General features: G+C 74.7%; 51 protein-coding genes and 2 pseudogenes (1 of these 53 only partly in view). 27 read left to right on the top strand and 26 right to left on the bottom strand.

The window, feature by feature from the left end:
* A protein-coding gene (locus tag IE225_RS15910; RefSeq protein WP_190058172.1) for a MerR family transcriptional regulator crosses the window boundary here: on the bottom strand, positions 1-676 show its 5' portion. The gene continues 128 nt to the left of window position 1, outside the view; 676 of the gene's 804 nt are visible here — the first part of the coding sequence; the start codon lies at positions 674-676; its stop codon lies beyond the left edge, outside the window.
* Positions 677-734: 58 nt separating this feature from the next.
* On the opposite strand from IE225_RS15910, the gene IE225_RS15905 reads away from it, so the two are divergent.
* Positions 735-1,937: an erythromycin esterase family protein gene (locus IE225_RS15905; protein WP_190058171.1), complete on the top strand. Its 1,203-nt coding sequence runs from the start codon at positions 735-737 to the stop codon at positions 1,935-1,937.
* A gap of 160 nt (positions 1,938-2,097) precedes the next feature.
* On the opposite strand, the gene IE225_RS15900 is transcribed toward IE225_RS15905, so the two are convergent.
* From IE225_RS15900 to IE225_RS15885, 4 genes are all read right to left on the bottom strand, one after another.
* Positions 2,098-2,895, bottom strand: a complete 798-nt coding sequence (locus IE225_RS15900; protein WP_190058170.1) for a DUF305 domain-containing protein — start codon at positions 2,893-2,895, stop codon at positions 2,098-2,100.
* A gap of 114 nt (positions 2,896-3,009) precedes the next feature.
* The gene (locus IE225_RS15895; protein ID WP_190058169.1) at positions 3,010-3,471 is read right to left on the bottom strand and encodes a DUF6153 family protein; all 462 of its coding nucleotides are present in this window, start codon (positions 3,469-3,471) and stop codon (positions 3,010-3,012) included.
* A gap of 95 nt (positions 3,472-3,566) precedes the next feature.
* Positions 3,567-3,992 carry a hypothetical protein gene (locus IE225_RS15890; RefSeq protein WP_190058168.1) on the bottom strand — a complete coding sequence of 142 codons (426 nt, stop codon included), beginning with the start codon at positions 3,990-3,992 and terminating at the stop codon, positions 3,567-3,569.
* 198 nt (positions 3,993-4,190) lie between these two features.
* Positions 4,191-4,745, bottom strand: a complete 555-nt coding sequence (locus IE225_RS15885; RefSeq protein WP_190058167.1) for a DUF2231 domain-containing protein — start codon at positions 4,743-4,745, stop codon at positions 4,191-4,193.
* Between the two features lie 155 nt (positions 4,746-4,900).
* On the opposite strand from IE225_RS15885, the gene IE225_RS15880 reads away from it, so the two are divergent.
* From IE225_RS15880 to IE225_RS15870, 3 genes are all read left to right on the top strand, one after another.
* Positions 4,901-5,656: a helix-turn-helix transcriptional regulator gene (locus IE225_RS15880; RefSeq protein WP_190058166.1), complete on the top strand. Its 756-nt coding sequence runs from the start codon at positions 4,901-4,903 to the stop codon at positions 5,654-5,656.
* Between the two features lie 175 nt (positions 5,657-5,831).
* Positions 5,832-6,956, top strand: coding sequence for a CapA family protein (locus tag IE225_RS15875; RefSeq protein ID WP_190058165.1), 1,125 nt, complete (start codon positions 5,832-5,834; stop codon positions 6,954-6,956).
* Positions 6,957-7,082: 126 nt separating this feature from the next.
* Positions 7,083-7,541 carry a MarR family winged helix-turn-helix transcriptional regulator gene (locus tag IE225_RS15870; RefSeq protein WP_190058164.1) on the top strand — a complete coding sequence of 153 codons (459 nt, stop codon included), beginning with the start codon at positions 7,083-7,085 and terminating at the stop codon, positions 7,539-7,541.
* 199 nt (positions 7,542-7,740) lie between these two features.
* Here IE225_RS15870 and IE225_RS15865 read toward each other — a convergent pair whose 3' ends face one another.
* Positions 7,741-8,232: an inorganic diphosphatase gene (locus IE225_RS15865; protein ID WP_190058163.1), complete on the bottom strand. Its 492-nt coding sequence runs from the start codon at positions 8,230-8,232 to the stop codon at positions 7,741-7,743.
* A 521-nt stretch (positions 8,233-8,753) separates the two neighbouring features.
* Here IE225_RS15865 and IE225_RS15860 point away from each other — a divergent pair.
* Positions 8,754-10,136 (top strand): trypsin-like serine protease, encoded by a 1,383-nt coding sequence (locus IE225_RS15860; protein ID WP_190058162.1) that lies wholly within the window; start codon positions 8,754-8,756, stop codon positions 10,134-10,136.
* A gap of 90 nt (positions 10,137-10,226) precedes the next feature.
* Here IE225_RS15860 and IE225_RS15855 read toward each other — a convergent pair whose 3' ends face one another.
* The gene (locus IE225_RS15855) at positions 10,227-11,522 is read right to left on the bottom strand and encodes an extracellular catalytic domain type 1 short-chain-length polyhydroxyalkanoate depolymerase (protein ID WP_190058161.1); all 1,296 of its coding nucleotides are present in this window, start codon (positions 11,520-11,522) and stop codon (positions 10,227-10,229) included.
* A gap of 278 nt (positions 11,523-11,800) precedes the next feature.
* Here IE225_RS15855 and IE225_RS15850 point away from each other — a divergent pair, with 278 nt between their 5' ends.
* Complete coding sequence (locus IE225_RS15850) at positions 11,801-13,168, top strand: glycoside hydrolase family 10 protein (RefSeq protein ID WP_190058160.1); 1,368 nt, start codon at positions 11,801-11,803, stop codon at positions 13,166-13,168.
* Between the two features lie 104 nt (positions 13,169-13,272).
* On the opposite strand, the gene htpG is transcribed toward IE225_RS15850, so the two are convergent.
* From htpG to IE225_RS15830, 4 genes are all read right to left on the bottom strand, one after another.
* Positions 13,273-15,180, bottom strand: coding sequence for a molecular chaperone HtpG (htpG, locus tag IE225_RS15845; RefSeq protein WP_190058159.1), 1,908 nt, complete (start codon positions 15,178-15,180; stop codon positions 13,273-13,275).
* Positions 15,181-15,610: 430 nt separating this feature from the next.
* On the bottom strand, positions 15,611-15,892 hold the full coding sequence (locus IE225_RS15840; RefSeq protein WP_190058158.1) for a hypothetical protein: 282 nt from the start codon (positions 15,890-15,892) through the stop codon (positions 15,611-15,613).
* Between the two features lie 35 nt (positions 15,893-15,927).
* The gene (locus tag IE225_RS15835; RefSeq protein WP_190058157.1) at positions 15,928-16,071 is read right to left on the bottom strand and encodes a hypothetical protein; all 144 of its coding nucleotides are present in this window, start codon (positions 16,069-16,071) and stop codon (positions 15,928-15,930) included.
* An 18-nt stretch (positions 16,072-16,089) separates the two neighbouring features.
* Positions 16,090-16,500 carry a DUF2267 domain-containing protein gene (locus IE225_RS15830; RefSeq protein ID WP_190058156.1) on the bottom strand — a complete coding sequence of 137 codons (411 nt, stop codon included), beginning with the start codon at positions 16,498-16,500 and terminating at the stop codon, positions 16,090-16,092.
* 237 nt (positions 16,501-16,737) lie between these two features.
* On the opposite strand from IE225_RS15830, the gene IE225_RS15825 reads away from it, so the two are divergent.
* Together IE225_RS15825 and IE225_RS15820 are read left to right on the top strand one after the other, a co-directional pair.
* On the top strand, positions 16,738-17,130 hold the full coding sequence (locus IE225_RS15825; protein WP_190058155.1) for a DUF2267 domain-containing protein: 393 nt from the start codon (positions 16,738-16,740) through the stop codon (positions 17,128-17,130).
* Positions 17,131-17,248: 118 nt separating this feature from the next.
* Positions 17,249-18,862: a right-handed parallel beta-helix repeat-containing protein gene (locus IE225_RS15820; RefSeq protein ID WP_190058154.1), complete on the top strand. Its 1,614-nt coding sequence runs from the start codon at positions 17,249-17,251 to the stop codon at positions 18,860-18,862.
* Positions 18,863-19,017: 155 nt separating this feature from the next.
* On the opposite strand, the gene IE225_RS15815 is transcribed toward IE225_RS15820, so the two are convergent.
* Positions 19,018-20,481 carry an aminotransferase class I/II-fold pyridoxal phosphate-dependent enzyme gene (locus tag IE225_RS15815; protein WP_190058153.1) on the bottom strand — a complete coding sequence of 488 codons (1,464 nt, stop codon included), beginning with the start codon at positions 20,479-20,481 and terminating at the stop codon, positions 19,018-19,020.
* 177 nt (positions 20,482-20,658) lie between these two features.
* Here IE225_RS15815 and IE225_RS15810 point away from each other — a divergent pair, with 177 nt between their 5' ends.
* Both IE225_RS15810 and lexA read left to right on the top strand, forming a co-directional pair.
* Entirely contained in the window at positions 20,659-21,846 is a 1,188-nt protein-coding gene (locus IE225_RS15810) for an amidohydrolase (protein ID WP_190058152.1), read from the top strand.
* Positions 21,847-22,081: 235 nt separating this feature from the next.
* The gene (gene lexA, locus IE225_RS15805; RefSeq protein ID WP_190058151.1) at positions 22,082-22,765 is read left to right on the top strand and encodes a transcriptional repressor LexA; all 684 of its coding nucleotides are present in this window, start codon (positions 22,082-22,084) and stop codon (positions 22,763-22,765) included.
* An 86-nt stretch (positions 22,766-22,851) separates the two neighbouring features.
* Here lexA and IE225_RS15800 read toward each other — a convergent pair whose 3' ends face one another.
* Both IE225_RS15800 and IE225_RS15795 read right to left on the bottom strand, forming a co-directional pair.
* Positions 22,852-24,573 (bottom strand): RecQ family ATP-dependent DNA helicase, encoded by a 1,722-nt coding sequence (locus tag IE225_RS15800; RefSeq protein WP_190058150.1) that lies wholly within the window; start codon positions 24,571-24,573, stop codon positions 22,852-22,854.
* A 204-nt stretch (positions 24,574-24,777) separates the two neighbouring features.
* Positions 24,778-25,881 carry a carboxylate-amine ligase gene (locus IE225_RS15795; protein WP_190058149.1) on the bottom strand — a complete coding sequence of 368 codons (1,104 nt, stop codon included), beginning with the start codon at positions 25,879-25,881 and terminating at the stop codon, positions 24,778-24,780.
* 553 nt (positions 25,882-26,434) lie between these two features.
* On the opposite strand from IE225_RS15795, the gene IE225_RS15790 reads away from it, so the two are divergent.
* The 4 genes and pseudogenes from IE225_RS15790 (at position 26,435) to IE225_RS15775 (ending at position 28,673) form a co-directional block, all read left to right on the top strand.
* Positions 26,435-26,677 carry a hypothetical protein gene (locus IE225_RS15790; RefSeq protein WP_190058148.1) on the top strand — a complete coding sequence of 81 codons (243 nt, stop codon included), beginning with the start codon at positions 26,435-26,437 and terminating at the stop codon, positions 26,675-26,677.
* A 159-nt stretch (positions 26,678-26,836) separates the two neighbouring features.
* Positions 26,837-27,505 (top strand): annotated as a pseudogene (locus IE225_RS15785) (nucleotidyltransferase family protein); the annotation flags it as partial.
* A gap of 125 nt (positions 27,506-27,630) precedes the next feature.
* A complete protein-coding gene (locus IE225_RS15780; protein WP_190058146.1) occupies positions 27,631-27,918 on the top strand; it encodes a BON domain-containing protein in 288 nt (95 codons plus the stop codon).
* Positions 27,915-28,673 carry a metallophosphoesterase family protein gene (locus IE225_RS15775; protein ID WP_190058145.1) on the top strand — a complete coding sequence of 253 codons (759 nt, stop codon included), beginning with the start codon at positions 27,915-27,917 and terminating at the stop codon, positions 28,671-28,673. The genes IE225_RS15780 and IE225_RS15775 overlap by 4 nt, the downstream gene beginning before the upstream one ends.
* Positions 28,674-28,747: 74 nt before the next feature.
* Here IE225_RS15775 and IE225_RS15770 read toward each other — a convergent pair whose 3' ends face one another.
* Complete coding sequence (locus IE225_RS15770; RefSeq protein ID WP_190058144.1) at positions 28,748-29,767, bottom strand: polysaccharide deacetylase family protein; 1,020 nt, start codon at positions 29,765-29,767, stop codon at positions 28,748-28,750.
* Positions 29,768-30,322: 555 nt separating this feature from the next.
* Between IE225_RS15770 and IE225_RS15765 the strand changes: the two genes are divergently transcribed.
* Entirely contained in the window at positions 30,323-33,118 is a 2,796-nt protein-coding gene (locus IE225_RS15765; protein ID WP_190058143.1) for a SpoIIE family protein phosphatase, read from the top strand.
* 237 nt (positions 33,119-33,355) lie between these two features.
* Here IE225_RS15765 and IE225_RS15760 read toward each other — a convergent pair whose 3' ends face one another.
* A complete protein-coding gene (locus IE225_RS15760; RefSeq protein ID WP_190058142.1) occupies positions 33,356-33,592 on the bottom strand; it encodes a hypothetical protein in 237 nt (78 codons plus the stop codon).
* A gap of 249 nt (positions 33,593-33,841) precedes the next feature.
* Here IE225_RS15760 and IE225_RS15755 point away from each other — a divergent pair, with 249 nt between their 5' ends.
* Positions 33,842-34,045: a hypothetical protein gene (locus tag IE225_RS15755; RefSeq protein WP_190058141.1), complete on the top strand. Its 204-nt coding sequence runs from the start codon at positions 33,842-33,844 to the stop codon at positions 34,043-34,045.
* 373 nt (positions 34,046-34,418) lie between these two features.
* Here the strand turns inward: IE225_RS15755 and IE225_RS15750 are convergent, their stop codons facing one another.
* Positions 34,419-34,904 carry a DUF5709 domain-containing protein gene (locus IE225_RS15750; RefSeq protein ID WP_190058140.1) on the bottom strand — a complete coding sequence of 162 codons (486 nt, stop codon included), beginning with the start codon at positions 34,902-34,904 and terminating at the stop codon, positions 34,419-34,421.
* A 332-nt stretch (positions 34,905-35,236) separates the two neighbouring features.
* Between IE225_RS15750 and IE225_RS15745 the strand changes: the two genes are divergently transcribed.
* The gene (locus tag IE225_RS15745; RefSeq protein WP_190058139.1) at positions 35,237-36,124 is read left to right on the top strand and encodes an SDR family oxidoreductase; all 888 of its coding nucleotides are present in this window, start codon (positions 35,237-35,239) and stop codon (positions 36,122-36,124) included.
* A gap of 67 nt (positions 36,125-36,191) precedes the next feature.
* Positions 36,192-36,347: a DUF6131 family protein gene (locus IE225_RS15740; RefSeq protein ID WP_190058138.1), complete on the top strand. Its 156-nt coding sequence runs from the start codon at positions 36,192-36,194 to the stop codon at positions 36,345-36,347.
* Between the two features lie 236 nt (positions 36,348-36,583).
* Here the strand turns inward: IE225_RS15740 and IE225_RS15735 are convergent, their stop codons facing one another.
* The 4 genes from IE225_RS15735 to IE225_RS15720 form a co-directional block, all read right to left on the bottom strand.
* The gene (locus IE225_RS15735) at positions 36,584-38,632 is read right to left on the bottom strand and encodes a DUF1996 domain-containing protein (RefSeq protein ID WP_229879604.1); all 2,049 of its coding nucleotides are present in this window, start codon (positions 38,630-38,632) and stop codon (positions 36,584-36,586) included.
* A 148-nt stretch (positions 38,633-38,780) separates the two neighbouring features.
* Positions 38,781-39,233: a hypothetical protein gene (locus IE225_RS15730; RefSeq protein WP_190058136.1), complete on the bottom strand. Its 453-nt coding sequence runs from the start codon at positions 39,231-39,233 to the stop codon at positions 38,781-38,783.
* Between the two features lie 68 nt (positions 39,234-39,301).
* A complete protein-coding gene (locus IE225_RS15725) occupies positions 39,302-40,921 on the bottom strand; it encodes a phytoene desaturase family protein (protein WP_190058135.1) in 1,620 nt (539 codons plus the stop codon).
* Complete coding sequence (locus tag IE225_RS15720; protein WP_190058134.1) at positions 40,914-41,417, bottom strand: SRPBCC family protein; 504 nt, start codon at positions 41,415-41,417, stop codon at positions 40,914-40,916. The genes IE225_RS15725 and IE225_RS15720 overlap by 8 nt, the downstream gene beginning before the upstream one ends.
* A gap of 427 nt (positions 41,418-41,844) precedes the next feature.
* Here IE225_RS15720 and IE225_RS15715 point away from each other — a divergent pair.
* A pseudogene (locus IE225_RS15715) lies at positions 41,845-42,392 on the top strand (YciI family protein).
* Between the two features lie 86 nt (positions 42,393-42,478).
* Here the strand turns inward: IE225_RS15715 and IE225_RS15710 are convergent.
* The 3 genes from IE225_RS15710 to IE225_RS15700 form a co-directional block, all read right to left on the bottom strand.
* On the bottom strand, positions 42,479-42,640 hold the full coding sequence (locus tag IE225_RS15710; protein ID WP_190058133.1) for a hypothetical protein: 162 nt from the start codon (positions 42,638-42,640) through the stop codon (positions 42,479-42,481).
* A gap of 116 nt (positions 42,641-42,756) precedes the next feature.
* Entirely contained in the window at positions 42,757-42,969 is a 213-nt protein-coding gene (locus tag IE225_RS15705) for a hypothetical protein (RefSeq protein WP_190058132.1), read from the bottom strand.
* Positions 42,970-43,139: 170 nt separating this feature from the next.
* Positions 43,140-43,634: a lamin tail domain-containing protein gene (locus IE225_RS15700; protein WP_190058131.1), complete on the bottom strand. Its 495-nt coding sequence runs from the start codon at positions 43,632-43,634 to the stop codon at positions 43,140-43,142.
* 285 nt (positions 43,635-43,919) lie between these two features.
* On the opposite strand from IE225_RS15700, the gene IE225_RS15695 reads away from it, so the two are divergent.
* The 8 genes from IE225_RS15695 (at position 43,920) to IE225_RS15660 (ending at position 52,341) form a co-directional block, all read left to right on the top strand.
* Complete coding sequence (locus tag IE225_RS15695) at positions 43,920-45,254, top strand: PP2C family protein-serine/threonine phosphatase (RefSeq protein WP_373303196.1); 1,335 nt, start codon at positions 43,920-43,922, stop codon at positions 45,252-45,254.
* A gap of 70 nt (positions 45,255-45,324) precedes the next feature.
* Positions 45,325-46,887 (top strand): sensor histidine kinase, encoded by a 1,563-nt coding sequence (locus IE225_RS15690; RefSeq protein ID WP_229879617.1) that lies wholly within the window; start codon positions 45,325-45,327, stop codon positions 46,885-46,887.
* Positions 46,884-47,327, top strand: a complete 444-nt coding sequence (locus IE225_RS15685; protein ID WP_190058128.1) for a response regulator — start codon at positions 46,884-46,886, stop codon at positions 47,325-47,327. The genes IE225_RS15690 and IE225_RS15685 overlap by 4 nt, the downstream gene beginning before the upstream one ends.
* A gap of 513 nt (positions 47,328-47,840) precedes the next feature.
* The gene (locus IE225_RS15680) at positions 47,841-49,592 is read left to right on the top strand and encodes a sensor histidine kinase (RefSeq protein WP_190058127.1); all 1,752 of its coding nucleotides are present in this window, start codon (positions 47,841-47,843) and stop codon (positions 49,590-49,592) included.
* 125 nt (positions 49,593-49,717) lie between these two features.
* Complete coding sequence (locus IE225_RS15675) at positions 49,718-50,137, top strand: roadblock/LC7 domain-containing protein (protein WP_190058126.1); 420 nt, start codon at positions 49,718-49,720, stop codon at positions 50,135-50,137.
* Positions 50,134-50,490, top strand: coding sequence for a DUF742 domain-containing protein (locus IE225_RS15670; RefSeq protein ID WP_190058125.1), 357 nt, complete (start codon positions 50,134-50,136; stop codon positions 50,488-50,490). Before IE225_RS15675 ends, IE225_RS15670 begins: the two co-directional genes overlap by 4 nt.
* Complete coding sequence (locus tag IE225_RS15665; RefSeq protein WP_190058124.1) at positions 50,471-51,088, top strand: GTP-binding protein; 618 nt, start codon at positions 50,471-50,473, stop codon at positions 51,086-51,088. Before IE225_RS15670 ends, IE225_RS15665 begins: the two co-directional genes overlap by 20 nt.
* On the top strand, positions 51,085-52,341 hold the full coding sequence (locus IE225_RS15660) for a cytochrome P450 (RefSeq protein WP_190058123.1): 1,257 nt from the start codon (positions 51,085-51,087) through the stop codon (positions 52,339-52,341). The genes IE225_RS15665 and IE225_RS15660 overlap by 4 nt, the downstream gene beginning before the upstream one ends.
* A gap of 116 nt (positions 52,342-52,457) precedes the next feature.
* On the opposite strand, the gene IE225_RS15655 is transcribed toward IE225_RS15660, so the two are convergent.
* A complete protein-coding gene (locus tag IE225_RS15655) occupies positions 52,458-53,684 on the bottom strand; it encodes a cytochrome P450 (protein ID WP_190058122.1) in 1,227 nt (408 codons plus the stop codon).
* Between the two features lie 162 nt (positions 53,685-53,846).
* Positions 53,847-55,946: an ATP-binding SpoIIE family protein phosphatase gene (locus IE225_RS15650; protein ID WP_190058121.1), complete on the bottom strand. Its 2,100-nt coding sequence runs from the start codon at positions 55,944-55,946 to the stop codon at positions 53,847-53,849.
* Positions 55,947-56,133 lie beyond the last annotated feature (187 nt).

The raw sequence follows: 56,133 nt of genomic DNA, 5'->3' as shown, positions 1-56,133 counted from the left end.
GGACCTGGGCGATCAGCGGGGCGATCTGCTCCAACAGGTAGCCGCCGCGCCTGAGTTGATGGACCAGCCGGGCGTCCCGCACGTCGGCCGCGCCGTAGACGCGGTACCCGGTCCGCGGGTCGCGGCGCGGGCGCACCAGCCCGGCGCGCTCCCACTTGCGCAGCGTCGCGGGCCGGATGCCGAGCCTGGTGGCCAGCGGCCCGATGAACGTGTCGCCGGGCCCGGACGCCGCGGCCGGTTCGAAGCCCGCCCCGGGCCCGGACGCCGTGGCGGGCCCGGGCGCCGTGACGGGCTCGGGCACCGTGGCGGGCTCGGGCGCCGTGGCGGACTCCAGGTCGCGCAGGGCGCTCTCCACGGCCTGGAGGGTCCGGCGGTCGTCGAGGAGCCGGGCGTGGCTGTCGTCGATGAGGCGGAGCGCCTCGTCGACCGCGCCCCGGTTCACGGCGCGCATGATCGACGTCGCCGTCCGGTGGCCGTGGCCGGGCACCAGGGCGAGGAACGCGCGCAGGGCCTGCGCGTGCAGCGGGGTGTAGACGCGGTAGCCGTGGGGTGTGCGAGCGGCGGCCGGAAGGATGCCGGCCTCCTCGTAGTTCCTGACCGCCTGCGTGGACAGACCGTGCCGGCGCGCCAGGTCGACCGGCCTGAGCCGCTCACCGTTTTGAAGGTTTCGCCCCATACGAGCGACGATATCGCGGAAAAGTTTCCATCGAAGGTTCAACGATAGCGTTGAAGGCATGGCTACTGACATCAAGGACACCGTCCATGCCGTCGAGGCCGCCGCCGTCATGCGGCTGTTCCCGGCCCGCCCGCGGCTGCTGGCCCTGGGCGAGCCCACCCACGGCGAGGACACGCTGCTCGAGCTGCGCAACGAGCTCTTCCGGCAGCTCGTCGAACAGGAGGGCTACCGGACGATCGCGATCGAGAGCGACTGTCTGAAGGGCCTGCTCGTGGACGACTACGTCACCTCGGGCACGGGCACCCTCGACGAGGTCATGGAGCACGGGTTCAGCCACGGCTGGGGCGCCTTCGCGGCCAACCGCGAGCTGGTGCGCTGGATGCGCGCCCACAACGAGGACCGGCCCGCCTCCGAGTGGCTGCGCTTCGCCGGCGTCGACGGCCCCCTGGAGATCACCCACGCCGCGAGCCCCCGGCAGGCCCTCACCGCACTCCACGCCTACCTCGCGGCCCGGGTGGACGCGGACCTGCTGCCCTGCACCGCGGAGACGCTCGACCGCCTGCTCGGCGCCGACGACCGGTGGACCGATCCCGCCGCGATGACGGACCCGGCCCGGTCCGTGGGGCGGTCGGCCGAGGCCGGCCGGCTGCGGCTGCTCGCCGACGACCTGGTGGCGCTGCTCGATGCGCAGACCCCGCACCTGCTCGCGGCGGCCTCGCGGGAGGACTGGGAGCGGGCGCGCCTGTACGGGCGTACCGCCACCGGCCTGCTGCGCTACCACTACTGGATGGCCGACACCTCACCGGCCCGCATGACGCGGCTGTGCGCGCTGCGGGATGTGATGATGGCCCACAACCTCCTCGCCGTCGCCGGCCGGGGCCCGGCACTCGTCCACGCCCACAACTCCCACCTCCAGCGCGTCAAGAGCACGATGCGGATGTGGCAGGGGCCGGTGGAGTGGTGGAGCGCCGGCGCGTTGGTGAACGCCCGACTCGGCGAGGAGTACGCCTTCGTGGCCACGGCCCTCGGCACCATCCGGCACCGGGGAGTGGACACCCCGCCCCCGGACACCGTCGAAGGATTCCTGTACGCGCTCCCGGAGGACCGCTGCGTCATCGACGCCCCGCGGCTGGCCGCCGCCCTCGGCGACACGCCGCCCGCGCCCCGCGTGTCCCCCTGGTTCGGCTACGCCCCGCTCGACCCGGCCCACTTGGCGCACAGCGACGGCATCGTGTTCGTCAAGGACGTCCCGCAGACCTGACGCGCCGCCGCCTTCGGCTCGTCAGGGGGCTTCAGGGGCTCTTCCCGAAGTCCCCGACGAGGGCGGGTCGTTGGCTGCACCTGGTGGTGTGCGGGGCATGCGGATGGGGCGTTCCCCGGGGCGGTCCGTGAGGCGGGACCGCCCCGGGGAACGCGGGCCGTCAGTGCTTGCCGAGCAGCTTCCGCATCTCGGTGATCTCGGCGGACTGCGTGGCGACGATCGACTTGGCCAGGTTGCGCGCGGGGCCGTAGGCGCCCTTGGCCTGCTCGGTGCGGGCCATGGCGACGGCGCCCTCGTGGTGGCGGATCATCATCTGCAGGAACGCCGTGTCGAAGGCGGCGCCGGACAGCTTCTCCAGCCGCCGCATGTCGGCGTCGGACATCATGCCGGGCATCGATCCGCCGGTGTGGTCCATGCCGGGCATCGACTCGCCGCTGTGATCCATGCCGGGCATCGACCCACCGCTGTGATCCATGCCGGGCATCGACCCACCGCTGTGATCCATGCCGGGCATCGACCCGCCGCTGTGATCCATGCCGGGCATGTCGCTCATGCTCGGCATGGCGGACGCCGAAGCCCCGGGGACCGTCTCGCCCCAAGTCTTCAGCCAGCCGGACATCGTGGCGATCTCCGGGTCCTGCGCCTTGCGGATGCGGGCGGCGAGGTCCTTGACCTCCTGGGATCCCGCGCGGGAGACGGCGAGGTCGGCCATGGCCACGGCCTGCCGGTGGTGGGGGATCATCCCCTGCGCGAAGGTGACGTCCTGGGCGTTGTGGCCGCCCTGCCGCGCGGCTGCGGTGGCCGACGAGCCGGAGGAGGCCATGGCGGTCGTGCCGTGGCCGGAGTGGGCCGACGGGGTGGAGGCGCCGCCGCAGCCGGCCAGGACCAGCGCGGCGGTCACGGTCGCGGCCGCGGTGAGGACGGCGCCGCGGTGGCGGCGGGAGTGACGAGAGGTCATGACAGCTCCTTGAAGTCCCTCGTGCGCGCTGGTCCGCGCGGAGGGATCGGTGGGTCGGATGGAGGGCACGCCGGAGCACGCCGCGCCCGGATGCGGGGTGGCGTGCGGGTGCCTCTAGATCCGCAGGAGCTGCAGTTCGGCCAGGTCGGGCGGGGCCCGTCCGGTGGTGGAGAGGGTCGTCGGGACCGTGTGCGCCGCGTCGGGGGCGGCGGTGCCGGGCGGTGCGGGCGGGAGGGCGGGCGGCGCGTAGCCGGTGGAGACGGCTCCGGCCGCGCAGGTGCCGCCGGTGTGGTGCATGCCGACGTCGCCGGTGTCCGCGTCCGAGAGGTGCCGGCAGGCGCCGGTGCCGTGCGCGGCGGCGGTCGGGACGTGGTGCCCGCTGGTCCCGGAAGGGGGCATCGCGCTGTGGGCGCCGGCCCCGGAAAGGGGCATCGCGCTGTGGGTGCCCGCCGCGGGCGTACCGGCGGGCGACAGCGCGTGCATCGCGAGCAGTCCGGCGAGGACGGCCAGGACCAGCACCGTCCAGCGGGCGCGCCCCACCGCGGGGCGGGGGTGCGTGCCGAAACCGGAGAGCATGCGGATCATCATACGGACCCGGATGGCGCGGCGCGGGCCGGACGGGGCCGAACCGCTCCGCGCGAGGTCGCGAGGTCGCGAGGTGGGGATACCGGTCAGCTGCCGCCGACCCCCAGCGCCGCCAGCAGCACCAGGACCACGGTGGCCGCGGCGACGAGGCCGTGGGCGGCGACCACGGGCACGGGGAGCGCCCGCTCGGGCGGTGCCGTCTCCCCACCGGCCGGTGCCGCGGCCCGGCGGACGGGGAGCCAGCGGCCGAACAGGGCGAAGCCGAGCAGCGCGACGGCGACGAGCACGCCGAAGGCCGTCCACGCCAGGGCGCCGCGGTCGGCGGCGAGATAGACGATCCACAGCACCAGCCCCGCCGCGGCGAGCAGGAAGTGGCCGAAGACCAGGGGGGCCGGGAAGCGGGTGTTCCCGGTGCGTTGTGCACGCAGGCCGCCTTCGGTGATCCAGCGGCCGAGGAGGACGAATCCGCCCAGGGCGGTGACCACCCAGGCGACGAGTGCGGCGATGTCCATGGCGGGCTCCAGGTCGGGTCAGGGGGTACGGGGGTCGGGGAACGGGAGCAGGGGGTGGAGGCGGGGAGGAGGGAGGCGGGGAGTCCGCCGGCTCTCGGGGAGACACCGATGAGGACCGGGAGGACGTCGCACGGGGCGCCCGGGCGGCCGTCGGCCGGAACCGCGGCCGCCGGCCGAGTGGTTGCGCCGGCCGACGGGTCATGCCGGTCGGCGGGTGCGGTAGCCCGCGGCCTGGTCGCTCTCGGCGGCGACGCGGACGCCGTAGCGGTAGGCGAGTTTGCCGCCCAGGTAGCCGGAGAGGCCGAGGGCGGCCAGGGCGACGGCGGACAGGGCGAGCCGGCCCGGTGGGACGGCGCCGCCGTCGGCGTAGCCGGCGCTCTGCCGCCAGGCGAAGCCGGCCGCGTAGGCGGCGGTCACGGCGAGGTTGAGGCTCATGTGGATCAGGGCGGTGCGGAAGGCCCGGGTGCCGGAGGGGATGGCGAACAGGTCCAGGAAGCCGACGCAGGCCGCCGCCAGCGCGCCCAGCACGCCGATGGCGAGGAGCCAGGCCGATCCGCGGGCCAGGAAACCGGGCCGGTCGACGATGTGCGAGGCGATGTCGAAGACCAGGCTGGACACCCACGCTCCGATGGGCACGGTGACCAGGATCGGGTGGAAGGGGTGGCCGTACGGGCCGGCCAGCGCGCCGCTGACCGGTTGCTTGGCCTGCCTCAGTTCCCTGTCGAGTTCGTCGAGTTCACCGTCGGCCGTCATGGCGCACCTGCCTCGGTCCGTACCGGCTGTGAGGTACCGGCTGTGAGGTATTTCGCCAATGATTGTTGGCCTTATTCGCCGGGAGGGTCAAGTGGCCCGTACGGGTGAGGATGGTCGGCCCGCACCGAAGTCGCCCGGCGGGTTACGGTGAGCGGGTGACGTCCGAATCCATCGGGTCCCGGGCGGACGGCCCGGGCGGCACCGACGCGCTGGCCGCGCTCGCCGTGCTCGGCGACACATCGCGGCGCCGGCTGCTGGAGTTCGTCCGGCGTGCCCGGCGGCCGGTGACCCGTGAGGAGGCGTCGGCGGCGGTGGGGATCTCCCGCAAGCTGGCGGCGTTCCATCTGGACAAGCTGGTCGCCTCGGGGCTGCTGCAGGCCCGCCACGGCGGGCACGGGCCGCGCCGGGTGGGCCGCGCGCCCAAGGTGTACGAGGCCGTCCCGCACGCGCTCGCGGTCAGCCTGCCGCCGCGCCGCCACGACCTGCTGGCCTCCCTGCTGGCCGAGGCCGTGGCCGCGCAGCGGCCCGCGGAGAGTGCCCGGGAGGCGGCGCTCCGCGTCGCCCGCGACCGCGGGGAGGCCCTGGGGGCGGCGGCGCGCGGCGGTGACGTCGGCGCGTTCCTGGAGAGCCTCGGCTTCGAGCCCGCCGACGCCGGCGACGGCCGGACCGTGCTGCACAACTGCCCGTTCCACCCGGTCGCCGCCGAGGCCCCGGACCTGGTGTGCGGAATGAACCACGCCTTCCTGTGCGGGTATCTCGCCGCCGCCGGCGAGCGGGGGACCACGGCGGTGCCGGCTCCGCGCGCCGACGCCTGCTGCGTGGAACTGCGCACGGGGCACGGGACGGTGGACGGGGAGGAATCCGCCTCGGGCGGCGGCCCGGCCGCCTGCGGACGCGAGCCGTCCGGGTGAGGATGGGGCGCCGCCGGCCGGCGGCGCGGGTCGTGTGGGTGCGGGACGAAAGGGGCACCCGAAGCCGCAGGGCCGGTGACACGGGCGAGGACCGGACGGCGCGCCGGCCCGGGCCGCGGGCCGCGCGGGCTCCGCGGCGCCTTCGCGGCAGGTGCCGAAAACTCGGGACGAGGCCATGGACGACGGCACGGTGACCCTGTTCCTGTGCGGCGACGTGATGCTCGGCCGCGGGGTCGACCAGGTCCTGCCGCATCCCGGCGACCCCGCGCTGCGGGAGGAGTGGGTGCGGGACGCCCGCGACTACGTGCGGCTGGCGGAGGCCGCGAGCGGGCCGGTTCCGGCCCCGGTGCCGTACGCGTGGCCGTGGGGCGAGGCGCTGCGGGTGCTGGCGCGGGCCGCTCCGGACGTGCGGATCGTGAACCTGGAGACAGCCGTGACACGCAGCGACGCGTTCGCGGCCGGGAAGGACATCCACTACCGGATGGCCCCGGCCAACCTGCCCGCCCTGACGGCCGTCCGGCCCGACGTGTGCGTCCTGGCCAACAACCACGTGCTCGACTTCGGCCGCCCGGGACTGCTGGAGACCCTGGACTGCCTGCGCGAGGCCGGGATACGGGTGGCGGGCGCGGGGCGGGACGCGCAGGAGGCGTACGCGCCCGCCGTCGTCGACGCGCCGGGCGGCGGCCGGGTACTGGTGTTCGCGATCGGGATGCCCTGCAGCGGAATCCCCGCGGGCTGGGCGGCGACCGGCGGGCGGCCCGGCGTCGCGTACGTCGCGGCACCGACGGCCGAGGCGGCCGAGGCGCTGCTGCGGCGGGTGGAGCGGGTGAGGCGGCCCGGCGACGCCGTGGTGGTCTCGGTGCACTGGGGCTCGAACTGGGGCTACCGCGTGCCGCGGGAGCAGGTCGGCTTCGCCCGCGCGCTCACGGCGGGCGGGGTGGACGTGGTGCACGGGCACTCCTCACACCACGTCCGGCCGTTGGAGCTCCACCGCGACCGGCTGATCCTGTACGGCTGCGGCGACTTCGTCGACGACTACGAGGGCATCCCCGGCCACGAGCGGTACCGCGACGACCTGCGCCCGGCCTGGCTGGTGACGCTGGACGCGGCCTCGGGGCGGACGGTGCGGATCCGGGCGGTGCCGCTGCGGGCGCGGCGGCTGCGGCTGGAGCCGGCCGGTGCGCGGGACCGGGCGTGGCTGGCCGCGACGCTGGAGCGGATCAGTGCGGGAGTGCGCGTGGCCGTGGACCCGGACGGCGCGCTCCGCGTCGTACCGACGGGCACGGCGCACCGGGCGTGAAGGCGTGAGGCCGGGCAGCACGGCACGGCCGGGTGAGGCCCGGCGGCGCACGGCACATGAGGCCCGGTGGCGCGCACGGGGGAGGAGGGCCGCGGCTATGCTCGAAGCCCCGTCCAGTGAGGAGCCATGGCCCAACCCGCGCAGAATCTGCCCCAGTTGCTCCACGAGGCCCGGCGCTGGTTCGACGACGCGTTGCTGGCGAGCATGACGGCCGCGGGCGAGCAGCCCGTCACCGTCACACAGGCGGCGGTGTTCGCGGCGCTGGACGACGACGGCACGACCGTCTCCGATCTGGCGCGCCGGATGGGGGTGACCCGGCAGACCACCCATCAGGCGGTGCACGGCCTGATCGGCATGGGCCTGCTGCGGCAGGCGCCGGATCCCGCCTCCGCCCGCCGGCGCCTGATCCGTCTGACCGCGGAGGGCGCCCGGGTCCACCGGCGCGCCCAGGCGGCCCTCGCCGTCCTGGAGGCGCGGCTCGCCGAACGGATCGGCGCCGGGCGGGTGGCCGCGCTGCGGGAGGCGCTGACCGCGTCCTGGGGCGAGCCGCCCCTGGTCGAGCCGCCGCCCGTCGAGGCGTCCTGAGCGATGGTGGGGCCGCCGGGGGCTCGGGGGGAGGACTGCTTCGCCGTGTCCGTGGACTTCACGCGCGACGTCGTGCGGAGCTGACGGGGTCACGGACTCATCGGCCGACGGGACGGGCCGACGGGGCGGCGAGTGAAACCGGCGGGGGTAACGAGACCGACGGGGTCACGGGGCCGACAGGCCCACGGAGCCGACGGGTTCACATGCGGGCGTCCTCCACGGCGCGCCGCCGGGAGGCCTCGATCTCCTCGTACGCGGCGTCGCGGCCCTCCCAGTGGGAGCCCTCGACGCTCTTGCCGGGCTCGAGGTCCTTGTACACCTCGAAGAAGTGGGTGATCTCCAGCCGGTCGAACTCGGGGATGTCGTCGATGTCCTGCACGTGCGCGTAGCGCGGGTCGTGGGCGGGGACGCACAGGATCTTCTCGTCCGGTCCCTTCTCGTCGCGCATGCAGAACATCCCCACCGCCCGGCACTCGATCGTGCAGCCCGGAAATGTGGGGTCCCCCACGACGACGAGCGCGTCCAGCGGGTCGCCGTCCCGGCCGAGGGTGCCCTCGACGTAGCCGTAGTCGGCCGGGTAGCGGGTCGAGGTGAACAGCATCCGGTCCAGGCGGATCCGGTGCAGCGCGTGATCCATCTCGTACTTGTTGCGCGACCCCTGCGGGATCTCCACGGTGACGTCGAACTCCACGGCGGCCTCCTCACCTCGCGTCCCGCCGTACCAGACCCCATTGTCACGCGGCGGGCGACGGGGTGCTGGCCGGAGCGGCCGGGGCGGTGGGGTCTCGCCGGGGTGCAGGGGGCGTCCGACGAGGGAGTCGAGGACGATGTCGCGAGCGGCGGCCGGGTCGTCGCCACCGTCTCCGCCGTGACCGCGCCCGGGGCGCCCGCCGGCACGGCCGCGCCGTCCGTCGCCGAGGCGGGCGCCGGGGCCGGTGTGAGCGGCGAGGGGCCGTACTGCACTTGGCAGTCCCCCGCGTCCCCCATCGCGCGAACCGCGGCCGTCGGGGGTATCGCGCCGGGTGCCGGGGGCAAGACCTAAAACTTCGCGACCGGTTCGTCCGCCGTCCGTGGCCGGCCGGTCCGCCGTGGTCACCTCCCGTGAAGCCCCCTGAAGCTTCCCCGCCCTCCCCGAAAAACCCCCGAAGTCCCCCGAAGCCCCACGAAGTCCCCCGAAGTCCCCTTGAAGACCCCGTGAAGGAGACACATCGCATGGTCGGCACACCTGCCGCGGCCGGGCGCGGTACCGCCCTGGCCGTTCTGGGCGCACTCGTCCTCGCCGCCGTCCCCCCGGCCGTGGCGGCCGCGCCGCCGCCCGCGCCGGGCCCCGCGCCCTCCGCCGCGCAGACGGTCGGCGCGGACAGGCCGTCGCCGGAGATGCTCCGGGCCCTGCAGCGCGACCTGAGGCTGACCGCCGACCAGGCGGCCGCCCGGCTGATCAACGAGGCCGAGGCCGGCGCCCGCGCGGGCCGGCTGCGCAACGCGCTCGGCGAACGCTTCGCCGGGGCCTGGGTGCGCGGGACGACCTCGGCCCGGCTCACCGTGGCCACCACCGACGCCCGGGACGTGCCGGCGATCCGGGCGCAGGGCGCGGCGGCCGCCGTGATGAAGACCTCGCTGGCCGGACTCCGGGCCGTCAAGGACAGGCTGGACGCCGCGGCCGCCCGGGTGAGGACCACGAACACGCCCCTGTGGTACGTCGACGTCCCCGGCAACCGGGTCGTCGTGCAGGCCGTCGACCGGGCGGCCGGGGCCGCCTTCGTCAAGGCCGCCGGGGTGGACCCCGGGCAGGTGGCCGTGCGGGTGTCGGCCCAGCGGCCGCGGCTGCTGGCGGACATCGTCGGCGGGGACCCGTACTACATCAACAACTCCGCCCGCTGCTCCGTCGGCTTCTCCGTCACCAGGGGCGACCAGGAGGGCTTCGTCACCGCCGGCCACTGCGGCGCCAAGGGCGACAGCACCACCGGCCCCGACAACAGGACCGCGCAGGGCACCTTCCAGGACTCCGTCTTCCCCGGCAAGGACATGGCCTGGGTGGGCGTGAACAGCGGCTGGACCGCCACTCCCTACGTCGAGGGCGAAGGGGGCCAGAGGGTGCAGGTGGAGGGTTCGGTGGAGGCGCTGGAGGGGGCGTCGGTGTGCCGCTCGGGCTCCACCACCGGCTGGCACTGCGGCACGATCGAGCAGCGCGACACGAGCGTCAGCTACGCCGAGGGCACCGTCGACGGCCTGACCCGGACCACGGTGTGCGCGGAGCCGGGCGACTCCGGCGGCCCGTTCCTCGCCGGTTCCCAGGCGCAGGGCGTCACCTCCGGCGGCTCGGGCGACTGCACCTCGGGCGGCACCACCTTCTTCCAGCCGGTCAACGACATCCTCAGCGCCTACGGCCTCACCCTGAAGACCGTCTCCGCCCCGTCCTCCGGCGCCCCCGCCGACCCGGGTGAGGGCGGCGCGGACGCCTGGGCCGCGGGCCGCGTCTACCGGGCGGGGGCCACGGTCACCCGCGCCGGTGTGCGCTACCGGTGCCTGCAGACCCACCAGGCGCAGACCGTCTGGTCACCGGAGGGCACCCCGGCGCTGTGGCAGCGCCTGTAGCCGCCGCGGGGCGTGCCGTGCCCGGCGGCGCCCGGCGGCCGGGCACGGATCCCCGGTCGCCGGGGCGCGGCGCCGGGCCCGCCGGTCCGCTCAACCCGCCTGGCACTCGGCGCCGTTGACGCTGAACGACGCCGGCCTGCCGGTGTCGCCGGTGTGCGTGGCCTGGAAGCCGAACGTGGTGGAGGCCCCGGGGGCCAGGGTGGCGTTGTAGGAGACGCCGCGCGCGGTGACGGCGCCGCCGGCCTGGGAATAGGTGGCGTTCCAGCCGGAGGTGACGGTCTGTCCGGCGGGCAGGGTGAAGGTGAGGGACCAGTCGGCCAGCGGGGCGGTGCCGGTGTTGGTGAGGGTGATCGACGCGGTCAGACCGGTGTTCCAGGTGCTGGTCGTGTACGTCACCCGGCAGCCGCCCGCCGGGGTGGTGGGCGGCGGGTCGCCCGGGCCGGGGCCGGCGGTGGAGTCCAGGCCGAAGAAGGCGATGGCGCGGGCGGCCATGCCCGAGGTGGGCAGGCTGTGGCCGACGCCCTGGATGCTGACGCCCTCGACGGGCGCCTGGGTGCCGGTGCCGCCGTAGCGGGTGCGGGTCCAGCCGCTCTGGGGCCGGTCGGTGGCGGCCGGGGTCTGGCTCACGCCGAGGACGTCGGTCCACTGCTTGATCTCCTCCCCGAAGTTGGGGTAGCGCAGCGTGGTGTCCTCGGTGCCGTGCCACAGCTGCATCCGGGGCCGGGGCCCGGTGTAGCCGGGATAGGCGGCGCGCACCAGGTCGCCCCATTGCCGGGGCGTCCTGGTGACGGTGCCGTTGGCGCAGGCGCTGTTCCAACTGGAGCCGTCGGTGGTGGCGAAGCAGCCGAAGGGCACGCCCATGAAGGCGGCGCCGGCCTTGAAGACGTCGGGGTAGTCGCCGAGCAGGACGTTGGTCATCATCGCGCCGGAGGAGGCGCCGGTGACGTAGACGCGGGACGGGTCGGCGCCGTAGTGCTGCTCGGCGTAGGTGACCATCGACATGATGCCGACGGGGTCGCTGCCGCCGCCGCGGCGCAGGGCCTGGGGCGAGGAGACGTCGAAGCAGCTGCCGCTGCGGGTGACCGACGGGTAGACGATCATGAAGCCGTAGCGGTCGGCCAGGGAGGCGAACTCGGTGCCCGCGTAGAAGGCGGGCCCCGAGCCGGTGCAGTAGTGCAGGGCGACCAGCAGCGCCGGGTGGGCCGGTGCGCTGTCCGGCCGGTAGACGTACATGCGCAGGTTGCTGGGGTTGTCGCCGAAGCCGGTCACCTCCGTCAGGGAGGCGGCGCGGGCGGCGGGGGCGGCCAGCAGCGCGGCCGCGAGCAGCGGCACGACGCCGCCGAGCAGGGCGGCCAGTAACCGCCCGAGTCTCCTGCCTGGGGGCATGTCGGCGTCCTTTCGACTACGCAAGTTTCGAATCTGTTTCCGGAATGTGTCGGGTCACGTTAGGGACGCCGCTTGCGGGCGTCAACCACCCGAACAGCGGCGCGCACGGCCGCGCAAGGCGGTGAGCCACCGGGGTGTCGCCGTTCGGTCATCCGCCGCCGGATGGCGCGCTAGTGGTTGACCGGACCCGTCGTCGCTCGTAAGGTCTGCGCAGTCATTCGGCAACAATTTCGAAACTTTCGAACGACCGTGCCGCGTACGGTCCCGGAAGGAATGTCATGACCATGATCAGACGCCGATGGGGCGGTGCCCGCTCCGCCGTGAGCGTCGCCGCCGCCGGCCTGCTCGCCGCGGCGGCGATCCCCGTCCTCGCGCACCAGGCCGCCGCCGCCGACACGCTGGGCTCGGCCGCGGCCGCCAAGGGCCGCTACTTCGGCACCGCGGTGGCCGCGAGCCACCTGGGCGAGTCGGCCTACGCCGGCACGCTGGACCGGGAGTTCACCGCGGTGACCCCGGAGAACGAGATGAAGTGGGACGCCACCGAGAGCACCCGGGGCACCTTCACCTTCGGTGCCGCCGACCAGATCGTCAGCCACGCGCAGGCCCACAGCATGAAGATCCGCGGGCACACGCTGGTGTGGCACTCCCAGCTCCCGTCCTGGGTGTCGGGCCTGTCGGCCTCCGACCTGCGCACGGCCATGAACAACCACATCACCCAGGTCATGCAGCACTACAAGGGCAAGATCTACGCCTGGGACGTGGTCAACGAGGCCTTCCAGGACGGCGGCAGCGGCGCCCGGCGCAGCTCTCCGTTCCAGGACAAGCTGGGCAACGGCTTCATCGAGGAGGCGTTCCGCACCGCCCGCTCCGTCGACCCCAACGCCAAGCTCTGCTACAACGACTACAACACCGACGGCATCAACGCGAAGAGCAATGCCGTCTACAACATGGTCAAGGACTTCAAGTCCCGCGGCGTGCCCATCGACTGCGTGGGCTTCCAGTCCCACTTCAACAGCGCCTCCCCCGTGCCGTCCGACTACCAGGCCAACCTGCAGCGCTTCGCCGACCTCGGTGTCGACGTGCAGATCACCGAGCTGGACATCGAGGGCTCCGGCACCGCCCAGGCCACCAACTACGCCAACGTCGTCAAGGCCTGCCTCGCGGTGAGCCGGTGCACGGGCATCACCGTGTGGGGCATCACCGACAAGTACTCCTGGCGCAGCAGCGGCACGCCCCTGCTGTTCGACTCCAACTACACCAAGAAGCCCGCCTACGACGCCGTCCTGTCCACCCTCGGCGGCTCGGGCTCCGGCGGCGGGGGCGGGGGCGGCGGCACCGGCGCCACGTGCAGCGTGTCGTACGCCAAGACCCAGGAGTGGAGCGACCGCTTCAACGGCCAGGTCACCGTCACGGCCGGGTCCGCGCCGATCAGCGGCTGGACCGTGACGGTCACCGTCACCCCGCCGCAGAAGATCTCCGCCACCTGGAACGGCTCGCCCACCTGGGACAGCAGCGGCAACGTCATGACGATGCGGCCCAACGGCAACGGCAGCCTGGCGGCGGGCGCGTCGACCAGCTTCGGGTTCACCGTCATGAAGAACGGCAACTCCGCGGCGCCGGCGATCGGGGCCTGCACGGCCTCCTGACCGGGCACGCGCCCACCGGTGGGGCCGCCACCCGGCACGGACGGCGGCCCCACCGGCGTGGGCCCGCCGCGCCGGCGGCGGGTCCGCGGCCGTACCGGGCCCCGTTACAGGGTGCGTTCCAGACGGTCCGCCAGGAGCTTGGCGAACCGGGCGGGTTCCTTGGGCTGGCCGCCCTCGGCGAGGACGGCCAGGCCGTGCAGGAGTTCGGCGGTCTCGGCGAGGCCGGAGCGGTCCTCGCGCTCCCGGAAGGCCCGGTTGAGGTTCTTCACCAAGGCGTGGTCCGGGTTGAGTTCGAGGATGCGCCGGGCGCGCGGCACCTCCTGGCCCATGGCCCGGTACATGTTCTCCAGCGCCGGGGTCAGGTCGCCGGCGTCCGAGACGACGCAGGCCGGGGAGACGGTGAGGCGGCCGGACAGGCGCACGTCCTTGACGTCCTCGCCGAGCTGCTCCTTCATCCAGCCCAGCAGGCCGGCGTACTCCTCGTCCTGCTTCTCCCGCTCGCCGCCCTTGCCGTCGCCGTCCGCGTCGCCCAGGTCCAGCTCGCCCTTGGCGACGGAGCGCAGCTTGCGGCCGTCGAACTCGCCGACGGTGTCGACCCACACCTCGTCGACGGGGTCGGTCAGCAGCAGCACCTCGATGCCGCGTTCGCGGAACGCCTCCATGTGCGGGGAGTTCTCCAGGGCGTGCCGCGAGTCGCCGGTGAGGTAGTAGATGTCCTGCCGGTCGTCCTTCGCCCGCGCCACGTACTCGGCGAGCGTGGTCGGCTTCTCGGCGTCGTGCGTGCTCGCGAACGAGGCGACGGCGAGGATCGCGTCGCGGTTCTCGGCGTCGGTGACCAGGCCCTCCTTCAGGACGGCGCCGAACTCCCGCCAGAACGTGGCGAAGCGGTCGGGCGCGTTCGCCTTCATCTCCTTCAGGGAGGACAGCACCTTCTTCGTCAGCCGGCGCCGCATCATCTCGATGTGCCGGTCCTGCTGCAGGATCTCCCGGGAGACGTTGAGGGAGAGGTCCTGCGCGTCGACGACGCCGCGCACGAAGCGCAGGTACGGCGGCAGCAGCGCCTCGCAGTCGTCCATGATGAACACGCGCTTGACGTACAGCTGCAGGCCGTGCCGGAAGCCCTGGGTGAACAGGTCGTGCGGGGCCCGGGAGGGCAGGAACAGCAGCGCCTGGTACTCGAAGGTGCCCTCCGCCTGGAGCCGGATGGTCTCCAGCGGGTCCTGCCAGTCGTGGCTGAGGTGCTTGTACAGCTCGTGGTACTCCTCGTCGGAGACCTCGTCGCGCGGGCGGGCCCACAGCGCCTTCATGGAGTTCAGGGTCTCGGGTTCGCGCGCGCCGTCGCCGTCCTTGCCCGTGCCGTCCTGCGGGAGGAGCTTGACCGGCCAGGTGATGAAGTCCGAGTACCGCTTGACGATCTCCCGGATCTTCCAGGGGGAGGTGTAGTCGTGGAGCTGGTTGTCGGGGTCGGCCGGCTTCAGGTGCAGGGTGACCGAGGTGCCCTGCGGCACGTCGTCGACCTTCTCCAGGGTGTACGTCCCCTCGCCGCGCGAGCTCCAGCGGGTGCCCTGCTCCTCGCCGGCCCGGCGGGTCACCAGCGTCACCTCGTCCGCCACCATGAAGGCGGAGTAGAACCCGACGCCGAACCGCCCGATGAGCCCCTCGGCCGCCGCCGTGTCCTTGGCCTGGCGCAGCTCCTCCAGGAACTTCGCGGTGCCCGAGTTGGCGATGGTGCCGATGAGCTGCCCCACCTCCTCGTAGGACATGCCGATGCCGTTGTCCCGGACGGTGAGGGTGCGGGCCTCCTTGTCGGCCTCGATCTCGATGTGCAGGTCGGACGTGTCGGCGTCCGGCGCCTCGCCCCGCAGCGCGGCGATGCGCAGCTTGTCCAGCGCGTCGGAGGCGTTGGAGACGAGCTCCCGCAGGAACACGTCCTTGTTCGAGTACACCGAGTGGATCATCAGCTGCAGCAGCTGACGTGCCTCTACCTGGAACTCAAACGTTTCGGTCGGCATGACGGGCGATGTCCTCCGTGTACCTCATCCGGTGCCTGATCGCCGGGACTCCGGCACTACCGACAGTCACTGTAGAGCAGCGGGCCGGCGCCGGGGGGCGGGTGCCGGCCCGACGGAGTTCAACGCGTACATGGCCAACGGAGCCGCGGTGGCGAACCGGGCCGCGGTGGCGAACCGGGCCACGGCGGCGTGGGACCCGCCGGCCGGGTGGTGCCGATCCGGGCACCACCGCCGGTGGTGCCGGTCGAGGGGTTCCGCGGTCCTCGGGCGGGCGGAGCGGGACGGACAGGGCAGGGCACGCGGCCCCGTGCCGGCCGCCGTGCCCGCCGCACGCGCGAAAAGGGCGCCGCCCGGCCGTGCCCATGGCCGAGCGACGCCCGTGATCGAACGGTGCCCGTGGCCGGCCCGCGCCTTCCCGGCGGACCGGCGCTCAGGGCCGGGGGTTGACGCGCCGCCAGGTGCGGCGGGCGTCGGGGTCGTGGCGGCCGGCGGCCGCGGCGCAGCGGGGGCAGACGCGGCGTACGGCGTCGGCCGCGCCGCCCGACTCGGGCAGCACGTCCCGCCACTCGACACCGGCGAGGCGGGTCAGCCGGGAGCGGTGCAGGGACAGGCCGCACACCGTCTGGTTGGTGCCGGGTTCCCAGGCGTGCACCTCCCCGGCGGGCAGCCGCCGCCCGTCCTCCTCGTCCCACCACTCGCCGGAGGCCGCCACCGCGTGGCGGCGGCTCCTCCTCGTACCCGTCGCCCTCACCCCTCTTTCCCGTCTTTCGCGCCGGTGTCCCGGCCCTTGCCCCGCCCGGCCTTCTTCTTCAGCCGCCGCCGCTGACGGCCGGTGACCGCCTTGCGGCCGCTCTGCTTCAGGTAGGCGTCCTTGCGCCGGTCGTTCTCCACGGCCGTTCTCCCGCCGGGTCAGATGGAGCCGGTGCTGCCGGCGAACAGGAGGTGGGCGAGGTCGTCGTCCAGGGACGCGCGGACCTTGCCCGTCAGGCTGCCCTGGGTGGCCTCGCCGACGACCTCGACGACGGTACGGGCCTCGTGCGCGGCCTTGGCCCGGTCGGCGCCGGCCCGCCGGGCGACGCGGTCGAGGAACTCGTTGCGGTCCATGCGGACGCCGGTGTCCGGCTGGTCCTGCGCGACGGTCACGCGCCGCAGGTGCTCGCCGATCTCCCGCGGCAGTTGCTCGGCGAGGTTGTCCGCGAGAGTGGCGGGGATGCGCTCGGCGAGGGTCTCCAGGGTGGCGCGGGTGGCGGTCTCCGCGGCGCCCCGGCTGTCGAGGCGGGCGCGCGCCTGTACCTGTCCGATGAAGGTGTCGTGGTCCATGACGGGCCTGTCCTCCTTGCCTTTCCTTTTCGCTCTTCCGGCTCCCCCGTTCCCCCTTCTCGTGCGTCCCTTCTGTCACCTTTAGTCCCGTGCGTCCTTTCCGCGCGGGCCGGGTACCCCGGGCGGCGGGAGTCCACGCGACCGCCGGAGTTCCCGGCGGCGGGAGCCGTTACGGCCGCGGGGCCGTGGGCACCCGGCCGGAGACCGCCCGTTGCACGCGAAGCGAAGGGGGTTTCCATGCGGTACGACGAGTTCCTCGCCCGTGTGCGGGAGCGCGGTGAGTACGCCGACCGGGAGGAGGCCGCGAAGGTCACCGACGCGGTGCTGGAGGTCCTCGCCGGACGCATCCCGGCGTCCGAGGCCGAGGACCTGGCGGCGCAGCTGCCCGCACCGCTGGACGACCGGGTCACCTCCGCGGCGGCCGAGCAGCCGGAGACGTACGGGGTGGAGGAGTTCTACCGGCGCGTCGGCAAGCGCACCGGCGCGCACGAGCGCACCGCCCAGTGGGACGCGAGCGCCGTGCTGACCACGCTGGCCCAGACCGTCTCCCCCGGTCAGCTCAACCAGCTCATCAGCCGGCTGCCCACCGGCTACGCCGCCCTGTTCGGCAGGGCCGACCTCACCGACTGACCGTCCCCGCACCCGCTTCCGGGCCCGGCGTGACGCGCGCCGGGCACCGTCGTCCGCACCGTCGTGCGCAGGTATCTCCGTACGCAGGTGTCTGCGCAGGCATGGAGGAGGCCCACCGATGTCCCTGCCGCTGACCGTCGATGCCCGCGAGCACGGCCTCGTCGGCGACGGCACCACCGACGACCGGCCGGCGCTGGCGGAACTGGTCGACGCGCTGGGCGCGGCGTGCGCCGCGGACGGCCGCCCGCGCATCATCCGCGTCCCCGCGGGCCGGTACCTGATCCGGGACGAGCCCGTGGTGTGGCGCAGCGGCGTGTCCCTGATCGGCGCGGGCCGGGGCGCCACCTGCTTCGTGCTCGCCAACCCCGGCAACCGGGCGCAGCCGGTGCCGCTGGCCTGGTTCACCGACTCCCGGCACGGGGCGAGCCGGGACAACCACCTGGCCGACCTCACCTTCGCGCACTTCGAGATCGACGGCTCCGGCGTGCGGACCGAGGAGTACGACCCGCTCGCCAAGGGCCTGGGCCTGCAGTACGTGCGGCGCGCCCGCTTCAGCGACCTGTACCTCCACGACACCGCGGCCACCGGCTTCGGCTGCGACTTCCTGCAGGACACGGTGGTGGAGGGCGTGCTGGCCGAGCGGTGCGGCCGGCAGGACCCCGGCGAGGCGATGGGCGGCGCCGGCATCGGGATCGGCGTGGGCGGCTGGGGCGCCGTCGAGCGGCTCACGATCACCGCGTGCACAGCCGTCGGCAACACCACCAACGGCATCTTCCTGGAGTTGCAGGAGGAGAAGTGGCCGCCGCCGCGCGGCATCCGCGTCATCGCCTGTCACACCGAGGACAACCGGTACGGCATCTCCGACTGGGGCACCGACGGGCTGCTGGTGACCTCCTGCACGATGATCGGCAACCACGAGGCCGGGTTCGACGTGTCCTCGCACGGCACCACGGCCGTCGCCGGGCGCGGCGGCATCGTGACCGGCTGCGTCATCGACGGCAACGTCCGCGACGGCGTCGCGATCGGCAACACGCCCGGGCCGTACGCGCTGCGCGGCAACCGCATCAGCCGCAACGGCCGCTACGGCTACTGGCAGCACAACCTGGCGGGCGGCGACCAGGAGCCGACCGCGGACATCGTCCTGGAGTCCAACGACATCCGCGACAACGCCCTGGACGGCGTCCGCATCGACGCCGACCTGCGCGACGCGGCCGTCCTCGGCAACCGGATCCGCAACAACGGGCGGCGTGCCGCGCCGGCCGCCTCCGGCGGCGGGCCGGGGGTGCGCTGCACCGAGCTGTCCCTCGTCGACGAGGGGGCCGACTGGCCCCCGGACGGGCACCGCGGCAAGCGGCTGACCGTCGGCGGGCAGAGCGCCCTGGTGACGTACAACACCGCCACCGAACTCGCCCTCGCCCCCGCGCGTCCCGGCGTCCCGACCGCCTGGCCCGGCGGGACGCCCGCGCCCGGCACCCCGTACGAACTGCCCGACGCGCCCGCTCCGCGCTCCGGTCTGACGATCGCCGCCGACGTGACCCGCCCGCAGGTGCAGAGCAACCGCGTCGAGGACGACCAGGAGGCCAGGACGCAGACCCACGCCGTCTGGGTCACCGGCACCGGCCACTGGACGGGCGGCCGCGTCACCGGCAACGACTTCACCCGCAACGCCGCGTCCTCGACCCGCTTCGACACGCCGCCGAGCGGGGGGCGGTGGCGGGACAACGACGGCTGACGGCGTGACCGTGCCACCGTGGCGGCTGACCGTGCCACCGTGACGGCGACGGCCGGCGGACGGCCGGGGCCGGTACCCGGGCCGCGGGACCGCCGGTCGTAGGCCGGTCGTAGGCCGGTCGTCGCCGCGTGGCCGACCGGCCGTCGCCGTCGCGGTCAGTCGCGCGCCACCACCCGCAGGGTCTTGACCGTCGGGTCCGCCGCGTCGGGGATGAGCATCCCGTGCTCGACGCCGCTGCGCAGGTAGTCGAGGATCTCGTCGGTGATGACCTCGCCGGGGGCGACGACGGGCACGCCGGGCGGGTAGGGGCTGATCATCTCGGCGGAGATGCGGCCGGCGGCGCGCTCGGCGGGCACGTGCTCGACCGGGGCGAAGAAGGCCTCGCGGGGCAGCATGGCCTGTTCCAGTTCCAGGGCCGGGGGGCGGGGCAGCCGGACCGGGGGCTGCGTCTCGATCGAGCCGGCGCCGTCGACGAGCGCCCGCAGGGCGTCGAGGAGGACCTTCTCGGTCTCGTCGTCGTCGGCGTGGGTGAGGGAGGCGCTGATGCGGCAGGTGTCGGAGCCGCCGACGTCGACGTGCCGGTGGGCGCGCAGCCACTCGGAGGCTTGCATGCCGCTGATGCCGAGTTCCCGCACGTCGATCACGATCTTCAGCGGGTCGAAGGCGGCGGCGAAGCCCTCCTCGACGACCTCCGCGCCCATGGGCCTCAGACCCGGCAGGTCGGCGGCCGCGGCCCGGATGCGTTCGGCGCGCCGCAGCGCGGCCTCGAGCAGGTCGTGGCCGTGCTCGACCATCTGGCGGCGCCAGCCGTCGAGCGTGGCGTACACCAGGGTGGAGGCGCTGGTGGTGCCGAGCAGGTCCTCGCGCTGCTTGAGGACCTCCGGGTCCACCCGGTCGTACTGGAGGTGGAAGACGGAGCTCTGCTCGATGGCGCCGCCCATCTTGTGCACGCTGGTGACGACCAGGTCGGCGTCGGCGTCCATGCCCCAGGCGGGCAGCCGGGGATGGAAGGGCAGGTGGGCGCCCCAGGCCTCGTCGACGATGAGGGGGACGTCGAAGTCGTGGCAGGCCCGGGCCACCCCCGCGATGTCGGCGCAGGTCCCCCAGTCGGTGGGGGTGATCAGGAGCATGCCCTTGGCGTCGGGGTGCTCCTGGAGGCGGCGGCGCACGTCGTCGGGCTCGGGCGGATGGGCGAGGTGCCGTTCGCCGTCGAACTTGGGGTGGACCCAGATGGGTTCGACGCCGTTGACGACGACGGCCGAGATGACGGACTTGTGGGCGTTGCGCGACAGCAGCAGCTTCTCGCCGGGGCCGGCGACCGACAGCATGGCGGTCTTGACCGACAGGGAGCTGCCGCAGGTGGAGAAGAACGCGTGCTCGGCGCCGACCGCGTCGGCCATCAGCTCCTGCGCCTGGCTGAGCACCCCCTGCGACTGGCGGCGGTCGTCGAGCCCGTTGAGGGAGAGCACGTCGGAGCGGAAGACGTCCAGGCCGACGATCTCCGCGACGCGCGGGTCCGCGCCGCGGCCCTGCTTGTGCCCCGGTGGGCCGTAGACGACGTCTCCCCGGCGCCGGAACTCCTGCAGGGCCTCCAGCACGGGCGCACGCGAATGGTCCATCGTTCCCTTCCTCCCGGATCCGCCCGGAGCCGTCGCGCGGGTGGTGCGCGGCCGTCCGGGCACAGGGATCGTGTTGCACCGGCGCGGCGATCGAAACCCGGCGGGTGTCGGGCCGCCCGGGCGGTGGAACCCGGTCGCCGGTACGGCACGACCGGTTCTTCGTCCCGGGGAGGCTGCGTGGCCCGCACGCTCGACGACGTTCACGACGCGCTCCGCACGGCGGTGGCCGAGCGGGCCGACACGCTGTGGCAGGTGGCGCTGAAGCTGCACGCCGATCCGGAGTACGCCTTCGCCGAGCACCGGGCGGCGGCCCTGCTCACCGACGAGCTGGAACGGGCCGGGTTCGCGGTGGAGCGGGGCACGGCGGGGCTGGAGACCGCGTTCACCGCCCGCTTCGGGCAGGACCGGCCCGCGGTGGCGCTGCTGCTGGAGTACGACGCGCTGCCCGGCCTCGGCCACGCCTGCGGGCACAACCTGATCGCGGCCGCCGGCCTGGGGGCGGCGCTCGCCCTGCGCGCCGTGCCGGAGGGTGCCGGGGGCAGTGTGCTCGCGGTGGGCACTCCCGCGGAGGAGGGCGGCGGCGGCAAGGCCCTGGAGGTGGAGGCCGGGGTGTTCGACGAGGTGGACGCGGCGCTGATGTTCCACCCGGGGGTGTACAGCTGGACGCGGGCGCCGCTGACCGCGCAGGTGCAGTACCGGGTCGGTTTCCACGGACGCGCCGCGCATCCCACCGGCAACCCGACGGAGGGCGTCGACGCGCTGGCGGCGCTCGTCGAGCTGTTCAACGTGCTCGCCGTGCTCGGCCGCCGGCTGCCACAGGGCTCCCACGTGCAGGGCATCGTCACGCACGGCGGCACCGCCACCAACATCGTGCCCGAGTACGCCGAGGGCCTGTTCGGGCTGCGCGCGGCCACCACCGGGGCGCTCGAGGAGCTGGCCGGACGGCTGCGGGAGTGCGCCGAGGGCGTGGCGCGGGCGACGGGCACCCGGGCGGAAGTGGAGCAGGCCACGGTCCGCTACGAGCACTTCCGCGACAGCCCGGTGCTCTCGGAGCGGTTCGCGGCGCACCTGGCGCGCGCCGGCATCACGCTCACCCCGCCCGTGCCGGGCGTGTACCTGGGCTCCTCCGACATCGGCAACGTCAGCGGCCGGGTCCCGGCGATCCATCCGTTCGTCGCCATCATGGGCGAGGACGGCAGCGACCACACCGAGGAGTTCGCCGCGGCCGCCGCCTCCGAACGCGCCCGCGTGGTGCTGTCGGCGGCGACGGAGGCCCTGGCGTGCACCGCCGCGGACGTGCTGCTGAACCCTGAGGTCCGGCGGGAGGCGTGGGCCCGGCACCGGACGGTGGCGGGCGCGGACTGACGGGGGCGGATGGGCGGATTGACGGGCGCTGACGCGCCGACGGGGCGCCCGCCGTCTCCCACCCGGCACCCCGCAGCCGGCAGCCCGCACCCGGCGCCCCGCACCCGGCACCCGGCACCCGGCGCTCGACGACCGACGACCGAAAATGGGCTCACCTGTTCGACCGGGTTGTTCCCCCGGGCAGGGGCCACAGGTTAGGGTCGCGAGAAGTGGATCGTGTACGGAGGTGCCCGGAATGGACAGCAGCACGGCCGCGCGTCGGGGCCGTCCGCCGGGCTCCCGGGCGGCGGACGGGAAGCTGACGGGCCGTCAGGCGGACATCGTCCGCTGCATCACGGAGGCCGTCGGCCGACAGGGCTATCCGCCGTCGATGCGGGAGATCGGCCGGGCCGTCGGGCTCGCCAGCACCTCGTCGGTGGCCCACCAGCTCATGGCGCTGGAGCGCAAGGGCGTGCTGTACCGCGATCCGCAGCGGCCGCGCGCCTACCGGGTCCACCCCTCCTGGGCGGCCCCGGCCGGCGGCACGCCGCGACTCCCGGCCGCGCCCCCGGCCGAGGTGCCGCTGGTCGGCCGGATCGCCGCCGGCGCGCCGCTGCTCGCCGAGGAGACGGTCGAGGACGTGTACGCCCTGCCCCGCCAGGTGGTGGGCGAGGGCGAGCTGTTCGCGCTGACGGTGTCCGGCGACAGCATGACCGGGGCGGCGATCTGCGACGGCGACATCGTGACCGTACGGCGCCAGGACAGCGCCGACCACGGCGACATCGTCGCCGCGCTCCTGGAGGACGAGGCCACCGTGAAGGTGCTGCGCCGGCAGGACGGGAAGGTGTGGCTCGTGCCCCGCAACCCGGCGTACGAGCCGATCCCCGGCGACCGGGCGCGGATCCTCGGGAAGGTCGTGGGCGTACTGCGCCTGCTCTAGCCGCGTAAGTGCCGCGCGTGCCGCGCCCGCTCCGGGCGTCCTCGGCCGTGTCCGGTGAAGCCGGGGTCCGGTGAGGCCGGGCGATCTCAGGCGGCCGGTTCGTCCCCGCCCGGTCGGCGCAGCACCGTCAGCAGGCCGTCGCGTCCGGAGACCGCGGCCAGCGACAGGGTACGGTAGCCGGCTCGGTCGAACAGGACGGTGATGCGGTCGCCGTCCTCGCTCAGGACCGTTCCCTCGCCCCACCGGTCGTGGCGCACCTCGGTGCCGGCCGGGTAGGAGGCGGCGTCGGGATGGCGGGCCGCGTCCGCGTGCTCGTGCCCGGTCCCGGCGCCGCCGTCGTCCTCAGCGGCGTCGCAGAGGTCGCAGTTGCCGCACGGCGCGTCGCAGGTCTCGCCGAAGTAGCCGAGCAGGAAGTGGCGCCGGCAGCCGGTGGTCTCGGCGTAGGCGCGGGCCATGTCGACGCGGGAGCGGTCGGTGCGGCGGTGGGCCTCGGCGGTCTCGGCGGCCCGTTCGACGGCGCGGCCGGGCGGCATGCCCGGTTCCGGGCGGATCCCGCCGTCCGCGCCCGTCGCGACGGCGCCGGCCTCCTGCAGGAGGTTGACGGCGGCGGTGACCCGGTTGCGGGACAGGCCCGTCTCGTCGCGCAGTTCCTCCGGGCCGGCGGGGTCGGCGGCGTGGTCGTGCACGGCTTCCGCCACGTCGGACAGCGTGTCGCGGGCCGGGGCGCGGCCGGCGAAGTAGGTCCGCATGCCGGTGTCCTCGGCCCGGTGGTGCAGGACGGCGAGGGCCGGGCGTCCGTCGCGGCCGCAGCGGCCGATCTCCTGGTAGTAGGCGTCCAGGGAGCCCGGCAGCGAGGCGTGCAGGACGAACCGCACGTCCTCCTTGTCGATGCCCATGCCGAACGCCGAGGTGGCCACCACCACGTCGGCCGCGCCGGAGAGGAAGGCGTCGTGGATCCGTTCGCGCTCCGCGGCGCGCAGGCCGGCGTGGTAGGCCTCGGCGGTGAAACCGAGACGGGCCAGTTCCGCGGCGTAGGACTCGCTGTCCTTGCGGGTCGCGGCGTAGACGATGCCCGGTTTGGGCTCGGCGGCGGCCCGTTCGACGACGGCCCGGCGCCGCTCGTCCTCGTCGAGGAAGCGGCGCGCCTCGAGCCTGATGTTGGGCCGGTCGAAGCCGGCCACCAGCACCCGCGGCCGGCGCATGCCGAGCCGCTCGGCGATCTCCCGGCGCACCGGCGGGGCGGCGGTCGCCGTGAGGGCCAGCAGCGGGGGCCGGCCGACGCGCCGGGCGGCCTGCTCCAGACGCAGGTAGTCGGGGCGGAAGTCGTGGCCCCAGGAGGACACGCACTGGGCCTCGTCCACCACGAACAGGGCGGGGCGCGCCCCGGCCAGCCGCTCCACCACCTCGTCCTTGGCCAGCTGCTCCGGCGACAGGTACAGGAAGCGGGCCTCGCCCTTCTCCACCGCCTCCCAGGCGGCCTCCGTCTCCGTCTTCCCCAGGTCGGAGTTGACCGCGACGGCGCCGGGCGCGTCCGCGCCCCGCGGCAGGCCCTGGATCTGGTCGCGCTGCAGGGCCAGCAGCGGCGAGACGACCATGACCGGGCCGTCGAGCAGGACCCCGGGTACCTGGTAGACGGCCGACTTCCCGGCTCCGGTCGGCATCACGACGAGGGCGTCGCGGCCCCGCAGCACCCACTCCATGGCGGTGAGCTGCCCGGGCAGGAGGCTGTCCCAGCCGAACACCTCCGCGGCGGCGCCGCGCAGGCGCGTGGCACGGCCCTCGTCCGCCGACGGCCCGGTGCGTGCCATGGCCGGCCCTCTCACTGCTCGGTGCGGGCGTGTCCGTCCGTGCCCGCGGCGCGCCCGGGTACCCGGGCCGGCGTGCGCCAATCCGGCGGCCGGGGGGCGGTCCGGCGGGAGACGGCGCACGGCAGGTCGCGGACCGCGAGCGCCGGGTGCGTACGTCCGTTGCACGGCAGGCGATCCGGCACTCCCCCGCGCCCGGGCGGCCCGCTAGGACACGCCGTCGGCCTCGGCGCCGGTGAGGAGGGCGTTGACGGCCGCGAGCCCGCCCGTGGCCAGGGCCCGGCGCTGCTGGTCGGCGCCGGTGCCCCGGCGCAGCAGGCGGTGCACCAGGGAGTCGACCTCCCGGAGGTCGCCCGCCGCCTCCAGGGCCGGGCCGACGTGCTGCAGCAGCCGGAAGACCGCGTCACCGGCCCGGCAGCGCAGGCCCCGGGGGTCGATCAGGTATCCGCCGAGGCCGTGGCGGGCGGCCTGCCACATGGCCGCCTTCGCCAGCTCCGGTTCCCACTCCGGGACCGGCACGCCCGCGGTCGCCTCGCCCGCCGCGGTCTCCACCAGGGCCCGCACCAGGCCGGCGAACATCACGGCGTCGTCGGTGCGCAGCTGGACGTCCAGGCAGCGGACCTCGACCGTGGGGTAGCGCTCGGACAGCCGGGCCTGCCAGTACAGCTGACCGGTGTCGCCGATCACCCCGGCGGCCAGCAGGCGCCGCACCCGCCGGTCGTAGTCGGCCTCGTCGGCGAAGAGCGGGGGGACGCCGCTGACCGGCCACCGGTCGAAGACCACGGTGCGCCAGCTCGCGAAGCCGGTGTCGTGCCCCTGCCAGAGCGGGGAGTTGGCCGCCATGGCGGTCAGGATCGGCAGCCACCCGCGGATGCGGTTCAGGACCTCGACGCCCATCTGCCGGTCGGCCACGGCGACGTGCACGTGCATGCCGTTGACCAGTTGCTCGGCCACCAGTTGGGGGGCCTGCCGCTGCATGGCCCGGTAGCGGACGTGCTCGGTCACGGGCACCGGGAGTCCCTGGCCGAGGGCGGGCGTCCCGCCGGCCGCGAGCCGGCAGCCGTGCGCCTCGGCCGCCTCGGACACGGCGTGCCGCAGCCGCAGCAGGTGCCCGCCCACCTCCGCGAGCGTGGCGCACACCGGGGTGGCCACCTCCACCTGGGCCTGGAGCAGCTCCGCCTGGATCTCGTGCGCGGCGACGAACGGCTCCAGGCCCGCGGCGGCACGCACCTTCACCGACTGCGCGACCAGCCGGCCGGTGACCGGGTCGATCAGGAGGTACTCCTCCTCGACTCCGAGGGTCGTCGTCATCGTGCACGTCCCTCCGCCGAAGGTGCGTCCCAGGTGACCGCGCCCCCGCCCGCCCAAACATCGGCGGGTGACCGGACGCGCCGGCGTCCTCCCGGCGGGCGCCACCCGCCCCGGCGCGCGGGGAGACGGCCGTTCGCGGATGCCCGGCGCGCGGGGACGACGCCACCGGGACCAGGCGCCCGGCCGCGCCGCCCAGGTCCCGGTCCGGCCGCCCGCCCCGGCCGTCCCGGGACCACCGCCCGCTCGCGGGCGCGGCGCGCCCGCGCCGCCGGGCCGCCGGGATGCGCGTCCTGCGCTCGACCGTCCCGCCCGGCCGATCCGGCGGACGGTCCGCCGTGCCCGGCACGGTTCGCCCCTTCGCGCCCCCGGAGGCACGACGCGTCGCCGTCCGCCCGTGACCGACGACAGTCCCGTGGGAGGGAGCCGCCGGTGGAGCACACCGCCTTCGCCCGGGCCGCCGTCTGCGGCGTTCCGCTGGGCCTCTTGGCCGCGAGCCCGCCGGCGCGGCGCCGGTGCCGGCCGCTGGTGCCGGGCCGACCGCCGGTGCCTGCCGGTGCCGCTGCCGCTGCGGGAGACCGTGCTGGTCTCCGCGGTGTTCCTGGTTCGGCGGATCCCGACCCGGTTGGCGGCCGGCGACCTGGTCGCCGCGACGCGGCGGGCGCTGCGCATCCACCGGTGGGAGCGGACGGCGGGGCTGCCGGACGGTGCGGGCGGCGCGGGCGGAGCGTGCGCCCGGCGCCCGGAGTCGCGCGGAGCGGTGCGGGGCGGTGCGGGGCGGTGCGGGCGCGGTGTGTGAGCGCCGTGCGCGCCCCTCCGTACGCACCCCGCCCTGTGCGACGGCCGCCGCGGTGCCGTGTCGGACGGGGCGCGCCGGGTACTCAGAGCAGGCACGCAGGCCGTCCGGGACCGGGCAGCGGGCGCAACCGCGGCCACCGGTTTGGTGAATGGAGTGGTCATGACGCAGAACGGGGAGCACACGACCCGGGCACCCCGCGTGGGGGTGCCCGACCTCCACGCGGTGCCGGAGGGCGCCGCGCAGCACGCTCCGCCCGGGGAGCAGCCGCCGGCGCAGCGGCTGCCCCGGGACCGCAACAAGGCGATCCTGGAGGCCGCCAAGCAGGTGGGCGTGCTGCTCAAACACAAGGGGCACGCCTTCGCGCTGGCCGGGAGCGTCGCCGCGTACGCGCACGGCGGCAGCGAGAATCTGCAGCACGACGCCGACTTCTGCGTGCGCCCGCAGGACGCGGAGGCGGTGGCGGACACGCTGCGCGAGGCGGGCCTGACGGTGTACGCGCCGCCCGAGGACTGGCTGATCAAGGCCAAGTGCTTCGGGCAGGACATCGACATCATCTTCGAGCTGGCGCACCACCCGGTCACCGAGGACATGCTGGAGCGGGCGCAGGAGCTGCCGGTGGAGTCGGTGCGCATGCCCGTGCTGGCCCCCACCGACCTGCTGTGGAGCCTGATCGCCGCGTTCTCCGAGCACCACTGCGACTTCGGCGCGGTGCTGCCGATCGCCCGCGCGCTGCGCGAGAAGGTCGACTGGGAGCGGATCCGGCGCGAGCTGGGGGACGCCCCCATGCCCGCCGCGTTCTTCTTCCTCCTCGAACGCCTCGGCGTCATCGCCCCGCAGGCCCCGCAGACCGCGCAAGCTCCGCAGGCACCGCAGGCCGCACAGACCGCGCCGGCTCCGCAGACCCCGCAGACCCCGCAGCAGGGGCAGGCCCACGCCCCGCAGGAGGAACACGCATGAACAGCCACGGCGAACAGCACGCGTCCGGCACTCCGCCCGCCGGGGGCCTGGAGTACCGCGTCGCCCATCTGCGCGACCGGCTCGCCGCCGGCGACCTGGCGGAACTGGGAGCCCGCGCCGAGGTGCGCGGGCAGGCGGTGCTGCTGACGGGCACGGTGCCCTCGGCGCACTGCCGGGACGAGATCCTCCGTCTCGCCGGGGAGGAGCTGGCCGGTGTCGAGGTCCACTGCGACCTCGTCGTCGCGGAGGCGTCGTCGCCCGACCACGCGGAGGAGCTGACATGATCCGGGTCGCAGCCGTCGGAGACATCCACCTGGGACCCGAGAGCCAGGGCACGCTGCGCCCGGCGTTCGAGACCCTGCCCGAGTGCGCGGACCTGCTGCTGCTGGCCGGGGACCTGACCCGGCACGGCACGCCCGAGGAGGCCCGGGTGGTGGCACGCGAGATCGAGGGCCTGGCGGTGCCGGTGGTGGCGGTACTGGGCAACCACGACCACCACGACGAGCGGCCCAAGGAGGTCACCGCGATCCTGCAGGACGCCGGCGCCCGCGTCCTGGAGGGCGAGTCGACCGTCGTGACGTGCGGCGGCGCACGTGTCGGGGTGGCGGGCACCAAGGGGTTCGGCGGCGGGTTCGTCGGCCGCAGCGCCGGCGAGTTCGGTGAGCCGATCATGAAGGAGTTCGTCCGGTACTCCCGCCGGTGCGCGGACGCGCTGCGGATGTCGCTGGAGGAGCTGGCCGAGCAGGGCTGCGACGTACGGATCGCCCTGACGCACTTCTCCCCCGTGGCGGACACGCTGGCCGGTGAGCCGCTGGAGATCTATCCCTTCCTCGGCACCTACCTGCTGGCCGAGGCGATCGACACGGCCGGCGCCGATTTCGCGGTGCACGGGCACGCGCACGCCGGTTCGGAGCACGGCATGACGGCCGGCGGGGTGAAGGTGCGCAACGTCGCCCAGCCGGTGATCGGGCGGGCGTTCCACATCTACCACCTGCCGGTGCGCGAGCGTGCGGCAGCCGCGCGGACGACGGCCGGCTGAGCGGCGGCGCGACGCCGGTGCGGCGCGACGGCCTCGGGCCGCCGCGCCGCAGGCGCGGTGGGCGCTGCCCGGCGTCAGGTCGCCGTGCAGGAGACCGTCGGCCAGGTCCAGGTGCCGTTGGTCTGGAGGGTGACGCCCCAGTTGTCGCCGTTGCCGTTGGGCCGGGCGACGAGCACCTGACTGCTCGGGGAGCTGGTGCTCGCGTTCCAGGTGGCGATGACCTTCTCCGGCGACGGGATGTTCATCGTCACGGTCCAGTTGCTGGAGCCGCTCACCGAGACGTTGAGGTTGTACCGGTCGCTCCACTGCTGGCCCGCGGACAGGGTCGCGGTGCAGCTGCCGGTACCGCCCCCTCCGCCGCCGCCCCCTCCGGTGCCTCCGCCGTCGGGGGCGACGGCGCGGCCGGTCTGCGGGGAGATCATGCCGGCGCACAGTCCCTTGGCGGCCAGCGTCTGCGCGATGCGCGGAATGGCGGCGAGCGTGTTGGCCGGCCACTCGTGCATCAGGATGATCTGGCCGTTGGTGAGCCGGCCCGCGGCCTGCACGATCGCGTCCGTACTGGCGCCGTTCCAGTCCTGCGAGTCGACGTCCCAGATGATCTCCCTGAGGCCGTACTTGGCCTCGACCGACTTCAGCGTCGCGTTGGTCTCGCCGTAGGGCGGGCGGAACAGCTTCGGCGTGCCGCCGCCCGCGTTCGCGATGGCCTGCTGGGTGCGGGAGACCTCCGAGTCCATCTGCGCCTGGCTCTGCTGGGTCAGGTGCGGATGGGTGTAGCTGTGGTTGCCGACCCACATGCCCGCGTTGACCTCGGCCCGGACCTGCGCCGGATAGGCCGCGGCGTACTGGCCCTCGTTGAACATCGTGGCGCGCAGCCCGTTCTGCTTGAGGGCGTTGAGCAGGGCCGGGGTGTGGTCGTTGGACGGGCCGTCGTCGAAGGTGAGTCCGACGTACCCGTTGCAGGTGGCGGCGTGCGCCGGGGCGGCGGTCACGGTGAGGGTCGCGGTCAGGGCGCTCGCCACGGTCAGCGCGGCGGCGGCCAGGGTCGCGGCCAGGGTGCGCAGGGAGCGCAGCGGCGGGTGCGGTCTGGTACTCATGCGGCTCGGGTCCTCCTCGCGCCGGCGGGTACGGAGTGCGGTCACGCATCCGGAGTGTTGGCGTGCCCCCATCAAGTGTCAACAGTTTCGGCAGACATTTCGAAAGCTTCGACAGCCCGACACCTTTCCTTCCGGTCCATCACTGCAGCTCAACGCAGGCACACCACCCCGCAGGTGCGACATCGCCACGGAGATTCACTCGGCAGGGATCAAATCAACGACTCCGCAGATCGAATTTTTCGATCAGTATTTCCGAATCACCGGTTGCGCGCTCCCTGACCGCCGCTTGACCGGCCCCGGAGCACCTCGTGACCGGACCTTCGTTCCGCCTTGACCTGCTGTGACGTGTTTTGGACACGAGGCCCGGCGGGCTGATGGACGTCCCCCGGAACCCGGAGTTTCCCGGCCGGCCCGGCAGCGACCGGAAGCGTCCCAGGGCGCTGGGCCGGCACGCGGGCCGCGGGGCCGCCGGGCAGTGCCCGGTCCGGGCGCGCGGGCGGGGTCCGCACCGTCGGCCTCTCGCCTCGCGCGGGCCCGGCAGTGTAGACATGGCACATGGTCCGACTTCTGGGTCGATACGGGTCGTGGGCGGCCCGTCGCCCCAGCGGTCCGCGCACGCCGCGCGCCCGCGGCCGGGCCCGCCCGCTGCACGAGCACCGGGCGCACGCGCCGCACGTCCCCTCCTCCGGGCGCCGACGTGTGCCGACCCGGGTGCGGCGGGACCGGCCGGGCGTGCTGCGCTCGCGGCTGGGCAGCGTCGCCGGGCAGGTGTTCCTGCTGCAGGTGGTCGTGGTGGTGCTGCTGGTCGTGGCGGCGGTGGTGGCGCTGCTGCTGCAGGTGCGGCACGACACCTCCACGGAGGCCCGCAACCGCTCGCTGGCCGTCGCCGAGACGTTCGCCAACGCGCCCGGCACCCGGCAGGCCCTGTCCGCCCCCGACCCCACGGCCGTTCTGCAGCCGCGGGCCGAGGCGGCGCGCAGGGCGGCGCACGTCGACTTCGTCGTCGTGATGAACACCGACGGCATCCGCTACACCCACCCCCGGCCGGACCGCATCGGCAAGAAGTTCGTCGGGACGATCGCGCCCGCCCTGGCCGGGCGCCCGGTGACCGAGGAGATCAACGGCACGATAGGCCGCCTGGTGCAGGCCGTGGTGCCCGTCGAGACGCCCGGCGGCCGGGTCGTGGGCCTGGTGTCGGCCGGGGTCACCACCCAGCACATCGGCGGGGCGAGCGACCGGCAGCTGCCGCTGCTGCTGGGCGCCGCCGGTTTCGGGCTCGCCCTGGCCACCGGTGGTACGGCGCTGGTGAGCCGGCGGCTGCTGCGCCAGACGCACGGGCTGGGCCCGGGCGAGATGACCCGCATGTACGAGCACCACGACGCGGTGCTGCACTCCGTGCGCGAGGGCGTGATCATCGTCGGTGACGAGGGCGAGCTGCTGCTCGCCAACGACGAGGCGCACCGGCTGCTGGGGCTGCCGGAGGACGCCGAGCGGCGGCACGTGCTGGAGCTGGGCCTCGCCCCGGACACCGCCGAGCTGCTGGCGTCCGGGCGGGAGGCCACCGACGAGGTGCACCTGGTCGGAGACCGGCTGCTGGTGATCAACCAGCGGCCCACCGCCCTGCGCGGCGGCCCGGCCGGCAGCGTGGCCACGCTGCGCGACTCCACCGAGCTGCGCGCGCTGTCGGGACGCGCCGAGGTGGCCCGCGAGCGGCTCAGCCTGCTGTACGACGCCGGCGGCGGCATCGGCACCACCCTGGACGTGACCCGCACGGCGGAGGAGCTCGCCGAGGTGGCCGTGCCCCGCTTCGCGGACTTCGTCAGCGTGGACCTGTTCGCCTCGGTGCTCGACGGCGACGACCCGGACCCGGCCGGCGAGCTGCGCCGTACCGCGCTGGGCGGCATCCGCAAGGACGCGCCGCTGTACCCGGTCGGCGAGCGGATACGTTTCATCGCCTCCTCGCCGCAGGCCCGCAGCCTGGCCACCGGGCACCCCGTCCTCGAACCCCGGCTGGCCGAGGCGCCGGGCTGGCTGGCCCAGGACTACGAACGTTCCGCGCAGATCGTCGAATACGGCATCCACTCGCTGATCACCGTGCCGGTGCGGGCCGGGGCGCAGTTGCTGGGCGTGGTCAGCTTCTGGCGCTACGAGAAGCCCGAGTCCTTCGACGAGGAGGAGCTCGCGCTCGCCGAGGAGCTGGTGGCGCGCGCCGCGGTCTCCATCGACAACGCGCGCCGCTTCACCCGCGAGCATGGCATGGCGGTGACGCTGCAGCGCAGCCTGCTGCCGCGCCGGCTGCCCGAGCAGAGCGCGCTGGACATCGCCTACCGCTACCTTCCGGCGCAGGCCGGGGTGGGCGGCGACTGGTTCGACGTGCTGCCGCTGTCCGGGGCGCGGGTGGCGCTGGTGGTGGGCGACGTCGTCGGCCACGGGCTGCACGCCGCGGCCACCATGGGCCGGCTGCGCACCGCCGTGCACAACTTCTCCGCCCTGGACCTGGCGCCCGACGAGCTGCTCGGCCTCCTCGACGAACTGGTCGGCCGCATCGACCAGGACGAGGCCGCGGAGGGCGGCAGCGTGCCCATCGCCGGCGCCACCTGCCTGTACGCCGTCTACGACCCGGTGTCGCGGCGCTGCGCCGTCGCCCGCGCCGGCCATCCGCCGCCGGCCCTGGTCCGGCCCGACGGCAGTGTGGAGTACCTCGACGTGCCCGCCGGTCCCCCGCTCGGCCTGGGCGGGCTGCCGTTCGAGACCGCCGACCTGGAACTCCCCGAGGGCAGCCGGCTGGTGCTGTACACCGACGGCCTGGTGGAGGACCGCTCCCACGACATCGACGTCGGCCTGGAACTGCTGCGCTCCGCGCTGGCCCAGGCGGGGACGTCGCCGGAGGACACCTGCCGCCGCGTGCTCGACGCGCGGCTGCCGGCCCGTCCCGGCGACGACATCGCGCTGATCGTCGCCCGCACCCGGGCCCTGGGGCCGGACCGGGTCGCGGAGTGGGAGGTGCCGTTCGACCCCGCGGCCGTCTCCGAGGTCCGCGCCCGCGTCACCGCGCAGCTGGAGCAGTGGGACCTGGACCTGCTCGGCTTCACCACCGAGCTCATCCTCAGCGAACTCGTCACCAACGCCATCCGCTACGGCGGCCCGCCGGTGCGGGTACGGCTGCTGCGCGACCGCAGCCTGATCTGCGAGGTGTCGGACGGCAGCAGCACCTCCCCGCACCTGCGGTACGCCGCCACGACCGACGAGGGCGGCCGGGGCCTGTTCCTCGTCGCCCAGCTCACGGAGCGCTGGGGCACCCGCTACACCCCCACCGGCAAGGTCATCTGGACCGAGCAGCCGCTGCCCTGACCACTGCCGCTGCCGCTGCCGCTGCCACGGTCACGGGACACGGGCATCCTCGGTCGCTCTCGGACGCCCTCGGACGCTGTCGGACGCCGTCGGACGCCGTCGGACGCGGAACGCGGACAGGGAACGGCCCGGGTGCCGGCGCGTACGCCGGCACCCGGGCCGCCGGGACGGGGGCGCGCCTGCCGCGCGCCTCGCGCGGGACTCCCCCGCGTGCGGGACTCCCCCCGTGTGCTGGCGTCAGCCGCCGTTCAGGCGGGACCGCAGCAGCCCCTTGCCCAGCTCCGCGCCCTTGCGGCTGTCCGCCTGGGCCTTGCGGAACAACTCGGCGAGCTCGGAGTCCTTGTCGCGCTCCGCGTCCTGGATGTACTGCTCCAGGCGCAGCGCGTTGCTCAGGCAGGACTCGACGTACCAGATCAGGTTGTAGTCCTTGTCCCGCGTGCCGGTGACACCGCCGGTCTCGGTGCTGCTGGTCATGCAGTCCTCCCTCGTGGTGCCGGGGCCGAAGCGGACCGGCCCCGGTGCGTCCTTGTGCTCTCCGGGCCGGCCGAGTACCCCTCGTGCAGCCGCCGCACACACCGCACACACCGGGCGCCCCGCGTGCGGCACCGGGCGGTGCGCGCGTCCCGGGGTGCGGGGCGGGCCCCGGCGGGGAATGGTGAGAGGGGGACCCGGTCGCGCGGCACGGGCAGCGGCGCGGCCATCCGGACCCGAGGAGGAGCAACCATGACCTCACGACCCGAAGCGTCCCGCCCGTCCGAGGACCGTCACACGCCGGACGCCGTGCTCCACGCCCGCACCGGTACCGACGTCTCGCCGGAGGACCTGGTGCTGGCCGCGGGCAGGGACATCACCCCGCGCAACCTGGAGTGGGCCAGGCGCAAGCTCGCCGCGGAGGGACCGGCGGCCCTGGACAAGCTCCTGCCCTGACCGCCTCGGCGGGCGAGCGCACGACGGGACCGGCGCCGGACGGCCGGGGGCCCGGCGCCGGGCCTGCCGGTGGCGGCGCCGCCCGTCCGGGCACGCGACGCGGCCGCCGACGTCGCCGCCCCGGCCGGGGTGCCGCGGGGCGGGTGGTGACTCGGTCATGACCGGCGCGCCGGGCCACGGGGACCGCCCCACTCGTGCCTGCGCGCACCGGGGAAGCGGCGCGGACCGTACAGTGCCCCGGCCGCATACGCCGTACGACGGGCGGGCCGGGCCCCGGCCGGAAATCTCATGGCCCTGCGGCGGCCGCACCGGGCCGGGCGCGCCACGCGGCGGAGACGCCCCGCCCGTCCCCGGCGCGCCACACCGGCCCCGTTCAGCTCTGCGTGCCGGGGTCGGGCAGCTCCGTGTCCTCCACGATGTGCACGGCGGCCTCCTCGGCCCCGGCGGCTCCGCCGTCGATGCCCGCGTCCGCGGCGACCTCGTCCTTCTCCGTGTCGGTCCGCACGCCCTCGTCGGGGGCGACCAGCCGCCCGGCGCGCGGCCCGCCCGCCTCGGGATCGACGGGCTCCCCCTCCCCGCCGGGCAGGTCGCCGATGTCGTCCCCGGCCGGCGCCGACACGTCCGGCTGTTCCTGCGCCAGCCGCTCGTCCAGGCTCTCCCCGTCGCGCTGCTCGGCGGCCGTCGTCCCGTGCTTCGTCACGCCCAGCGGTTTCTCCGGCGGCGAGTACCCCTCCTCCAGGGCGTCGTCGTAGGTCCGCTCGTCCAGCGCGTCCTGCATGTCCAGCGGAGCCGCGTCCTCCTGCTCCTCGTTGCTCCCGGTGGGCTGGTAGGCGTCGTCGGCCATCGGGTTCGTGCTCACGGCTGGCTCCTTTCCTCGCGTCGGCCGGGGCGGCCCGGACGTCCTGATCCACGTTTCCCGGTACGCGGCTCCTAAGCCCGCGCGCGGGTCACAGGCCCGGCCCGCCGGGCCGGGAGGCGGTGCCGCACACCCGGGACCCGCACGCCGTCGGCCCCGTCCCGGGTCACCTCGTGCCCCAGGGGTACGCGGGCTGAGCGGTACGCGGGCCGCGCCCGGTGGCGGGGCTCGCGCACGGCGGCCACGCGTGTGCACCGCATCCGGTGCCGGTGCCGGGCGGGAAGCGTTCCACAGGCCCGGCCGACGGGAACGGGCCCGCGAGGAAGGGGCAGCCGGTGGCAGACAGTCCGCTCAGCAACCGAACGGTCGTGGTGACCGGAGCCGCACGGGGACTGGGTGCCGCGCTGGTCCGCGAGCTCGCCCGCCGCGGCGCCCGGCCGGCGCTGCTCGGCCACGAGAAGGACCGGCTGGAGGCGCTGGCGGCGTCCCTGCCCGGCCCGGCGCTGGCCGTCGAGGCCGACGTCACCGATCCGGCGGCGCTCCAGGAGGCGGCCGACCGGGTGCGCGGGCGCCTGGGCCCGGCGTCGGCCGTCGTCGCCAACGCGGGCATCGCGGAGGGCGGCCCGTTCGCCGACTCGGACCCGGCCCTGTGGAGCCGGGTGATCGAGGTGAACCTGACCGGCAGCGCGCACACGGCGCGCGCCTTCCTGCCGCACCTGTTCGAGACGTCGGGCTACCTCCTGCAGGTCGCGTCCCTGGCATCGTTCGGCGCCGCCCCGATGATGACCGCCTACTGCGCGTCCAAGGCGGGCGTGGAGGCGTTCGCCCACGCGCTGCGGGCGGAGGTGGCGCACCGCGGGGTCGCCGTGGGCGTCGCCTACCTCAACTGGACGGACACCGACATGATCCGCGACGCCGACCGGTTCGCCGTGCTGCACGAACTGCGTGCGCACATGCCGCCTCCCGCGCGGCGCGTGTACCCGGTGGAGCCGGTCGCCGCCCGGCTGGCGCGGGCCGTGGAGCGCCGGCGGACCGCCCTGTACGTGCCCGCCTGGCTCCGCCTGGCGCAGCCGGCCCGCGCCGCGCTGCCCCCGGTCGTGCTGCGCGTGGCCCGCCGGGACCTGCCGCGCCTGGAGGCCGCGGGGGCCCTGCGGGCCACCGGGCTGCTGGGCGCCGGCGGACACGCCGACCAGGCGGTGCGGGACGCGTCCCGCACCGGTTAGGTGTCCGCGTTAGGTGTCCGCGTCGGTGGGTACTCGCGTGCTGCGAGCACATCGCAGGGAGGTCGTCATGATCGTCCTCGGAGTCATTCTCCTGATCGTCGGTTTCGTCACCGGCATCAGCATCCTTTGGACCATCGGCATCATCCTGGCCGTGGTCGGACTCGCCCTCTGGGTGCTGGGCGCCACGGGACACGCCGTGGCGGGCCGTCGTCACTACTACTGAGACTGCTGAGCCGCCGCTGAGCCGCTGCTGGGCCACCACCGGGTCAACTGCCGGGCCGGTGCCGTGAGCTGCCACCGGCTCACCGCCTCGCCACCGGGTGCGCCCGGGGCGGAGACACCGTGCGGGCCGGCCGTCCTCACCGGGACGGCCGGCCCGCGATGTTCGTGTGCGGCGAGTCGGTCACGAGGGGTCAGTCATGGTGGGTCGGCTACGACGGGCCGGTCATGGCGGGTCGGTCACGCCGCGGCCCGCCGGAAGCGGCGCAGCAGGACGATGCCGGCCGCCACCATGACGGCGCCGACCGCGGCCGGCCACAAGTCGGCTCCGGTGGCGGCCAGTCCCCCACCGCCGTCACCGCCGGCCTGCGGCTCGACCGGTGCGGCCGCCGCGGCCGCGGACGGTTCGTTCCCGCCGTCGGCCGGTGCCTGCGCGGGGGTGCCGATCTCGCCGCCGGCCGCCCGGCCCGATCCGCCGGGTGCGGCGCTCGCCGGGCGGTGGGTGCCGGACGGGCTCGCGTAGGTCCTCGGCCTGGCCGTCCCGGCGGAGGCGGAGGACGCGCCCCGGCCCGCGGGCGCGGTCGCGGGCGGGGCGAGCGTCGGCTCCCCGGACGACCCGGCTCCGGTGCCGCCGGTGCCGGATCCGGTGTCGGCTCCGGTGCCGGATCCGCCGCCGGCCGTGGCCGACGGCTCGGCGGTCGCCGACGGTTCCGCGGTCGCCGTCGGTTCCTGGCTCGCCCCGGGGTCCTGGGCGGCTCCGGCGCCGCACTGCCGGCCCTCGTTGATGCAGTCGACCATGGTGCGCATCAGGTCGTCGTCGAAGACGTCGATGAAGTCGCTGTGGTCGGTGACGGGCTTGTGGAGCTGCTCGGGGAAGGAGTCCACGGCGAACAGCGGCGTGGTGCGGCCGCCGTCCGCGAGGCTCGGGGCGTCAACGTCGTAGACGATGCGCTGCACCAGCTGCGGAATGGCCCGGAAGCCCTCCGGGCAGGTGCCGTCGGCGGCGGCGAACGCGACGTGGGTGCGGTGGTTGGCGCTGTCGGTGTTCCGGCCGTCCCAGCAGCTCTGGAACCGGAAGGTGCGCACCACGTCGCTGCCCTGCGGGCACAGCGGGTACTTGTCCTTCAGCTGCCGGTCCTCGTACCCGGTGCAGCTCCAGGAGGCGTTGGCGTTGGCGGGCCCGTTGACGAACGCCTTGGCGTCCCCGGTGATGATGCGCAGCAGGCGGGGCATGGCGGTGACCTTGCCGCGGGGGTTGCCCACGAAGGTGAGCGTGACCTGCTTGGGGGTGACGATCTGTCCGGCGTTGCCCTCGGTTCCGCCGCCCGGGGCGTCGGCGTCGCGTTCCCGGGTGCCGTTCTGCAGGCGCAGCACCGGCCAGTAGTACGAGGACTTGTCGCGCTTGTCCGCGCAGCTGGTGTCGGCCCTGGCCAGGTCGTCGTCGCTCGCGAAGGCGCTGTTGCCCTGGTTGCCCACATAGTCGTGGACGTGGTGGGCGCCGTTGGAGACGCCCGGGGCGACGATCACGTTGTCGGAGTTGAACAGGCCGTTCGCGTTCACCCCGCAGGCGGTGGTGAAGGTGCCGCGGGAGGCGTCCGGTCCCTGGCTCGGCTCCGGCACGTTGGGCTGGACGGTGGTGATGTCGGCGTAGTCGGCGGGCACCGGCCCGTTGCCGGCCTGTCCGCCGTTGCCCTGTCCGGCGCCGCCCTGTCCGCCGTTCTCCTGCCCCTGCCCCTGGCCCTGACTCTGCCCCTGGCTCTGGCCGTTGGCGGCGTCGCCGGTGCTGCCGCCCGCCTGACCGGCCCGGCCGTCGGGGGCGCGCAGCGTGCAGTCCGCGAGGGCCTCCAGTCCCTCCGGCCGGTCTCCCGCGCGGCCGACGGCGTCGGCGATGCGCGCGAGCACCGGGGCCCGTTTTCGCTGCAGCGGCCGCACGATCGAGTCGTCGAGGGCGTCGGCGTCCTGCTGCCCGGAGCGCACCGCGTCCTGCAGTTGCCGGTAGGCGGCGGCGACCTGCTCGTCCAGCAGGGCGAGTTGCTCGTCCACGGTCGTCCTCGCCGAATCCGGCACGGTGGTCAGCCGTGCGCCGACGTCCGGGCAGTCGATCGTGGCACCACCTGCCCAGGGTGAACCGCTCTGCACGGGTTGGGCCGGGTCCGTGTCCGCTCCGGTTTCGGTCGCCGACGCGTACACGTTGGCGGCCACCATTCCGCTGCCGCCCAGGATGAGAGCGGCCGCCGCAAAGGTGGCGCGTCGTGCGCCGGTCGGGCGTCTGCGCGTGCTGCGAGCCAAGGAAGTGCTCCTAGAGACGTCGTGGGCCGATGGGCGATGCAATTCCCCCTGTCCCATACGGACCGCGCCCTCGGGGTGTTCAAACGTCTCCGGTATTCACAGCGACCTCACACGGACTCACACGGAAGCGGGGCCTCCCGCCGGCGGCTCAGCGGCGCGGGCTCTCCGGGCGTGCCGTGTGGTCGGGGTGTCCGGCCGTGCGGCGGGCCTCCTTCATCTCGGCCTCGTACAAGTGGTCGCGGCCGTCGGCGAGTTTGTCGACGGCGCTGCGCTCCAGGTGGAGGAAGGGCCGGTAGTAGGTGGCGTTGTACGCCTCGATGATCTGGAAGGTCCAGTGTCCGGGGATGACGTTGCGGCCGAGGATCTCCGTCTCGACCTTGTCGGCCCACTCCGGGTGGCCCGCCTCGCGCAACAGCGCCACCGCACGGTCGAGTTGCAGGTCGGCGGAGCCGGTCAGCTGGTGGAAGGCGTACAGGTGGCCGCGCGCCTGCTCGGTCGTCTCCAGGGCCTTGGACAGCGCGCCGAGCGCTTCGACGGTCTTGTCGCTGACGCCGGGTGGGCGGCGGTGGCGGTGGTCGGGGGCGTCCTGGTTCCCGTTCATGGTGCGTTCCCGTTCATGGTGCGTTCCCGTTCATGGTGCGTGTGTCCTTTCCGTGGTGCGGGGGGCCGTCACCGCTGCCGGCCGGTGCGGTCCCGGTGAGTGAGGAGGCGCTGGGCCCGGCTCAGGCCGGGCGGCCGGTGGCGGCGCAGCGCGGCGCGGGCCGCGTTGGCGCCCGGAGCGCCGTGCACGCCGCCGCCGGGGTGGGCGCCGGAGGAGGCGAGGAACAGGCCGGGCACCGGTGTCTCGGGCCGGCCGGTGCCGGGGACGGGGCGGAAGACGAGCTGCTGGTGCAGGGCGGTGGTGCCGCCGTTGACGGCGCCGCCGTGCAGATTGGCGTCGAGGGCCTGCAGGGTGGGCGGGGCCAGGACGCGCCGGGCGCGGATCAGGGAGCGGAAGCCGGGCGCGAAGCGCTCGACCTGGTGCTCGACCCGGTCGGCCATGAGTTCCTGCTCCCCGGTGTCCCAGGTGCCGGTGAGGCCCGCGTCGCCGGCGTCGCCGCGGACGTCGTGCGGCAGGTGGGTGTAGGCCCACGCGGACTCGGTGCCCCGCGGGGAGCGGACCGGGTCCGCGGTCGTCATCTGCCCGAACACGATGAAGGGCCGGTCGGGCACCTGCCGCATGGCGATCTGGGCCATGAACCGGGTCAGTTCGTCCATGCCGTCGGCCAGGTGGACGGTGCCGGCCCGCGTCGCGGCCTCGGCCCGCCAGGGCACGGAGCCGTCCAGGGCCCAGTCGACCTTGAAGGTGGCGAAGTCCCACTGGAAGCGGCGCAGGTCCTCGGCGAGCTGGGCGGGCAGGTGCTCGGCGTCCACGAGCTCGCCGTACAGGGCCGGTACGGACACGTCGGCGAGCACGGCGCGCCGGGCGGGGACGGTCTCGCCGTCGGCCGTGCGCACGCCCACCGCCCGCCCGCCGCGTACGACGACGCGGGTGACGCGCCGCCCGCAGCGCACGGTGCCGCCGCGTTCCCGCAGCCGCCGCAGCAGGGCCGCGGTCAGGGCGCCGGAGCCGCCGGCCGGCGCCGGGAAGCCGTAGGTCTGCCCGAGCATCGCCATCAGCCAGCCGAAGCCGCCGCTGCCCGCGGACTCCGGTGCGAGGTCGGCGTGGAGCGCGTTGCCGGCGAGCAGCAGCCGGCCGCCCGCGCCGCGGAACTCCTCCTCCCCCAGGCGCCGCACCGGCAGCAGCAGGGTGCGCGCCAGCCGCAGCCCGCCCGCGCCGCGCAGCCGCATCAGGAGCCGGGCCCCGGCCCGCACCGGGGGGAAGGGGGTGAACAGGCCGTCCAGGAGATCGTTGCGGAGCCGTTCCCACACCCCGTGCAGGCGCCGCCAGGCGGCTCCGTCCCCCGCGGCGAAGGCGTCCAGGGAGGCGGCGGTGGTGTCCAGCGCCCGGTCCAGGACCGCGCACCGGCCGTCGCCGAGCGGGTGGGCCAGGACGTGCGGGGCGTGGCTCCAGCGCAGTCCGTGCTCCTCCAGGCGCAGCCGGGCGAGCACGGGCGAGGCGGCGGCCAGCGGGTAGAAGCCGCTGAAGACGTCGCTGACGTAGTCGGGGTGGACGCCCCGGTCGTGGCGGACCGCGCCGCCGGGTTCGGGCTGCTCCTCGAGCACTTCCACGCTCCACCCGGCGTCGGCGAGGAGGTTGGCCGCGACCAGCCCGTTGGGGCCGGCCCCGATCACCACGGCGTCAGCCACGGGCACCCCCCTTGGCGGTGCCCGCCCCGGTCGGCCGGCCGGGGACGGGGGTGTCGGCGGAGTCGGTCCGGTCCTCGCACAGCCGCGCCAGCCGGGCGAGCATCGCCCGGTGCCGGAGCTGGATCAGCATCTCCACGCCCGCGTTGTGCAGCAGGCCGCCGGCGCCCTGCAGGGGGTGCTCGTCCACGAGGACCAGGCAGTGCTCGCCCCAGGGCCGCAGCTCGAGGGCGACGCGGGCGGTGCCCAGCGCCCCCGCCTGGACCTCCAGCTCCAGCGCGGAGCCGTTCACGCAGCGCCGCACGATCGTCTCGTTGGTCAGCCGCATCGGCCCCAGGCGGACCTGGTAGCGGATCGCGGCACCGGTGCCCGGCCAGCTTCCGCGCACCGGCCGCGACGCCGATGTGCCCACCACCCAGTCCGCGTAGCGGGTGCCGTCCGCGAGGACGGCCCACACGGTGTCCGGGCTCGCTTTGATCAGACGATGACGAACCGCCATGTCGGCCTCCGAAGGTCGCCGGCGGTACGCGGTCGGCGCCGACCGGCACGGGTCTGGGTGGGCTCTGAGTGCCCCCGGCGCACGGCCGCCAACCGGCCGGGGAGCGCATCGGGCGGAAAACCCGGGTCTGCGTCGCTTGCGCATCGCTTCCGACCGCGGTGGAGCGCGGGACGACCTCACGGGACTTCACGGATTTCACCGGTCGCCCGCGACAGTGAGCGGCCGGTCGCACGGCGTCGCCGTCCGGCCGGGGACCGGGGACGCATCGTTCATGCACCAGGTGGATTTCGGGTGGATTTTTCAGGCGAACGGCGGAGGGCGCGGCGGATGCGGGCCCGCGCCCCCGGACGGAAGAAGCCGGGGCACGGCGGGGCGGCCCCGCCGATAATCGCTGGGCCCGCGTCCTGGGTGCCGGAAGACTGGACCGATGGAGTTCTTCTGCCACCACCGCGACCGCCCCGGTTCCCTGGCACTGCGCCACGAGCTGCTGGAGGAGCACTGGTCCTCCATGGACCGGTACGCCGCGAAGCTGATCGCCCGCGGTCCGACCCTCGCCGACGACGGCGTCACGCCGACCGGGAGCGTGCACATCGTCGACCTGCCGGACCCGGCCGCCGCCCGCGCGTTCGCCTTCGACGAGCCCAACCACCAGGCCGGCGTGTACCGGGACGTGCTGCTGCGCCGGTGGCGCACCATGCTGGGCCGCACGATGGGGGACTTTCCGGGCGGCCGGGAGGGCGACGACCGGTACCTGGTGCTCGGCCTCGGCGCGGGGAGCCCGCCGACCTCGCCGTACCGCCCGGCCGGGACGAGCTGATCGCGTACGGACCGCTGCTGTCCGACGACGGCACCGCCTGGCTGGGCACGGCGGCGCTGGTCCGCGCGCCGGACCCGGAGACGGCACGCTCCGTGCTGACTCCGGACCGGTACGCCGGCACGGAGGTGCACCGCCGGCGGTTCGGCGGACGTTTGTGAGGAGCCGGGGCCCGGGGCGCCTCACGCGGCCGGCCTGAAGAACGCGCGGAGGGTTAATCCCGTACTCCCGCCCCGGGAGCCGGAGTTCACCCCTCCCTCGGGTACGGCACCACGCTCACCCGCGGGATGAAGACGGCACGCGCGGCACCCGCCACGTCCGGCGCCTTCGCCGGCGCGACGACCTCCGCCGTACCGCCCCGGGCGGCGGCGCACCGCAACTCGGCGCGGCCGGTCCCGTCCCCGTCCACCTTCCAGCCCCCGCTCCCTGCCCCTCCCCCATCCCCCCGCTCCTTCCCCGCCTCTCCCCGTTCCCGCCCGCCGTGACCGCACGGTCGCGGCGGCACGGTCGCCCGGCCCCGGCCGGCTATCCCCACTCCCCCGGGCCGCCCCCGCGCCACTGGACGCGGTCGGTGCGTACGACGTCCCTCTCCTCCCAGCCCCGCAGCCCGGCCTCCCGCAGCAGCGCCACCACGTCCCGCAGGCTGAACGCCCGGCCGAGCAGGGTGCCGGCCACGCGCACCCTGCGGCCGCCGTCCTCATCGGGCGGGTACACCACCACACGCGGCTGTCCGGCCATGGCTCCAGGATCATCCCCCCGCTCCGGCCCCGCATCCGCGGGCATCGCCCCGGTCGCGCCGGACAGCGCCGACGAGACGGGACGAAAGGACGCGAAGGACGCGAACGCCCCTCCGGCACCGTGGAGGTGCGGGCCAAAGGGGCGTTCGGCGCGGGCGGTCGGCCGTGGTGTCAGCCGTGGTAGGTGATGTACCCGTTGCCGTCGCGGTCGTCGCGGGAGGCGGTGTAGGAGTGGACGTCGGCGCGGGAGCCGGAGGACTTGTAGAGGTAGACGGTGTCCTTGTCGTTGTTCCACATGAAGTTGCAGTTCTGGCGGTAGACGACGTTGTTTGCGTCGGAGTCGGTGCCGTGGCCGCCGCGCAGCTTCACGTAGTCGCCGGGCTGCAGGTAGTGGTTGGACGGGAAGACGAAGCGGTTCCCGGCGGCGTCCTTGACGACGTAGCCCTTGAGGTTGACCGTCGTGGAGCGCGAGTAGTTCTTGATCGTCAGGTATTCGTCCCTGGTGTTGCCGCCGGAGCAGCGGTTGGAGTCCCGGCCGGGCGCGTCGTACTGGATGCCCTTGATCTTCAGGGCCGAGGAGTACTCGGTGGCCTGGGCGGGCGCGGCGGTGACGGCGGCCAGGGCGCCGGCTATCGCGGACGCGGCCAGGACGTGACGTATACGCATGAGGTTCCCCCCTCAATGGTGCGGATGAAGCTGATGGAGCATACCGGAACGGTGAGCACGGGGTGACGACGGTGTGAGATTCCGGTGAAGACCACGCACCCGGTGCGGTCGGCCGGCGGGTGGGCGGGGGCAGAGTGGCCGGTGGCACCTCCGGTGGTGCGTCACCACGGCGTCCGACCGGCGGAGTAGGATCCTTGCCCCTGTGAAGAATCAGTAGAGGGCCACCGGGCCCATGGGTGACAGGGGGCACAGAGCATGGCGTTCGGCGGCGCGGACCGCACGCGCGTGGAACGTCCCGCTCCCGGCCTGCCGGCCCAGCCGGGGACGGCACCCGCCGCGGCGCGGGAGCGGACCGGGGCGCTGCCGGGTTTCGAGCGCCATTCGGTCCTGCTGGTCGAGGACGATCCCGGTGACGCCCTGCTGGTCGAGGAGTTGTTCGCGGACAGCGCCATCGAGGCGGACCTGGTGTGGGTGCGGTCGCTGGCGGAGGCCGTGCGCTCGCTCGCCGAGGCGGCCCCGGACTGCGTCCTGCTCGACCTGCACCTGCCCGACGGGCAGGGCTTGGAGGCGCTGTCGGCGGTGCTGGAGAGCGCCGGCCGCACCGCGGTGGTGGTGCTCACCGGTCTGGCCGAGGAGCGCACGGGTCTGGCCGCGGTGGCCGCCGGCGCCCAGGACTACCTCGTCAAGGGGCGCGTGGAACCGGAGTTGCTGAGCCGGGCGGTGCGCTACGCGGTGCAGCGCAAGCAGGCCGAGCTGGCGGCGGCCGCCCTGCAGGCCAGTCAGCTGCGGGCGCAGGAGAACGCGCGGCTGGAGCGCGGACTGCTGCCCTCTCCCCTGCTGCGCTCGGCCGGCGCGGTGGAGGTCGTGGCCCGCTACCGGCCCGGCCGCGCCCAGGCGCTGCTGGGCGGGGACTTCTACGACGTCGTCGAGGGCGAGGACGGCACGGTCCACGTCGTCATCGGCGATGTCTCCGGGCACGGCCCCGACGAGGCCGCCCTGGGCGTGGGGCTGCGCATCGCCTGGCGCACGCTGATGATCAGCGGGGTCACCGGGGTGGCGGCCGCGCGCCGGCTGGAGCAGGTGCTGGTGGCCGAGCGCACCGCGCCGGAGCTGTTCGCGACGCTGACCACCCTCGAACTGCCGCCGGACCGGCGGCGGATGCGCGTCCTGCGGGCCGGCCACCCGGGGCTGCTGCTGCGCTCGGGCGGCGCGGTGGACTGGGTGGAGGTGCCCGGCGGGCCGGCGCTGGGCATCGTGCCCGGACGGGCGCGCTGGCGGCAGGAGGAGGTGGCCCTGCCGGCCGGCGCGGGCGTGGTGCTGTTCACCGACGGCCTGTTCGAGGGGCACACCGGGGCCGGGCCCGAACGGCTGGGCGAAGCGGGCCTGCTGGAGCTGGCGCGCCGGTACGCGGACGTCCCGGCCGATCCGTTCGTCGACACGCTCATCGGGAAGGCGGAGGAACTGGCGGCGGACCGGGGCGGACTCGCCGACGACGTGGCCGTCATCCACCTGCGGTGGCGGCGGCCGGGCGGCGCGGACGGCATGGACAGCGCGGGCGGCGCCGGCGGCACGGAGCACGAGGACGACGCGGAAGGACATGGCGGTGGACACGGCGGCTGAGGACAGGACGGCCTCCCGGGCCGGCGCACGGCTGACCGTCCAGGGGTGGCTGACGGCGGTGCTGGCCGTCATGGTGGTCCTGGTGATCACCGGGACCGTGGCGGGCGGCCTGCTGCTGCACCGCACCGCCGCGGTCTCCGACGAGCTGCTGTACGGCATCTCCCCGGCGCGCGTGGAGGCGTACCGGCTGCAGACGGCGCTGGTCAACCAGGAGACCGGGCTGCGCGGCTACCTGGCCACCGGTGACGCGCAGTTCCTGCGCCCCTACACCGAGGGCCGCAGTGGCGAACGGCACGCGGCGGCCCGTATCCGCTCTCTGACCGCGGGCCGCGCGCAGCAGGCGGCGGACGTGGCGGCGATCGAGCGGGCGGCGGACCGGTGGCGGCGCACCTACGCCGAGCCGTCGATCAAGCGGGTGACCCCGGGCCGGCCGGGGACGGTCGACCGCGCCGCCGCCGAACGCGGCAAGGCGCAGTTCGACCACCTGCGGTCCCTGTTCGCCGCGCAGAACCGGCACCTGGCGGACGTGCGCGGCCGCAGCAGCGCGGAGCTGGGCCGCATCCGCACGGTGCGCAACTGGGTGCTCGGCGCCATCGTCGCGGTCTTCCTGCTGACCTGCCTGGCCGTGGCCGTCCTGCTGCGGCGGCTGGTCACCCGCCCCCTGCAGCGGCTGAGCGCGGCCTCCCGCACGGTGGCCGGCGGGGAGTTCGGCCACCGCATCCCCGCCGACGGCCCGGCGGACGTACGGGCGCTGGCGAAGGACGTGGAGGCGATGCGGCAGACCGTCGTCACCGCCCTGGAGACGGCCCGGGCCCGGCGCGACGCGCTGGCCCGCCAGGCCGCGGAACTGGACGCGCAGGCGGTCGAGCTGCGCCGCTCCAACGCGGAGCTGGAGCAGTTCGCCTACGTCGCCTCGCACGACCTGCAGGAACCGCTGCGCAAGGTGGCCTCCTTCTGCCAGTTGCTGGAGAAGCGCTACGGCGACCGGCTCGACGAACGCGGCACGCAGTACATCGCGTTCGCCGTGGACGGCGCCAAGCGCATGCAGATCCTCATCAACGACCTGCTCACCTTCTCGCGCGTCGGGCGCCTCAACGACGCCCGGGTGCCCGTGCCGCTCGACACCGCGCTGGACAAGGCCCTCGCCAACCTCGCCACGGCGATCGAGGAGTCGCACGCCCGCGTCGAGCGGCCGGAGCGGCTGCCCGAGATCACCGGCGACCCGACCCTGCTGGTCATGCTGTGGCAGAACCTGGTGGGCAATGCCGTCAAGTTCCGCCACCCGGACCGTCCGCCGGTCGTCCGCATCACCTGCGAGCCCGACCCCGACGGCGGCGACGACGCTCCGGCGTGGCGGCTGTGCGTCAGCGACAACGGCATCGGCATCCCCGAGGAGTTCGCCGAGAAGGTCTTCGTCATCTTCCAGCGGCTGCACGGCCGCGACGCCTACTCCGGCACCGGGATCGGCCTGGCGCTGTGCAAGAAGATCGTCGAGTTCCACGGCGGCCGCATCTGGATCGACACCGCCCACACCGGCGGCACCCGCTTCTGCTTCACCCTGCACTCCTCCCCCGAGGCCGGCGGCCCGGCGCCGCGGGCCGACCGCTCCGCCCTGGAAGGAAGCTCCGCATGACCAGCCGCGTCGAACCCATCGAGGTCCTGCTCGTCGAGGACGACCCCGGCGACGAACTGATGACCCGCGAGGCGTTCGAGGACAACAAGATCGGCAACACGCTGCACGTCGTGCGCGACGGCGAGGAGGCCCTCGACTTCCTCTACCGCCGCGGCGCGTACGGCAACGCCCCGCGCCCCGACCTGATCCTCCTCGACCTCAACCTGCCCAAGTACGACGGCCGGCAGGTCCTGGAGCGCATCAAGTCCGACCCGGACCTGGCCCACATCCCGGTCGTCGTGCTCACCACCTCCTCCGCGGAGGAGGACATCCTGCGCAGCTACAAGCTGCACGCCAACGCCTACGTCACCAAGCCCGTCGACCTCGACCAGTTCATCGCGGCCGTGCGGCAGATCGACGAGTTCTTCGTCACGGTCGTGCGCCTGCCCCGCAACCACTGACGCCGGACGGAGACCCTCGCAGGGCCCGTGCTCCACGGGTCCTGCACGCCCGGGGATCCCTGGCCGTGGCCGCCGGGCGCCACCACCTCGTCCTCGGCCTGCCCGAGGTCCCCTTCCACCGGTCGGCCGGGCAGCCGGCGGGGGCCGGCCGAACAGGCGAGTGGCTGAAAACGGCCACCTCTTGCGGGGATTGACGGCGCACACCGAACTCCCCTTCGCGCACGGGTGGTTGACAAATCCGGCCAGACGAACCCCAACCGCCGCGGTGCGCGTCGCACGTCGCCCCCGCGTCCCCTTACCACGCCCCCGTGGGCCGATGGCGACTTCACGACGAAATGCGGAACCGGGCCCGGGAGACGGCCGATTGAGCTTTTCGGCCGGACGGCATGGCTAGCATGAACCGCACGTCCGGTCTTGTCGATCATCCCTGCCGCGGTGACGCCGGTCCGGCGCGCGGCCGGCCTGCGCCGGTCCGCCCTGCATCCCTGACCGCAGCACCCGAGGGACCGTGGAATGCCAGTGCCTGCTCGCCCCGGTCAGCACCGGACAGCGAAGGCGTCACGCCCCGCGCCGGGCGTGCCCCTGACCGTATTGGTGGTGACCGCCGCCGGCGCCGGCGCCGTGGCGGCGAAGGCGCCCGCCGAGGCCCGCCCGTGGGTCGCGGCGGTGGCGTCGGTGGCGTGGCTGTGCGTGGCCGTCGCCGTGGTCACCGGGTTCCTGGCGGTACGCCGGGCACGCCGGGCCGGCACCCGGCGTGACGACGAACTCGCCACGATCAAGGAACAGTTGAAGCAGTACAGCGCGGAGTCCGCGCACCTGGTGAACGTCACGCTGCCCGCCGTCGTCCAGCGGCTGCGGGACGGCGCGAGCGCCGAGGAGGCCCTGGCCGGCACGGCCCCCCTGGCCGACGCCCAACTGCGTCGGCTGGTCGGGCTGTTCGCCACCACCGTGGCGGACGCGGTGCGGCAGGGCAAGCTCGCCGAGGCCGAACAGCGCCGTCTGAAAGGCGAGTTGGAGCAGGGCGGCCGAGAGCTGGAGAAGCTGACCCGGCGGACGCTGCCCGCCGCCGTGGACCGGCTGCGGGAGGGCGGCTCGGCGGATACCGTGCTCGCCCGGCTGGAGTGGCCGCGCATCGAGCTGCTGCGCGTGCCGACGGAGCTGTTCGTGCGGGAACTCGCCCTCAGCGAGCGGCGCGCGGCCGCCGCGCAGGCCGCCTCCGCCAAGGCGCTCAGCCGCGTGCAGGCCAAGGCCGTCAGCATGCTCGCCGACCTGCGGGAGATGCAGGAGCGCCACGGCGAGGAGGTCTTCGGGGACCTGCTGAAGCTGGACCACAGCACCTCCCAGCTCGGCCTGATGACCGACCGGCTGGCGCTGCTGATGGGCGGCCGCTCCAGCCGCGCGTGGAACAAGCCGATCGTGATGGAGAGCATCCTGCGGGGCGCGGTCGGCCGGATCGCCGCCTACCAGCGGGTGCGGATGCACTGCTCGTCCCGCGCGGCGATCTCCGGGTACGCCGCGGAGGGCGTGATGCACCTCCTGGCCGAGCTGATGGACAACGCCGCCAACTTCTCGCCGCCCATCGACGAGGTCCACGTGTACGTGGAGGAGCGCACCGCCGGGATCGTCGTCACCATCGAGGACAGCGGCCTGCGGATGGCGGACGCGGCGCTGCGGTACGCCGAGAAGGCGGTGTCCGGGCAGGTGACCGACCTGGCCTCGCTGCAGGGCACCCGGCTGGGGCTCGCGGTGGTGGGGCGCCTGGCCGCCAAGTACGGCATCAGCGTCAACTTCCGGCCGTCCTCGCGCGGCGGCACCGGCGTCGTCGTCCTGCTGCCCCCGCAGCTGCTCGCGCAGCAGCGCGATCCCGTCCCGCAGGAGCGGCCGCGCCCCGCCGTCGCCGCGCCGGTCCACTCCCGGGCCGGGGACGGCGCCGACGAGGCCGCCGCCCCCGGCCGGGACGCGCCTCCCGCGCAGCCCGCCGCGGAGGTGCCCGGGCCGCGGTCCGCGGGCGCCACCCCGAACGGCCTGCCGGTCCGCGCCCCCGGCCGCGCCATGGCCGAGGCCGAGCGCGAGCGCCTGCGGCGCAGGACGTCCGGCGGCGGCCCCGCCCACAAGGACGGGCCGCCGGCCGCCGCGCGCGACGCCGGTTCCCGCTTCGGCGCCTTCCACCGCGCCCGCCGTGCCGGGGCGTCCGGCCCCGAGACCGGCCCCGAGGCCGGCGCGGAGGGGCCCGAGAAGCCCTCCGGCCCCCCGGCCGCCCCGTAGACCTCGTAGATCCCCCTTCCCGTACGGCGTCCCGGGGTCGCGACGCCGACACCCGCCGCAGTTCCCGAGATTGGAGGTACGGGCCGGTGACCGGGCATCCGGGCACCACCGTCCCATCACCCGCCATGCAGACGACCGACAACAGCCTCACCTGGCTCCTGCACAACCTCCTGGAGCGCACCCCCGGCACACGGCACGCCCTGGTGCTGTCCCGGGACGGACTGAAGCTCTGCTGGACCGAGCACCTGACCCTGGACCAGGCGGACCAGCTGGCCGCGATCTGCTCGGGCATCCAGGCCCTCGCCCAGGGCGCGTCCGTGGAGTTCGGCGACGGGACCGGCGGAGTGCGGCACTCCATGACCGAGTTCCACGGGGGGCTGCTGTTCATCGTGGAGGCCGGGGAGGGTGCCCATCTCGCCGTCGTGGCGCAGGAGGACGCCGATCCGGGAGTGGTGGGCCACCAGATGACCGAGCTGGTCGAGCAGATCGGCGAGCATCTGCGGGCCGAGCCGCGCCGGTCGGTGGCGGGGAGCGCCTCCTCGTGATGCGCCGGCCCGTGGACACCGGTGATCCCGACCGGCTCTACACGGTCACGGGCGGGCGCAGCCGCGCCGACACCACGTTCGACCTGGTGACCCTGGTGGTCAGCGAGTGCGAACCGGCCGCGGGAATGCAGTCGGAGCACGTCGGGATCCTCGAGCTGTGCCGGCATCCGACCGCCGTGGTGGAGATCGCCGCGGAGCTGCGGCTGCCCATCACGGTGGTGCGGATCCTGCTCGGCGACCTGCTCGCCGCCGGGAAGATCACCGCCCGCCATCCGCCCACGGCGCGTTCCGCCGCCTCGCTTCCCGATACCGCCCTTCTCAAGGAGGTGCTCCATGGGCTCCGCAGCCTCTGAGCTCCCCACGCGCCGTGCGCCCCTGGCCGATGTCGCAGAGACCGGCCTGAAGATCGTCATCGTGGGCGGGTTCGGGGTCGGCAAGACGACCCTGGTCCGTTCGGTCAGCGAGATCCGGCCGCTGAACACCGAAGAGGTGATGACGCAGGCCGGTGTGGGCGTCGACGAGACGACCGGGGTGCGGGCGAAGACCACCACGACCGTCGCCTTCGACTTCGGGCGGATCAGCCTCAACGAGCGCACGGTGCTGTACCTGTTCGGGGCGCCGGGCCAGGAGCGCTTCTGGTTCCTGTGGGACCGGCTGTTCTCCGGCACGCTCGGCGCGGTGGTGCTGGTCGACACGCGCCGGATGGACGACTCCTGGTACGCGATAGACCGGCTGGAGCACCACGGGACGCCGTTCGTGGTGGCGGTCAACCGCTTCGACGACGAACCCGTGCGCCACTCGCTGGACGAGATCCGCCAGGCCCTCGCGCTCGGCGCGCACGTGCCGATGGTCGACTGCGACGCGCGGGTGCGGGCCTCGGGCAAGCACGTGCTGATCACCCTCGTGGACCACCTCTACGAACTGGCCCTGGCCCGGGAGGCCACCTCGTGACCGACACCGCGGACTCCGCCGCACCCGCCGCCGGCTGCCCCGTCCCTTCGGGGGCCGTGCGGCTGGCCGGCCTGGAGTACCAGCAGACGCCGTCCCAGCTCTACCGCACCCTGCGCCGGGAGCACGGCGCCGTCGCGCCCGTGCTCCTCGACGGCGACGTGCCCGCCTGGCTGGTCCTCGGCTATCCCGAGGTGTGCTACGTCACCAGCCACGACGAGCTGTTCGCGCGGGACTCGCGCCGCTGGAACCAGTGGGAGCGCATCCCCCCGGACTGGCCGCTGCTGCCGTTCGTCGGCCACCAGCCGTCCGTGCTGTTCACCGAGGGCGAGGAGCACCGGCGGCGGGCCGGGGTGATCACGGAGGCGCTGGAGGGCGTCGACCAGTTCGAGCTGGCCCGCGAGTGCCGGCGGATCGCCGACCGGCTCATCGCCGGCTTCGCGGGCAGCGGGCAGGCCGAACTGATGAGCGCGTACGCGCACGCCCTGCCGATGCGCGCCGCGGTGCAGATGTGCGGGATGCCGGACACCGGGACGGACACCGAGCACCTCGTGGACGATCTGCGGATCTCCCTCGACGCGGCCGAGGGCGACGACCCGGTGGCGGCGTACACGCGGGTGGGCGAGCGCATCCGGCAGCTGGTGCGGGAGAAGCGGGAGCAGCCCGGCCCGGACGTCACCTCGCGCATGCTGCACCACCCGGCCGGCCTGACCGACGAGGAGGTCGTGCAGGATCTGATCTCCGTGATCGCGGCGGCCCAGCAGCCGACGGCCAACTGGATCGGCAACACGCTGCGGCTGCTGCTCACGGACGAGCGGTTCGCCCTCAACGTCTCGGGGGGCCGACTCAGCGTGGGCGAGGCGCTGAACGAGGTGCTGTGGCTGGACACCCCGACGCAGAACTTCATCGGCCGCTGGGCCGTGCGCGACACCCAGCTCGGCGGGCGGCGCATCCGCGCGGGCGACTGCCTGGTGCTGGGCCTGGCCGCGGCCAACACCGACCCGCAGATCTGGCCGGACGCGCACGTGGGCGCCGAGAACTCCGCCCACCTGTCCTTCGGCAACGGCGAGCACCGCTGCCCCTACCCTGCTCCGCTGCTGGCCGACGTCATCGCCCGTACGGCGGTGGAGACGCTGCTGGAGCGGCTGCCGGACCTGGTGCCGGCGGTGGAGCCGGAGGAGCTGTCCTGGCGGCCGTCCCTGTGGATGCGCGGCCTGGTGGAGCTGCCTGTGCTGTTCACGCCGGTCGTGCAGTAGTCACGCCGGTCGTGCAGTTGCGGCCGGGGCGGGCCCGGCGGACGGGGATCGGCGGCGGAAACCGGCCGCTCCCCGTGCGCCGGGCCCCGGTGTTTCCGGGCCGGCCGGTGACGGGCTCAGGCGGCGGACGGGGTGAACCGCACCGGCAGAGAGCGCGGGCCGCGCGTGAACACGCCCTGCTCGGCCGGGTCGAAGCCGTCGGCCGGGCGGAGGCCGGGCAGCGCGTCGAGGAGCTGGTTCACACCGACCTCGACCTCGGCCCTGGCCAGCAGGGCGCCGACGCAGAAGTGCCGGCCCAGGGCGAAGGCGAGGTGGTCGGCGGCGGCGGAGAAGGCCGTGGTGGTGTTCAGGTCGTCGCGGAAGATGTCGAAGCGGTCCGGGTCGCGGTAGCGGCTGCCGTCCCGGTTGGCGGCACCGATCAGGCAGGTGACGGTGGCCCCGGCGGGGATGGTGCCGCCGCTCAGCGTGACCTCCGTCGCCGACTGCCGCATGATCATGTGGACGGGCGGGGTGTAGCGCAGCGTCTCGGCGAACGCGCGGTCGATCAGGCCGCGGTCCCGCCGCACCGCCTCCAGTTGCTCGGGATGGGTGAGCAGGTTGGCGAAGATGCCGCCGATCGCCTTGTCGGTGGTCTCGCCCCCGGCCGCGAGCAGCAGGCTGCAGAAGGACTTGATGTCCTCGTCGCTCATCCGGACGCCGTCCACCTCGGCGGCGCACAGGGTCGACAGCAGGTCGTCGCCGAGGTTCTCCCGGCGCTCCCGGATGATCGGGAACATGTACTCGGCGAACTCGACGCGGGTGCGCTCGCCGGCCGCCGCGACCTCGGGGTCGCCGGCGAGGTTGCCCAGGAAGGCGATGACCGACGTGTACCAGCCGTGGAACCGGTCGTGGTCGGCCTTGTCCAGGCCCAGCATGTCGGCGATGACGTTGACGGGGAAGCGGGTGGCGTAGTCGGCGACCAGGTCGGCGGAGCCGGTGTGCCGGAAGGCGTCGATCAGCTCGCGCGAGTTGCCCTCGATCACCGGCAGGAACTTCTCCTGCAGGTCGCTCCCCCGGAACGCCGGGGCCACCAGCGCCCGCCGCACGGCGTGCTCACGGCCGCTGAGCTGCAGGATCGTCTTGCCGTGCACCGGCTCGATCTGCCAGTCGTAGTTCTCGGTGGTGAACTCGCCGTGCCGGTCCTTGAAGACGTACTCCACGTCCTCGTAACGCGAGACGATGTAGCTCTGCGTGGCCTCGTGCCAGATCAGCGGGGCGTGCTCCCGCATGATCCGGTACGCCGGGTACGGGTCGGTGGCGAACTCGGGCGAGAGGATGTCGGGTATCTGCTGCGCGGTGGACATGGAGCTCCCTGGGCTGGGCGGCGTATCGCGCGCACCAGGCTAGGGACGGCCGATGGCCCTCAACAGCCTTCTCCGCGCCGAGTGTTGACCGTGACGCCGCCCGGTTGGCCGAAAACCGCCCCTGACTGAGGGGCCGTGGGAGCGCCGTCCGGGGCCGTGGCGTCAGACGGGATCCAGCAGTTGCTCCGTCCAGATCGTCTTGCCGCCGGGCGTGTACCGGCTGCCCCAGCGGTGGGCGAGCTGGGCGATGAGGAACAGGCCGCGGCCGCCCTCGTCGGAGAGGCGGGCGCGGCGCAGGTAGGGCTGGGCCTGGCTGGGGTCGGAGACCTCGCAGACGAGGCGCTGGTCCCGGGTCAGGCGCAGGCCGATGGGACCGCCGGCGTAGCGGACGGCGTTGGTGACCAGCTCGCTGACGATGAGTTCGGTGGTGAAGCCGAGCCCGGCCAGGTCCCAGTGGGCCAGTTGGGCGGCGACGAGGGTGCGGGCGTGGGCCACCATGGCGGGGTCGGCGGGCAGCTGCCAGAAGACCGTGCAGTCGGGCGGCACCTGGCCGACGCGGGCCAGCAGCACGGCGATGTCCTCCTCGCGGGGTTCCTGCCGGAGGCAGGACAGCACACGGTCGGCGATCTCGGTCAGGGGCCGCCGGGTGAGGGCGGCGGTGCGGGCCGCGGCGTCCAGCGCCGCCAGGTCGGACTCGGCGTCCTGACCGCCCGGGGTGAGCGGTCCGCTGTGCAGGGCGAGCACGTCGCCGGACCGGAGGTGCAGCTCCACCGGCTCGAACGGCTCGGTGCCGGTGCCCAGGGACGGTCCCGGATGCAGCTTGACCTCCTCCACCTCACCCTGCTCCGCCCGGACCAGGACGGGCGAGGAGTGCCCGGCGCTGGCGACGAGGCACCGGCGGGTGACGGGGTCGTAGACCGCGTACAGACAGGTGGCTCCCCGCAGGGAGCCGGCGACCGACGCGGAGCGGTGCGGTTCGTCCTCGGTGATGCGGGTGACCAGGTCGTCGAGGTGGCCCAGCAGTTCCTCGGGCGGCGGGTCGAGGTCGGCGAGGGTCTGCACGGCGGAGCGCAGCCGGCCCATCGCGCCGGCCGCGTGCATGCCGTGCCCGGCGACCTTGCCCACCACGAGGGCCGCGCGGGTGGCGGACAGCCGGATCACGTCGTACCAGCTGCCGCCGGTTCCGGCCGCGGTGCTCGCCGGCGCGTACGTCCCCGAGGCCTCCGCCGCGGTCATGCGCACCGCCCCGGGCGGCAGCAGGCCGCGCTGGAGGGCTTCGACGGTGCGCCGCTCGCGGGTGTAGCGGCGGGCGTTGTCCAGGCCCAGGGAGAGCCGGGAGCCGAGTTCGTCGGCGAGGGTGGCGTCGGCCCGGTCGAACGGCGCGCGCCCGGAGCACCGCCACAGCGCCACGGCGCCGAGGACGGCCTGTTGCGTCTGCAGCGGAAAGACCAGCAGGGACGTGGCGTCCGGGGGCATCATCAGCCGGAGCCGGGCGGGGTCGCCGGCGAGTTTCCCGCGCAGGGGCTCAAGGTTTGGCAGCACCCCGGCGGTGCCCCGCCGCAGGTGCTCGGACTCGATGTCGCCGAGCCGGACGGTGTCGCCCAGCCCGTACAGCTCCCGGGGCCAGACGCCCGCCCGGGAGGCCACGGCGACGCGCCGCATCGGCGTACCCGGGACGTACTCCCCGGGCTCCCGGCCGTCCAGTACGGCCTCGATGAGGTCGACCGCGCCGAGATCGGCGAAGACCGGTACCAGCAGGTCGACGAGTTCCCTGGCGTTGCGCACCACGTCCAGAGATCCGCCGATGCGCACGGCCGCCCGCTGCAGCAGGTCCAGCCGCTGCCGCACCTGCGGGTCGGGCACCAGCGGCCCGCCGGCCAGGTTGACCCGCATTCCGAAGCCGTCCTCCAGCTCCGAGTCCTCGGTGGCGAGCAGCCGCACCAGGAACCGCGGCCCGCCGTCGCCCGCCAGCGCCGACACGCCGACGTCCATGTTCACGCGCCCGCCGCCGGGCCTGCGCAGCACCGCGTGCCCGCCGCTGCACCGCCCCCGCTCGGCCTCCCGGACCAGTTCGGCCCACGCCGAGGGGTTTTCGAAGACCGACGCCAGGTCCCGTCCGGACAGCCCGTCGGCCGTACCGCCCAGCAGGTCCAGCGCGGCCCCCGTGTACGCCAGCACCCGCCAGGTGGCGTCCACCACCAGCTCGGCGGGCTGTCCCCACTCCACCGGCCCGTCCCGGAACCGGTTGTCGCGGCCGGTCATACGCCTCCCATGACGCCGCTCCCATGACGCCGCCGTCCGTGTGCGTCTTCTCTCTCAGGAGAAGGCCCCAAGGATGCCGCCGCAACTCCACCCGCGGCGGTCCCGCCCCGGCGCCGGGCGGGCCGGGGCCCGGGCGGCGCCGGTGGCGGCGGCCGGCGGATCACCGCCGGCCGTCGCGCCGGGCCGG

Origin of the sequence: Streptomyces echinoruber (genome assembly GCF_014651135.1) — a bacterium.
Classification (GTDB): domain Bacteria; phylum Actinomycetota; class Actinomycetes; order Streptomycetales; family Streptomycetaceae; genus Streptomyces; species Streptomyces echinoruber.
This window is presented reverse-complemented; position numbering and strand designations above follow the sequence as displayed.

Bases quoted from the DNA above. Each gene is read 5' to 3' on its own strand.
- IE225_RS15900 (WP_190058170.1), bottom strand. From the start codon at position 2,895: ATGACCTCTCGTCACTCCCGCCGCCACCGCGGCGCCGTCCTCACCGCG.
- IE225_RS15780 (WP_190058146.1), top strand. From the start codon at position 27,631: ATGAACAGCCACGGCGAACAGCACGCGTCCGGCACTCCGCCCGCCGGG.
- IE225_RS15705 (WP_190058132.1), bottom strand. From the start codon at position 42,969: ATGGCCGGACAGCCGCGTGTGGTGGTGTACCCGCCCGATGAGGACGGC.
- IE225_RS15875 (WP_190058165.1), top strand. From the start codon at position 5,832: ATGGACGACGGCACGGTGACCCTGTTCCTGTGCGGCGACGTGATGCTC.
- IE225_RS15675 (WP_190058126.1), top strand. From the start codon at position 49,718: ATGCAGACGACCGACAACAGCCTCACCTGGCTCCTGCACAACCTCCTG.
- IE225_RS15680 (WP_190058127.1), top strand. From the start codon at position 47,841: ATGCCAGTGCCTGCTCGCCCCGGTCAGCACCGGACAGCGAAGGCGTCA.
- IE225_RS15720 (WP_190058134.1), bottom strand. From the start codon at position 41,417: ATGGCGGTTCGTCATCGTCTGATCAAAGCGAGCCCGGACACCGTGTGG.
- IE225_RS15765 (WP_190058143.1), top strand. From the start codon at position 30,323: ATGGTCCGACTTCTGGGTCGATACGGGTCGTGGGCGGCCCGTCGCCCC.
- IE225_RS15820 (WP_190058154.1), top strand. From the start codon at position 17,249: ATGTCCCTGCCGCTGACCGTCGATGCCCGCGAGCACGGCCTCGTCGGC.
- IE225_RS15730 (WP_190058136.1), bottom strand. From the start codon at position 39,233: ATGAACGGGAACCAGGACGCCCCCGACCACCGCCACCGCCGCCCACCC.
- IE225_RS15685 (WP_190058128.1), top strand. From the start codon at position 46,884: ATGACCAGCCGCGTCGAACCCATCGAGGTCCTGCTCGTCGAGGACGAC.
- IE225_RS15655 (WP_190058122.1), bottom strand. From the start codon at position 53,684: ATGTCCACCGCGCAGCAGATACCCGACATCCTCTCGCCCGAGTTCGCC.
- IE225_RS15700 (WP_190058131.1), bottom strand. From the start codon at position 43,634: ATGCGTATACGTCACGTCCTGGCCGCGTCCGCGATAGCCGGCGCCCTG.
- IE225_RS15890 (WP_190058168.1), bottom strand. From the start codon at position 3,992: ATGGACATCGCCGCACTCGTCGCCTGGGTGGTCACCGCCCTGGGCGGA.
- IE225_RS15665 (WP_190058124.1), top strand. From the start codon at position 50,471: ATGGGCTCCGCAGCCTCTGAGCTCCCCACGCGCCGTGCGCCCCTGGCC.
- lexA (WP_190058151.1), top strand. From the start codon at position 22,082: ATGGACAGCAGCACGGCCGCGCGTCGGGGCCGTCCGCCGGGCTCCCGG.
- IE225_RS15650 (WP_190058121.1), bottom strand. From the start codon at position 55,946: ATGACCGGCCGCGACAACCGGTTCCGGGACGGGCCGGTGGAGTGGGGA.
- IE225_RS15775 (WP_190058145.1), top strand. From the start codon at position 27,915: ATGATCCGGGTCGCAGCCGTCGGAGACATCCACCTGGGACCCGAGAGC.
- IE225_RS15870 (WP_190058164.1), top strand. From the start codon at position 7,083: ATGGCCCAACCCGCGCAGAATCTGCCCCAGTTGCTCCACGAGGCCCGG.
- IE225_RS15825 (WP_190058155.1), top strand. From the start codon at position 16,738: ATGCGGTACGACGAGTTCCTCGCCCGTGTGCGGGAGCGCGGTGAGTAC.
- IE225_RS15860 (WP_190058162.1), top strand. From the start codon at position 8,754: ATGGTCGGCACACCTGCCGCGGCCGGGCGCGGTACCGCCCTGGCCGTT.
- IE225_RS15850 (WP_190058160.1), top strand. From the start codon at position 11,801: ATGACCATGATCAGACGCCGATGGGGCGGTGCCCGCTCCGCCGTGAGC.
- IE225_RS15690 (WP_229879617.1), top strand. From the start codon at position 45,325: ATGGTGGTCCTGGTGATCACCGGGACCGTGGCGGGCGGCCTGCTGCTG.
- IE225_RS15815 (WP_190058153.1), bottom strand. From the start codon at position 20,481: ATGGACCATTCGCGTGCGCCCGTGCTGGAGGCCCTGCAGGAGTTCCGG.
- htpG (WP_190058159.1), bottom strand. From the start codon at position 15,180: ATGCCGACCGAAACGTTTGAGTTCCAGGTAGAGGCACGTCAGCTGCTG.
- IE225_RS15905 (WP_190058171.1), top strand. From the start codon at position 735: ATGGCTACTGACATCAAGGACACCGTCCATGCCGTCGAGGCCGCCGCC.
- IE225_RS15770 (WP_190058144.1), bottom strand. From the start codon at position 29,767: ATGAGTACCAGACCGCACCCGCCGCTGCGCTCCCTGCGCACCCTGGCC.
- IE225_RS15760 (WP_190058142.1), bottom strand. From the start codon at position 33,592: ATGACCAGCAGCACCGAGACCGGCGGTGTCACCGGCACGCGGGACAAG.
- IE225_RS15855 (WP_190058161.1), bottom strand. From the start codon at position 11,522: ATGCCCCCAGGCAGGAGACTCGGGCGGTTACTGGCCGCCCTGCTCGGC.
- IE225_RS15800 (WP_190058150.1), bottom strand. From the start codon at position 24,573: ATGGCACGCACCGGGCCGTCGGCGGACGAGGGCCGTGCCACGCGCCTG.
- IE225_RS15895 (WP_190058169.1), bottom strand. From the start codon at position 3,471: ATGCTCTCCGGTTTCGGCACGCACCCCCGCCCCGCGGTGGGGCGCGCC.
- IE225_RS15885 (WP_190058167.1), bottom strand. From the start codon at position 4,745: ATGACGGCCGACGGTGAACTCGACGAACTCGACAGGGAACTGAGGCAG.
- IE225_RS15755 (WP_190058141.1), top strand. From the start codon at position 33,842: ATGACCTCACGACCCGAAGCGTCCCGCCCGTCCGAGGACCGTCACACG.
- IE225_RS15830 (WP_190058156.1), bottom strand. From the start codon at position 16,500: ATGGACCACGACACCTTCATCGGACAGGTACAGGCGCGCGCCCGCCTC.
- IE225_RS15740 (WP_190058138.1), top strand. From the start codon at position 36,192: ATGATCGTCCTCGGAGTCATTCTCCTGATCGTCGGTTTCGTCACCGGC.
- IE225_RS15795 (WP_190058149.1), bottom strand. From the start codon at position 25,881: ATGACGACGACCCTCGGAGTCGAGGAGGAGTACCTCCTGATCGACCCG.